The sequence below is a fragment of the Phaeocystidibacter marisrubri genome, from assembly GCF_008933165.1.
In the GTDB taxonomy this organism is placed as follows: domain Bacteria; phylum Bacteroidota; class Bacteroidia; order Flavobacteriales; family Schleiferiaceae; genus Phaeocystidibacter; species Phaeocystidibacter marisrubri.
In genome coordinates this window covers 57,672-115,342 of the sequence record NZ_WBVQ01000003.1, presented here as the reverse complement: position 1 = coordinate 115,342, position 57,671 = coordinate 57,672, and the positions used below count along the sequence as shown (strand labels likewise).

46 protein-coding genes (1 of these 46 only partly in view) are annotated in these 57,671 nt (G+C 45.4%); 25 read left to right on the top strand and 21 right to left on the bottom strand.

Features of this window, described 5'->3' with window-relative positions; translation table 11 throughout:
* Positions 1–133: 133 nt before the first annotated feature.
* Entirely contained in the window at positions 134–745 is a 612-nt protein-coding gene (locus F8C82_RS13645; protein WP_151694177.1) for a TetR/AcrR family transcriptional regulator, read from the bottom strand.
* 54 nt (positions 746–799) lie between these two features.
* On the opposite strand from F8C82_RS13645, the gene F8C82_RS13640 reads away from it, so the two are divergent.
* Entirely contained in the window at positions 800–1,924 is a 1,125-nt protein-coding gene (locus tag F8C82_RS13640) for an FAD-dependent monooxygenase (RefSeq protein ID WP_151694176.1), read from the top strand.
* 518 nt (positions 1,925–2,442) lie between these two features.
* On the opposite strand, the gene F8C82_RS13635 is transcribed toward F8C82_RS13640, so the two are convergent.
* From F8C82_RS13635 to F8C82_RS13625, 3 genes are read right to left on the bottom strand one after another with little or no spacing between them, the layout of a single operon-like run.
* Positions 2,443–2,760 (bottom strand): hypothetical protein, encoded by a 318-nt coding sequence (locus F8C82_RS13635; RefSeq protein ID WP_151694175.1) that lies wholly within the window; start codon positions 2,758–2,760, stop codon positions 2,443–2,445.
* Positions 2,757–3,143 (bottom strand): hypothetical protein, encoded by a 387-nt coding sequence (locus tag F8C82_RS13630; RefSeq protein WP_151694174.1) that lies wholly within the window; start codon positions 3,141–3,143, stop codon positions 2,757–2,759. The genes F8C82_RS13635 and F8C82_RS13630 overlap by 4 nt, the downstream gene beginning before the upstream one ends.
* Entirely contained in the window at positions 3,140–4,171 is a 1,032-nt protein-coding gene (locus F8C82_RS13625) for an amidohydrolase family protein (protein WP_188477403.1), read from the bottom strand. The genes F8C82_RS13630 and F8C82_RS13625 overlap by 4 nt, the downstream gene beginning before the upstream one ends.
* A 123-nt stretch (positions 4,172–4,294) precedes the next feature.
* On the opposite strand from F8C82_RS13625, the gene F8C82_RS13620 reads away from it, so the two are divergent.
* From F8C82_RS13620 to F8C82_RS13595, 6 genes are all read left to right on the top strand, one after another.
* A complete protein-coding gene (locus tag F8C82_RS13620) occupies positions 4,295–4,813 on the top strand; it encodes a hypothetical protein (protein ID WP_151694173.1) in 519 nt (172 codons plus the stop codon).
* Between the two features lie 101 nt (positions 4,814–4,914).
* Positions 4,915–5,523 (top strand): hypothetical protein, encoded by a 609-nt coding sequence (locus F8C82_RS13615; RefSeq protein WP_223279600.1) that lies wholly within the window; start codon positions 4,915–4,917, stop codon positions 5,521–5,523.
* A 73-nt stretch (positions 5,524–5,596) separates the two neighbouring features.
* Complete coding sequence (locus tag F8C82_RS13610; protein ID WP_223279598.1) at positions 5,597–5,854, top strand: zinc ribbon domain-containing protein; 258 nt, start codon at positions 5,597–5,599, stop codon at positions 5,852–5,854.
* 73 nt (positions 5,855–5,927) lie between these two features.
* Positions 5,928–7,049 carry a S26 family signal peptidase gene (locus tag F8C82_RS13605; protein WP_151694172.1) on the top strand — a complete coding sequence of 374 codons (1,122 nt, stop codon included), beginning with the start codon at positions 5,928–5,930 and terminating at the stop codon, positions 7,047–7,049.
* Between the two features lie 25 nt (positions 7,050–7,074).
* Positions 7,075–8,940, top strand: a complete 1,866-nt coding sequence (locus F8C82_RS13600) for a T9SS type A sorting domain-containing protein (protein WP_170266274.1) — start codon at positions 7,075–7,077, stop codon at positions 8,938–8,940.
* 1 nt (position 8,941) lies between these two features.
* Positions 8,942–9,403, top strand: coding sequence for a hypothetical protein (locus F8C82_RS13595; protein WP_151694170.1), 462 nt, complete (start codon positions 8,942–8,944; stop codon positions 9,401–9,403).
* Here F8C82_RS13595 and F8C82_RS13590 read toward each other — a convergent pair.
* The 3 genes from F8C82_RS13590 to F8C82_RS13580 all read right to left on the bottom strand — a co-directional run bounded on the left by F8C82_RS13590 (position 9,400) and on the right by F8C82_RS13580 (position 11,881).
* Positions 9,400–9,930: a 3-hydroxyanthranilate 3,4-dioxygenase gene (locus tag F8C82_RS13590; RefSeq protein ID WP_151694169.1), complete on the bottom strand. Its 531-nt coding sequence runs from the start codon at positions 9,928–9,930 to the stop codon at positions 9,400–9,402. The genes F8C82_RS13595 and F8C82_RS13590 overlap by 4 nt on opposite strands.
* A 75-nt stretch (positions 9,931–10,005) precedes the next feature.
* Positions 10,006–10,608: a peptide-methionine (S)-S-oxide reductase MsrA gene (gene msrA / locus F8C82_RS13585; protein WP_151694168.1), complete on the bottom strand. Its 603-nt coding sequence runs from the start codon at positions 10,606–10,608 to the stop codon at positions 10,006–10,008.
* Positions 10,609–10,894: 286 nt separating this feature from the next.
* Positions 10,895–11,881 carry an aspartate-semialdehyde dehydrogenase gene (locus tag F8C82_RS13580; RefSeq protein ID WP_151694167.1) on the bottom strand — a complete coding sequence of 329 codons (987 nt, stop codon included), beginning with the start codon at positions 11,879–11,881 and terminating at the stop codon, positions 10,895–10,897.
* A gap of 59 nt (positions 11,882–11,940) precedes the next feature.
* Here F8C82_RS13580 and F8C82_RS13575 point away from each other — a divergent pair, with 59 nt between their 5' ends.
* Positions 11,941–14,352: a hypothetical protein gene (locus tag F8C82_RS13575; RefSeq protein ID WP_151694166.1), complete on the top strand. Its 2,412-nt coding sequence runs from the start codon at positions 11,941–11,943 to the stop codon at positions 14,350–14,352.
* A gap of 49 nt (positions 14,353–14,401) precedes the next feature.
* A complete protein-coding gene (locus F8C82_RS13570) occupies positions 14,402–15,448 on the top strand; it encodes an agmatinase family protein (RefSeq protein ID WP_151694165.1) in 1,047 nt (348 codons plus the stop codon).
* 1 nt (position 15,449) lies between these two features.
* On the opposite strand, the gene F8C82_RS13565 is transcribed toward F8C82_RS13570, so the two are convergent.
* A complete protein-coding gene (locus F8C82_RS13565; protein WP_151694164.1) occupies positions 15,450–16,277 on the bottom strand; it encodes a hypothetical protein in 828 nt (275 codons plus the stop codon).
* 316 nt (positions 16,278–16,593) lie between these two features.
* On the opposite strand from F8C82_RS13565, the gene purQ reads away from it, so the two are divergent.
* Positions 16,594–17,286, top strand: a complete 693-nt coding sequence (purQ, locus tag F8C82_RS13560; protein WP_151694163.1) for a phosphoribosylformylglycinamidine synthase subunit PurQ — start codon at positions 16,594–16,596, stop codon at positions 17,284–17,286.
* Between the two features lie 120 nt (positions 17,287–17,406).
* Positions 17,407–18,198 (top strand): hypothetical protein, encoded by a 792-nt coding sequence (locus tag F8C82_RS13555; protein ID WP_151694162.1) that lies wholly within the window; start codon positions 17,407–17,409, stop codon positions 18,196–18,198.
* 60 nt (positions 18,199–18,258) lie between these two features.
* On the opposite strand, the gene F8C82_RS13550 is transcribed toward F8C82_RS13555, so the two are convergent.
* From F8C82_RS13550 to aspS, 3 genes are all read right to left on the bottom strand, one after another.
* Entirely contained in the window at positions 18,259–22,788 is a 4,530-nt protein-coding gene (locus F8C82_RS13550; protein WP_151694161.1) for a T9SS type A sorting domain-containing protein, read from the bottom strand.
* Between the two features lie 166 nt (positions 22,789–22,954).
* Positions 22,955–24,736 carry a chloride channel protein gene (locus F8C82_RS13545; protein ID WP_151694160.1) on the bottom strand — a complete coding sequence of 594 codons (1,782 nt, stop codon included), beginning with the start codon at positions 24,734–24,736 and terminating at the stop codon, positions 22,955–22,957.
* Between the two features lie 3 nt (positions 24,737–24,739).
* A complete protein-coding gene (aspS, locus tag F8C82_RS13540; protein ID WP_151694159.1) occupies positions 24,740–26,491 on the bottom strand; it encodes an aspartate--tRNA ligase in 1,752 nt (583 codons plus the stop codon).
* Positions 26,492–26,764: 273 nt separating this feature from the next.
* On the opposite strand from aspS, the gene F8C82_RS13535 reads away from it, so the two are divergent.
* Complete coding sequence (locus F8C82_RS13535) at positions 26,765–29,272, top strand: right-handed parallel beta-helix repeat-containing protein (RefSeq protein ID WP_170266273.1); 2,508 nt, start codon at positions 26,765–26,767, stop codon at positions 29,270–29,272.
* A 54-nt stretch (positions 29,273–29,326) separates the two neighbouring features.
* The gene (locus F8C82_RS13530; RefSeq protein ID WP_170266272.1) at positions 29,327–32,158 is read left to right on the top strand and encodes a right-handed parallel beta-helix repeat-containing protein; all 2,832 of its coding nucleotides are present in this window, start codon (positions 29,327–29,329) and stop codon (positions 32,156–32,158) included.
* Positions 32,159–32,196: 38 nt separating this feature from the next.
* Here F8C82_RS13530 and F8C82_RS13525 read toward each other — a convergent pair whose 3' ends face one another.
* Both F8C82_RS13525 and F8C82_RS13520 read right to left on the bottom strand, forming a co-directional pair.
* The gene (locus tag F8C82_RS13525; protein ID WP_151694340.1) at positions 32,197–32,640 is read right to left on the bottom strand and encodes a nucleoside deaminase; all 444 of its coding nucleotides are present in this window, start codon (positions 32,638–32,640) and stop codon (positions 32,197–32,199) included.
* Positions 32,641–32,721: 81 nt separating this feature from the next.
* The gene (locus tag F8C82_RS13520; protein ID WP_151694156.1) at positions 32,722–33,204 is read right to left on the bottom strand and encodes a hypothetical protein; all 483 of its coding nucleotides are present in this window, start codon (positions 33,202–33,204) and stop codon (positions 32,722–32,724) included.
* Positions 33,205–33,515: 311 nt separating this feature from the next.
* Between F8C82_RS13520 and rnr the strand changes: the two genes are divergently transcribed.
* Positions 33,516–35,693, top strand: a complete 2,178-nt coding sequence (gene rnr / locus F8C82_RS13515) for a ribonuclease R (RefSeq protein ID WP_151694155.1) — start codon at positions 33,516–33,518, stop codon at positions 35,691–35,693.
* 9 nt (positions 35,694–35,702) lie between these two features.
* Positions 35,703–36,374, top strand: a complete 672-nt coding sequence (locus F8C82_RS13510) for a LysE family translocator (RefSeq protein ID WP_151694154.1) — start codon at positions 35,703–35,705, stop codon at positions 36,372–36,374.
* On the opposite strand, the gene F8C82_RS13505 is transcribed toward F8C82_RS13510, so the two are convergent.
* Positions 36,371–38,227, bottom strand: coding sequence for a M1 family metallopeptidase (locus F8C82_RS13505; RefSeq protein ID WP_151694153.1), 1,857 nt, complete (start codon positions 38,225–38,227; stop codon positions 36,371–36,373). The genes F8C82_RS13510 and F8C82_RS13505 overlap by 4 nt on opposite strands.
* A gap of 21 nt (positions 38,228–38,248) precedes the next feature.
* Entirely contained in the window at positions 38,249–39,103 is an 855-nt protein-coding gene (locus tag F8C82_RS13500; protein ID WP_151694152.1) for an MBL fold metallo-hydrolase, read from the bottom strand.
* A 172-nt stretch (positions 39,104–39,275) separates the two neighbouring features.
* On the opposite strand from F8C82_RS13500, the gene F8C82_RS13495 reads away from it, so the two are divergent.
* The 3 genes from F8C82_RS13495 to F8C82_RS13485 are packed head-to-tail and all read left to right on the top strand — an operon-like array spanning position 39,276 to position 41,822.
* The gene (locus F8C82_RS13495) at positions 39,276–39,836 is read left to right on the top strand and encodes an RNA polymerase sigma factor (protein ID WP_151694151.1); all 561 of its coding nucleotides are present in this window, start codon (positions 39,276–39,278) and stop codon (positions 39,834–39,836) included.
* Complete coding sequence (locus F8C82_RS13490; RefSeq protein ID WP_151694150.1) at positions 39,833–40,630, top strand: hypothetical protein; 798 nt, start codon at positions 39,833–39,835, stop codon at positions 40,628–40,630. The genes F8C82_RS13495 and F8C82_RS13490 overlap by 4 nt, the downstream gene beginning before the upstream one ends.
* A 10-nt stretch (positions 40,631–40,640) precedes the next feature.
* Positions 40,641–41,822 (top strand): outer membrane beta-barrel protein, encoded by a 1,182-nt coding sequence (locus F8C82_RS13485; protein ID WP_151694149.1) that lies wholly within the window; start codon positions 40,641–40,643, stop codon positions 41,820–41,822.
* Between the two features lie 70 nt (positions 41,823–41,892).
* Here the strand turns inward: F8C82_RS13485 and F8C82_RS13480 are convergent, their stop codons facing one another.
* From F8C82_RS13480 to F8C82_RS13455, 6 genes are read right to left on the bottom strand one after another with little or no spacing between them, the layout of a single operon-like run.
* The gene (locus F8C82_RS13480; protein ID WP_151694148.1) at positions 41,893–43,266 is read right to left on the bottom strand and encodes a murein hydrolase activator EnvC family protein; all 1,374 of its coding nucleotides are present in this window, start codon (positions 43,264–43,266) and stop codon (positions 41,893–41,895) included.
* Entirely contained in the window at positions 43,250–44,041 is a 792-nt protein-coding gene (locus tag F8C82_RS13475; RefSeq protein ID WP_151694147.1) for a DUF4292 domain-containing protein, read from the bottom strand. The genes F8C82_RS13480 and F8C82_RS13475 overlap by 17 nt, the downstream gene beginning before the upstream one ends.
* Positions 44,034–45,755, bottom strand: a complete 1,722-nt coding sequence (locus F8C82_RS13470; protein ID WP_151694146.1) for a tetratricopeptide repeat protein — start codon at positions 45,753–45,755, stop codon at positions 44,034–44,036. The genes F8C82_RS13475 and F8C82_RS13470 overlap by 8 nt, the downstream gene beginning before the upstream one ends.
* Before the next feature lie 3 nt (positions 45,756–45,758).
* A complete protein-coding gene (locus tag F8C82_RS13465; RefSeq protein WP_151694145.1) occupies positions 45,759–46,766 on the bottom strand; it encodes a sugar phosphate nucleotidyltransferase in 1,008 nt (335 codons plus the stop codon).
* A gap of 31 nt (positions 46,767–46,797) precedes the next feature.
* On the bottom strand, positions 46,798–47,232 hold the full coding sequence (dut, locus tag F8C82_RS13460) for a dUTP diphosphatase (protein WP_151694144.1): 435 nt from the start codon (positions 47,230–47,232) through the stop codon (positions 46,798–46,800).
* Between the two features lie 2 nt (positions 47,233–47,234).
* On the bottom strand, positions 47,235–48,719 hold the full coding sequence (locus tag F8C82_RS13455; RefSeq protein WP_151694143.1) for an oligosaccharide flippase family protein: 1,485 nt from the start codon (positions 48,717–48,719) through the stop codon (positions 47,235–47,237).
* 195 nt (positions 48,720–48,914) lie between these two features.
* Here F8C82_RS13455 and F8C82_RS13450 point away from each other — a divergent pair, with 195 nt between their 5' ends.
* From F8C82_RS13450 to F8C82_RS13420, 7 genes are all read left to right on the top strand, one after another.
* The gene (locus F8C82_RS13450; RefSeq protein ID WP_170266271.1) at positions 48,915–49,337 is read left to right on the top strand and encodes a T9SS type A sorting domain-containing protein; all 423 of its coding nucleotides are present in this window, start codon (positions 48,915–48,917) and stop codon (positions 49,335–49,337) included.
* 301 nt (positions 49,338–49,638) lie between these two features.
* Positions 49,639–50,580, top strand: coding sequence for a pyridoxal-phosphate dependent enzyme (locus tag F8C82_RS13445; protein ID WP_151694141.1), 942 nt, complete (start codon positions 49,639–49,641; stop codon positions 50,578–50,580).
* 58 nt (positions 50,581–50,638) lie between these two features.
* Positions 50,639–51,217, top strand: coding sequence for a sigma-70 family RNA polymerase sigma factor (locus F8C82_RS13440; protein ID WP_151694140.1), 579 nt, complete (start codon positions 50,639–50,641; stop codon positions 51,215–51,217).
* Positions 51,218–53,530 carry a serine/threonine protein kinase gene (locus F8C82_RS13435; RefSeq protein WP_151694139.1) on the top strand — a complete coding sequence of 771 codons (2,313 nt, stop codon included), beginning with the start codon at positions 51,218–51,220 and terminating at the stop codon, positions 53,528–53,530. It abuts the gene before it with no gap.
* 37 nt (positions 53,531–53,567) lie between these two features.
* A complete protein-coding gene (locus F8C82_RS13430; RefSeq protein WP_151694138.1) occupies positions 53,568–54,326 on the top strand; it encodes a PP2C family protein-serine/threonine phosphatase in 759 nt (252 codons plus the stop codon).
* Between the two features lie 424 nt (positions 54,327–54,750).
* Entirely contained in the window at positions 54,751–56,556 is a 1,806-nt protein-coding gene (uvrC, locus tag F8C82_RS13425; RefSeq protein WP_151694137.1) for an excinuclease ABC subunit UvrC, read from the top strand.
* Positions 56,549–57,671 carry the 5' portion of a patatin-like phospholipase family protein gene (locus F8C82_RS13420; RefSeq protein WP_170266270.1) on the top strand. Its footprint extends 1,037 nt past the window's final position, so only the first 1,123 of its 2,160 coding nucleotides appear in the window; its start codon is at positions 56,549–56,551; its stop codon lies off the right edge, out of view. The genes uvrC and F8C82_RS13420 overlap by 8 nt, the downstream gene beginning before the upstream one ends.

Here is a 57,671-nt window from a genome sequence, read left to right as displayed (position 1 = left end):
AAACAAAATTGAATTTAAGAATAACAGATCTTGTAGCTATTCAGTTTTGAAAGCAAACCGAAAGAAGTAACTCCTACTGTTGTCACAGGGAAGTTGTGATTACCCTGTGACAACATTACCTAATGCATCCGAGCTATTTCAAAAGCTCCTGATATTGCCTTTTTCCAGAGGTAGTCAGGTATGGATATATCATTTCAAACAACACTCTGTGATAATGCGACACCTTGCCCCCCCTCTCTTTCAAGAAAAAATCAGCTGCATTAATCCAATTGTCACCAAGGATGTTCATGCGTTCATATAACCGGTCGTACTCACCGTCAAGCTCCTGCTTTCGCATCAAACCTTCTTTAGTGAGTTGTTCGAAAACGTATAAATACTGCTGTTTCCTAAGCAATTGCAACTGCAAATAATGAGCTTTCAACTCTGGATCTCCGCTCAAAACAAGGTATAAATCACGGGTGATGAACCTGTACTCAAAAAGGGTATTCATAGAGATCAGTGCACTTTCATAGAGGAAAGAAAGAATGGGCCTTTCACTACTCAGCTGATTCATTTCATGATCCATTGCACTTACTAGCTTGTAATACAACTCAGACACGATGTCCGATTTCGTTTTGAAATGATAGTTCAAGTTACCCTGACTCATCCCAAGTGAACTAGCTATCTGCCTCAAGGTGACCTCTTTCAGCCCTTCTTCATTGAACAGCTCCAACGACTTCAAAAGTATCTTCTCCTTCGTTTTCATAAAATTAGTACACTTGACCTATTTTAGTATATTTGACCTAATAATGCAACGATAATGAAAATATCAATCATAGGAGGTGGAATCACCGGCTTATCCACAGCACTTGCTTTACATAAAGTTGGAATTCAAGCAAAAGTGTACGAACGAGCTGAGACACTCAATGAGATTGGAGCTGGGATCTGGCTTCAACCGAACGCTGTTCAAATTCTACAGTGGTTGGGAATACTAGATGACATCATTCAGGAAGGCCATCAACTAAACAAAATGGAGATCACCAATCCAGACCTCACACCTATCAAAAAGATTGACGAAGTAGTTGTTTCGGACGTATACGGAAACCAGACTATTGCCATCCATCGCGGAAAGCTCCAACGGATTCTTTTTGAAAAATGTGCAGAACTGGAGCTCGTTGAATTGGGCATGCCTTATCAACACCACCAAAGTGCAGACGGAAAGACTACGGTTTACTTCAAAGATCACAGCATAGAAACCGATGTAGTTCTAGGCGCTGACGGTATCCATTCCCTCGTCAGAAAAGCGATGGGCCTACCGTCAGAATACCGAAAAACGGGACAAATCTGTTCAAGAGGAATTGCCAATGTAACTCTCCCCGATCACTTGAAATACGAGGGAAAAGAGATGTGGGGAAAGCAGCAACGGTTTGGGTTCTCTCAGATCGCTCCCGACCTAGTGTACTTCTTTACAGTCGTCAATGAAGAAAAGAGTCCAAGTACAGTCTCCAGAGAAACACTAACATCGCTCTTCGCTGATTTTGATGCTACGGTTACAGACTTATTAAATGCGTCAGATCAGATACACACCACTGAGCTCGCCGATCTAAAAAGGCTTGACACCTGGCACAATTCGAACACCTGTTTGATTGGCGATGCCGCCCACGCTACAACACCAAACATGGGTCAGGGTGCCTGTCAAGGTATTGAAGATGCCTACTATCTCAGTCGCTTTTTAAAGAGTAAAGGAACAGCCTTAGAAGCATTCATTGCCTTTGAAAAGCAACGACGAAAAAAGGTGGATTATGTAGTCAACAACTCCTGGAACTTTGGGAAACTGGTTCACAACCAAGCTGGACAACTCCTTCTGAGAGGAGTCATGAAAATAACTCCAGAGAAAGTCCTTCGAAAGCAAATGAAGTCACTTTATTCGGTAGAAGGGCTTTAACGACCATGAGCTAAATGAGAGGTTATTCCACATCCATCGTTACCATCCAAAACCATTTGCCCATCAAGAATGAGAAATTCAAATGTCGAAACTCGGCGATACAAATTAACCCCTACAACCTTCATTCAAGGTGGGTAGCAAACTTCAATAAGTCATGAAATAAAAGGTTGCAATCGTTTGTATCCGTTTATCCTACGACTATACCTTCAAAAATTCACGAACTTGAATCTGGGGTTAGCGGGAGCCTCCCCGGGGAGACAAGCCTTGACTTGTAACCAAACTTCATCTCATCCCACGCTTCAGCAACCCTGAGTTTCAATATCTCACTCTTCTATTTGCAATCGTTTGTATCCGTTTATCCTACGACTATACCTTCAAAATTCACGAACTTGAATCTGGGGTTAGCGGGAGCCACCCCGGGGTACAAAATGACGTAGAATGAGCTTCTGGCCGAAGACACCGGACCATCGAAGTGCAAGACCTCAACGACCCCAAAAAACTTCATCGACCTCATCACCTTACCTCACCAGCCATATCGCTGCCACGAACACGTACAAAGGCAAGATGACTTCTCCACTGAAGTACGGAAGAATCAAGGCGGCTAGTGTGAAAAGAATAATGAGCGGGTTGAAAAGTACTGGGGGGAGAATATTGGCCTTGTCAAATTCCGTTTGAGCTTCTCTCCATTTGTTCGAATTTCTGGTGAGGAAGCGAAGAATGAGCAAGGCGACAATTAATCCTCCAATGATGAACGTTGCTAGAGTTGGGTAACCAAATACGATCAGTTCAATTGTGAGGAGCGCCCAAACGATATAATTAACGCCCGCCAATTTCATGATGGTTTCGCATAGGCCTGTGCCATGGTAGAATAGGCACGAAGAATTAAGAGTCCCGGGATAAGCCAGCCCAGATAGAATAGATAATCTACATTCCCTTCCAACAGAGAAATCCAGAAGGGAACAGCTGAAATCAGCAGAACAAATAAGGCCACGATGAAAGTGGAGAGATTCGGACATAGATTTCGCCCACCCCAGAACCCCCATCCGGCATTCTTAATATTCGGATACGTGAAAACAGAAACCACCGAAATCCCTAAAGCCAATACCGCCTGGCCTCCATTTGTCGCGACATCGTACCAGAGGTATAAAACGAACAATGCCGCTTGCACAAAGACAAACCAAGAGGCATACTTCAACCAAGCAAAGGGAATGGGTCTCATCTAAAATCTGATTTGCTCATGTTCAACCATTCAAGAGCAGCTCCGCTTAAGAGCAACTCCTTTTTCGCATCATCCCAGTCCATACTGTGGATGAGTTTTCCCGGCTCCAACTCACCCAGTGGAAAAGGATAATCGGTTCCTAGGGCTACGCGATTGGGGCCGACTAAATCGGTAACATAATCCAACATTTTTGGATCGTGCACCAAGGAATCAATCCAAAACTTACCCATGTAGTCACGTGGTGCCACAGGGTTGTCTACAGCACATAAATCGGGACGAACATCGAACCCGTGTTGTATTCTACCCAGGGTTGCTGGGAAGCTACCACCTCCGTGGGCAATGGCAACTCTGAGCTTTGGAAGCTTCTCAAATGTTCCACTAAAGATGAGCGAACAAAGTGCGAGGGAACTCTCCGCCGGCATCCCCACCAACCATGGCAACCAATACTTTGGCATGTTCTCTTTTCCCATCATATCCCATGGGTGAACAAATACAGCCATGTCCAGATCCTGACAAGCTTCTAGTACCGCAAAAATCTCGGGAGCATCCAAGTTCCAATCGTTGACATGGGTACCGATTTCAATCCCTTTCAATCCAATCTCCTTGCAACGCTTCAATTCGCGAATGGCCAAGGCTGGATCTTGCATGGGCAGAGTCCCCAGACCTACAAAGCGATCGGGGTAGCGCTGACAAACATCTGCGATGTGATCATTGATAAACTGTGCAACTTCCAGGGCGTGCTCTGGCTTTGCCCAATACGAAAACATTACCGGAACAGTAGAAAGCACTTGCACATCCACCTGCTGATGATTGCACTCCTTCGCTCGAGTTCGCGGATCCCAACAATTGTCTTGAATCTCTCTGAAGAACACATCATCCTTCATCATTCGAGCACAACAAGGCTTGTGATGATCGAGGTTAATGAAGCCACCATATCCAAATCGCTCTCGGAAATTAGGAATGTTCTCCGGAAGGATATGCGTGTGAATGTCAATCGTAAAAATGTCTGGGAATTGAGTATCTGACACGGGTAAGCGGGGTTTGAAGCGAAAGTAGTGAAAAGAGAGGAGTTGAGTGGAAGGAGTTCGGTATTGGCTCGGAGGCGATATACTATGTTGAGCTGGAAGCCTGAAAAAATTATCTAATTTCACGTGGCAAATTCTCTCTTAAACATGATCATCACCACACCGAACGGAAAAACGTTCACCACGGGAATGCGAATCTTCGCTGGCCTAATCGCTTTTATACTTCTTCCCTTTATCCCGTTTAGTCTTCCTTTCATTCTCATTGGGATTCTGATGCTTTTCGCTAAGGACGTCTCAGAGGTAGATACAGAGGCTTTCACCTTTAGAACAGCGAATTCCATCATGGGGTTGAAGCTTGGAAAATGGGAACCTCTCGATGATTTCGGAGATATTACCATTATGAAAAGAAAGAAAGGCAAAGCCTCTGTATCCCACCAAACCATGCAATCCAACATCCTCGTTAACAACACTTATGAGGTAGTTTTACTCAATTCGAACCACAGAAAAAAGAAGGTAGTTTACAGTGGCCTTAATGAGGCATTTGCTATCGATTTAAGAAATAAAATTGCCGACGCACTTCACTTAAACAAGGTCACTTACAACCCGCAGCTTAGCTCCAAAACCTTGGCGAGGCGAAACCGATGACAAAGCGGGATGGCTCTGTGGCATTAGCACTATGCTCTAGTACTATGTTCAATCTGGAGTCTAAACCTTAACTTCCAATCCGAATTTTAATCTACTCTCTTATGGATAACCAAAAAGAAACCACCAACGAAGTGTCGGAAGCGACAGTAACAACCTCTGTAAACTCGGGACAAGAAGAGGTACTTGAAGCTACAATCGACACCTCAACAACCCCAAATCAACCTTCCCTCGACCCAGAAACCATAAGGGCGTATGAGGAGAAAATACGCGCTGAACAAAATCTTCCTATGGCCATTGTTGCTGGATTGGTTGCTGCACTTGTCAGTTCTGCAGTTTGGGCATTGGTAACAATTAAAGCGGAATCCCAAATTGGATGGATGGCCGTTGGTGTCGGTTTCCTAGTTGGATATGCCGTTCGCTATATGGGAAAGGGAATTGACAATACTTTCGGGGTAATCGGTGCAGTCTTCGCCCTACTCGGTTGTGTTCTCGGTAATATCTTCTCGGTTTATGGATTTGTCACCGTTGAATTCGATGTTACTTTTATGGAATCCCTTTCCGCTATACCTCTTGGTGAAGTCATCAATGTACTCATAGACGATTTGAGTCCGTACGACTTCCTATTTTATGGCATCGCCCTGTATGAAGGCTTCAAATTTTCATTCCGACAAATCACGCAAGAGGAAGTGATTCAAAATTCACAAGGTTGATTGGCCCCCTCTTATAGACTGTAATTACTAACGTGCAAGCACCTCGTACTTCGTACCTATAAAAACTATTCCCATGGCACACAAAAATTGTCAGAGTTGCAGCATGCCACTAAAGAAAGATCCAAATGGTGGCGGAACAAATGCAGATGGTTCAACCAGTGCCAAGTACTGCAGCATGTGCTATCAGAATGGCACGTTTACACAACCGGATATGACGGTGACCGAAATGCAAGTCTTGGTTACAAACCAGATGGCTAAAATGGGATTCCCGAAATTCTTGGCTCGATTCTTCACCAAAGGCATTCCTAAACTTGAACGTTGGAAGAGTTGAAAACAGTCATTGCTCAGAAATGAACCTCAGTACGTAGTGCCTTGAACCTAGTTCATCCAAACACACAAATTTCATGGACGTTCTCGATCAATTGGAATCAGATGAAGGATATAAAAAATCGAATGGCATTCTTGTCTTTCTATGCAACCTAGCCCTTCCTGGTTCAGTTCAGCTTTACTATCAGAAGTATTTGCAAGCAGCAGGATTTCTAGGAACATTCTTGGTCCTATCTCTAATTATAGTGTTCGTTGAACTAGGCCCCATTCTGCTGTACTCTTGCATAGGCATCATGTTATCTTTTTCCCTATTTGCAGCTATAGTGGCGGTGATCCAACGCACTAAAACTCCTATTGACGCCCCTAATTTGTTACTATGGACACTGGTAGCCATTTTACTTCGCATCGGCATTCCTTACCTAGCAAAAGGGTTTTTGATTTCTAAAACGGTTACAGCACCTACCGCTTCAATGGCTCCGACAATTCTTCCAGGTGAGTTAATTCGCATGGAAAACAAGGAGTTCAAGCGTGGCAGTGTTGTTATGTTTGAGAGAGCAGATTTAGGTACTGGGGATAGATACCTTTCAAGAGTAGTAGGTCTACCAGGTGAACATATTCGTTTTGACGATATTGACGAATTCATAGATGGAAAGCTCGCTGATCACTCGTACGAAGTGTTCCAAACGTATGTGATTGAATCTAGCCAACCTGACATCACTTTTAATAGTGTAAAACTACAGTACGAGGGTCAAATTTACTCAAGAGATGGGTATCAATATGTTAGTCAGATCTCGGACAGCACGGCCCAATACATCTCTACACAAGTGGGTTGCGACTCTATCTGGGAAAGGCCATTTGTAACGTACGAACTAGAAGAATCCATCTTGAATACTACCATCCCATACAAGGGAATGACGGTAGTTATCAATGATTCTACCGCTCACATTTACGCCAAACTTATTAGTTTAGAGCAAGGGTATTATACAGGATCAAGTAGAGATGACAAGTTGGAAACGACTGAACGATACAGTGCATACACCTTTCAAAAAGACTATGTATTTGTAACAAGTGACAATCGTGGAGTCGCTCAAGACTCTAGACATTACAACTGCATTCCTGTTGAGGACATTATAAGCGTAGCTACATACATTGTGGTCAGCGATACGAATGAACGTATCGGAAAATCCTTGGAAAATTAATACCTTCCCTGTTCGATCGCTCTGTATGATTACAAGACTACTACCACTTTTCCTCCTTTTACTCGGCCTCACTCCTACTGCACAAGCGCAGGATTGGACGCAAATTGGACAAGCTCTGATAGGCAAAGACGGGCAAGATGAACTCGGACACGCCATAGATCTTTCCAATGACGGACAGCGTTGCATTATTGGCGCTCATGCGGCAAACATCAACGGTTGGTACAATTCAGGTGAGGTTCGAATTCTAGAATGGAATCCAAATCGAAATAGATGGCAACCTCTACACACCAAGTACGAAGGATCGAGCCCAGGAGTAAGAGCGGGAACGTCCGTGGCCATCTCTGGTGATGGGAATGTCATCGCAATTGGTGAACCCGGTAACGACGATTTAGGTGTAGATAGAGGCATGGTGGTGATTTTTGCCTTTACAGGAATGGAATGGCAAAATATTGGCACGCTTTACGGCACCAACATGAACGACCAGTTTGGATGGAGAATTGACTTGAACCAAGACGGATCCGTGATTGTCATTTCTTCTGAGTACTCGCCGAATGGCAACACGCTCTATGCAGGAGATGTGAAGGTTTACGAGAACTTGGGAGCTGGATATGTTCAAAAAGGAAGTCCTATTCACGGAAATGCATCCAATGCCAAATTTGGCGAGTCGCTCAAGATCAGTGGCGATGGAACAGAATTCATCGTTACCACCCCTCTTTTAGAGGTAGGAGGATCTGTTGTTGGCGAAGTAGAAGTCTACGAATATGTGGCCGGCGCTTGGCAAACAAAAGGTGGGGCTTTTACAGGGCTTCAATTGCAAACATCTCTTGGCCATTCGGCAGACATAGACATAACAGGGGATAGAATATCATTTACATCTTTTGAACGATTAAACACCAGCGCCTCGGTTCAACGTCGGGTTAAAACCTATGACTGGAATGGTACTTCTTGGAGCCTCAACGGAACCCTCAACCCACCTACTGGATCGGTGGCCTTCGGCTCATACATCTCCCTTTCTCGCGATGGAAATCGTCTCGCATCTTCAGACGTTCACGCAACTTTCAACCAATCTTCACAAGGTGGCGTGTACATCTATGAAGAAGTGAGTAACGGAACATGGTCGCTCGTTCACACTCCTGTAAAAGGACATGATTTTCTCGATAAATTTGGACACCGATTGGCGCTCGATTCAACAGGACAGAGACTCTTTGCATCTTCTATCAACTCCAATCAAAATGGCCCTCAAACTGGAGAAGCGCGACTCTTTTGTGCTGATGGAAAAACGGGAAGAGACACCATGCAATCTTGTGGTCCACTTTGGTTGATGGGAACAAAATACACCACCACTTGTGACACCGCATCTTTCCTTTATCCCCTCGCTAACGGTTGCGACAGCGTAGTTTCAATTCGTGTTGAAATCACGGAAATCGACGAAACAATCGCCGTTTCTAATTCAACACTTACCAGCGGCGAAGCCAACGCCTCTTCCTATCAATGGATGAACTGCGTCAACAAAAACATCATTCCTGGGGCAATCAATAGAAACTTCACCCCCACTCAAGATGGAACCTACGCCGTGATTATCAACAAAGGAAATTGTTCCGATACCTCCGCGTGTATTGTACTCCAAGACGTTTCTTTGAGAGAACAGGGAATCGCGCAACTCAACGTATTCCCTAATCCAGGGAATGGTATATATTCTCTTACTTTCCCAAGGGAATACAATCAATTAGATTTCGAAATACACGCGGTGGATGGCCGACTTCTCTACAGAGCTTCGTACACCGACACAGACCGTGTAGAATTGAATTTAGACCTGCCAGCCGGTATGTATGTCTTCCGAGCCGTTGGCGACCGTCAAGATGTGTATAGTACAAGAGTAATTGAACAGTAAAATGAGCGAAACCAACGCAGTCTCTACCGTAGTCATTCGCAATACAGTTCGACTTTCTTCCCTACTCGTCTTTCCTCTAACGGTGGCTATTTTGGGAGCACTGACAAGCCTTACAAACCTCATTTGGAAAGATCAAGACATGTCTTGGGCAACCGTTTTGATATTCTCGATACTGGCCACCATCCAGCCACTTCAAAACGTTTTTGCCAAGTTCACTATTCGTCAGGACGAACTGTGCTTCAAGACCTTCTTAGAAAAAGAAATATGCATAGCTTCCAAAGAAGCTCGATGGTATACGATTGAGAACACGTCGAAGTGGTCTCAGCTCTTTTGGGGATCATATGTCCACAAGATCACAATTCGCCATGGCGCATACGACGATTTCACATTTACCACGGACAGGGAAGAAGTGCTCAATTGGCTAGCTCAAAATTCTGAATTGAAAGAAGACCATTGGGCCTAAACGAAGCGCGGATCGGTTTCCATGGTGTGACCACAGTTGTCACAAGTGCGCAACTCTTCTGAAGAATAGTACTCCTTAAATCGAGGTAAGAAGTCCGTTTCGATATCTACCAATGGGAAGTATGTTTCATGTAATTTGTGGTTACACTTATCACAGAACCAAAGCAATCCATCTTTGTAATCTGTTCCCTTTCTAACGCGCTCTACCACCAACCCAATACTACCTTCCTTTCGCATTGGGCTGTGCGGAATCCCGGCAGGACATAGGAACATGTCGCCCGGACCTAAATCGATATCACGAGCTTTTCCTTCCTCTTGAATGCGAACGGTGATCTCTCCTTCCAATTGGAAAAACCACTCCTCGGTTTCATTGTAGTGATAATCCTTACGGGCATTTGGCCCAGCCACCACCATAACAATGTAATCCTCCCCTTCTGGATATAAGTTCTTGTTGCCCACAGGTGGAACGAGCTTATCTCGGTTCTCCTCTAGCCACTTATTGAAATTGAAAGGTGCTCTGATTGCCATAATGGTATATTCTTAATGGAAGGGCAAGGTAAGAATTCGGGTACGAAGTTCCAGTACTTCGCACCTACCCTCCTTCTAAAACAACTTCCTATACGCGTGGCAATATGGAGTACCCCCCTTATTGTCGTAGTAGTCTTGGTGATACAATTCAGCGGGCCAGAATGTAACGGCATCTTTCACTTCCGTGGCAATGTCCATTCCCTTGGCTTCGAGAATGCCAATAAGGTCGTTGGCAATTCTCCGCTGATTATCATCGGCAACAAAGATGGCAGAGCGGTACTGAGGACCAATATCTGGTCCCTGACCATTCGCTTGAGTGGGGTCATGGGTTTCAAAGAACCACTTAGTCAGTTGTTCATAGCTCACAATAGATGGATCGAACTCTACCATCACCGCTTCGTAATGCCCAGTCTCCTTGGTACACACCTGTTTGTACGTAGGATTATCAACATGACCTCCGGTATAGCCTACGGTAGTTGAAATTACTCCTTCTTGTCTCTTTAAAAAATACTCCGTGCCCCAAAAACATCCAGAGGCAAAGATGGCGGTTTGTGTTTCCTGACTCATTTCAGTGTTCAATGTTGTTGCAACTGGTGTACCTGACGTGTGTGAACTAGAATTTCCACAGGCCATGGACAGCAGTGCGGTAAGTGAAAATACAACGGAATTCAATTTCATAGTCGTCTATTCTTAATCTATTAACGAGACGAACGGGAAAAAGGTTCCTTTCACGACGGGAAGAAGTTTGCGGCGGCGAGTGGCATGCACAACGTACTATGCACTAGATGGATAGTGCGGATGTCACTTTACAATTGCAGCATACGCCCGCCCTGCTTTACAACTTAATGATTCAAACATCGAACTGTTGGCTGCACGTAATGTTCAGTGCATGATGTCAGTCCTCCGAACGAACTTCGAATTCCCCCAGACACAGAACTATGAACCTACAACACTCACCCCCAAACTACCATCCCTGCGCCAAGATGTACTCTGCAATTTGAACCGCATTGGTAGCGGCCCCTTTTCGAAGGTTGTCAGCTACGATCCAGCAGTTCACCGCTCTTGGATTGGAATAATCCACACGAATCCTTCCAACAAAAGTATCGTCCTTGCCTTCTGCAAAACGAGGCATAGGATAAAGGTTGATATCCGGATTATCTTGTAGGGTTATGCCCGGAGTGGCATTTAATATAGTTCTGATTTCTGGGACGCTTGGCACCTCAGCGAACTCAATATTCACACTCTCGGAATGACCACCCTGAACGGGTACACGGACAGCGGTTGCAGACACCAATACAGAATCATCGTCAAGAATTTTCACGGTTTCACGGGTGAGTTTCATCTCTTCCTTAGTGTAACCATTGTCCGTAAAGACATCACATTGTGGCAAACAGTTTTTGTCAATGGGATAAGGGTAAGCCATTGGACCTGTCTTGCCCTCACGCTCATTTTGTAGTTGTTCTACAGCTTTCACACCTGTACCCGTAATACTTTGATACGTACTCACAATTACACGTGTGATTCCATAACGCTCATGGAGGGGGTTCAACACCATAACAAGCTGGATAGTCGAACAATTGGGATTGGCAATAATGCGATCATCCTCAGAAATAATAGAGCCATTGATTTCTGGAACAACCAGCGGAATGCCCTCGGTCATTCTCCACGCCGAGCTATTGTCAATGACACGCGTACCTACTTCAGCAAATTTAGGAGCCCAAGCAGTAGACACATCTCCACCGGCGGAAAACAGTGCGATATCAGGCTTGGCTGCGACGGCATCTGGAAGCGAAACCACGGAAACTTCTTTCCCTTTAAACATTACCTTTTTACCTACCGACCGAACACTGGCCGCAGGGATTAATTCAGTAACGGGAAAATTGCGCTCTTCGAGCACCTTCAACATAACCTCACCAACCATTCCGGTGGCTCCAACTACGGCTACTCGCATTGTTTTGTTTTTTTCTTAAATTTAGGCTGCAAATTTAAACAAACCAATTAATTTTTCACATGAAAGCATCAGTATATGTTGCTTGCATGGGAATGTCGTTTTGTACTTCTGCCCAAGGTACGTGGTTCGACTCATTTTCAGACCATTCCCTAGGCAGAAATCCCGCTTGGAGCGGTGACACAAGCAACTTTATTCAATCGTCAGACAAACAACTTCAACTCAATGATTCCAATGCTGGTGAAAGCTGGATCTACGCACCATCCACGGCAGAAAAGACTGGCATTTGGAGCGGCTACATCGCGATGGACTTTAACCCTTCCAGCGCCAACTTCGCCACATTAGTACTGTGTGATGACACCCTTGGAAACACTGTAGAATTACGAGTTGCTGGACAATCTGCTGATCGTGTGAAACTCGTCCGAAATACAGGTGCACAATCGCAAACACTTCTGCAATCTCCTGTTGACTATCTAGATCTCGCCTCAGTGACGCTATTCTGGGAAGTCCAGCGTTCTCCCAACCACTATTGGACACTCAATCTCAAACGTGATTCAACTTCATGGGAATACTCGGATTCTGCTTTCGATGACCAGCATTTCTCCTCTCAACGCTTCGGCATAGGAGCCAAATACACGAAGACGAGAGCCACAAAAGTCTTTTGGGATGACATTCATGTTAGCGGCATTCCTTATCGCGATACAATTCCCCCTAAAATTAGCGCAGTTGAATGGAAGAGTAGAACACGATTAGAAATTCAGTTCTCCAAAAGCATCCTACAATTTCCATCCACTGTAGTGGACAATCAAAGTATAATCTGGACGGTTTCCAGAAACTCAAACTCGGAATTCATCTTACAACGAAATTCAGGCGCATCTGATGGGACGTATCAAATCAGCTTAGAATCCTTTATAGACAATGCCGGACTGCCTGCAGACACGCTGCAAACAACACTAGTCCGTCCTATTTACCGATGGGTGCACTTCTCCGAAATTCACTACAATGCAAACACTGAAAGCCCATGGCCCCATGAGTATTTTGAACTTTACGCTCTTGCTTCAGACTCCGTTTCATTGAAAGACTGGACGGTTCGAATCAATGAAAAGAAATACCCATTGCCGGACACTGCATTTGTAGGTAAAATGGCCTTCGCAAATGGACCTCTTGAGCCCAACGTTTACGTAATGAACTTCTCCTCCTTGCCCAATTCAGGAGGCACCCTTGAACTTCTGGATGATTGGAACGAGGTAATAGATTATGTTGAATATAATCCATCATGGCACAGTTCATCGTGGAAAGATAAAAGTGGATGGTCCCTTGAAAGAAATGAAAGCAGGCCCAGTTGCGAAACCGAGAGCGCATGGTCCTCTGCAGGAACCGATGGTGGTTCTCCCGGGCTAGAGAATAAGCCAGAAACCAACCTGTACGCTCCTCTCAATGCTTTGGAGTACATCGCCGCAAACGATACGGGATTCACCCTTCAATTCGCCTTTCCTCTTTTACAATTGCTCGCGAATGGCCAACCTTCTATAGCTACAAATCTCACCCGAAGAAATTGGCATATATCTGACACAGGACAAGTTCAACTCCATGGAGATTTCTGCGGAGGTTTCGTTTTTGACACCACTGCAACTTATTTAGGGGCGCCTGAAATTGCCAATCATCTTCGCATCACTGAACTCTTAGTGGATCCCGTAAACGACATACCCGAATTCATTGAAATCGTCAATTTTGGAAATTTCACCATTGACCTGGAGCAGGTTTACATAGGGAGATGGTCGGTGGATAATGGTGCCGAAGACCTTGCACGCATAACGGACAATAGCACACTCCTCGGCCCTTGGGAAACAGCCGTAATCTGTGATCAACCACTGTCCCTATTCTCGCATTTCGCACATTCCAATCCACGAGCGCACGTCTACAAGGGAAACATGGTGAACCTACCATCAATTGGAGGATTATGCCTCGTCAATTCAGAGGGGACAATGCTCGATTCCACCCGTTGGTCACAGGACAGCTACCATCCACTAACCGATAAAAACACCAGTGTGAGTTTGCGCCGAATTCAATTCACCTCAAGCGAGACTGCATGGACGTCCACTTCTACAGGATCGGGAAACGCAACACCGGGTATCTATCGATTTCACCCCCCTCTTCAAGTGGATGAACCCTCCTTGGAACGCGCTCAATTTTCACCGAATAACGATGGCATCTATGATGAGCTCATCATTCATTTACCCGACTCATGGGAAGGAAAATCGTGTTCACTCAACATCATAACAGCGGATGGTCAGCCACTTGCCCATCCTCTCAAGGAGGTGCTCATCGCTAAAGGTGATGTACTTCGTTGGGATGGATTCGACGAAAATCGCAAAACTCTTGTTCCCGGACAGTATCTGATTGAAATTCAAACTTTATCTTCCGATGGCTCCACCGCGTACTGGTACCATGGTTGTCTTTTAACCTCGCAGTAACTTTGGTGTCGCAAAAAGTGTAAACTTTGTAGTATTCAACTGCACCTACATGACCAAGGAAGAAAAAATTGTTCAGTTTGATCCAAACGGACTTGCTACAGGAGATCGCATTTATGGTCTACCTTTCAATTCAAAAGATGCTGAAGTTGTCATCTTTCCAGTTCCATGGGAAGTCACCGTTAGTTATTCAGGAGGAACAGCCCTTGGTCCGGAGGCGGTTCTAGAAGCTTCTAAGCAAGTGGATTTATACGATCCCTACGTGCGCGATGCCTGGAAAATGGGATTGTACATGGCGAAGATTGACACCAAGTGGAAAGAGCGGAGCGACAAGTATCGAGAAAAAGCAGTTGCCTATTTAGGCGCCCTTGAAACTGGCCACGAAGACAATAAGACCGCCGAACTACTAGAGAAGATCAACCACGCCACTCACAAAATGGTAAAGTGGGTTCAGGAGAGCACGTCGGAGTACTTAGACAAAGATAAATTGGTCGTGCTTTTAGGGGGTGACCACAGCACTCCTTTGGGGTACCTCAAAGCGCTAGCAGAACGTCATCGCAGTTTTGGAATCCTACAAATTGATGCTCATGCGGATTTGAGAGATGCGTATGAAGGATTTGATTACTCGCATGCATCCATCATGACCAATGCGCTGAAAGAAGAACGGATTTCTAAGTTGGTTCAGGTGGGAATCCGCGATTATTGTGAAGAAGAAGTGGATGCTATCGCCGCTCAAAACGGTAGAGTGGTCACCTATTTTGATCGCGATTTGAAGCGAGCGAAGTTCGAAGGAAAAACGTGGAAAGAACAGGTAGAAGAGATCATTGAACACCTGCCTTCCAAAGTGTACATCAGCTTTGATATCGACGGACTAGACCCCAAGCTTTGCCCAAACACTGGCACTCCTGTGGCAGGCGGATTCGATGTAGAGGAAGTTCTCTATTTGTTTGAACGCCTTTCCGAATCAGGCAGAACCATTATCGGAATGGATTTGAACGAAGTTGCTCCAGGCCCGCACGACGATTGGGATGCAAACGTAGGTGCTCGCATTCTCTACCGCATGTGCAACCTCTTGGGTAAGAACAACGGAAGAATTTAATTTATAACTGGATGATGATGGAGCCGCCGCTGCCAGAAACAGTAGCTTCGTCGTCACAGTCACCATTCCCGAAATCCACTTCGTAAACTTTCGCATTCCCTACACTGATTTCGTATTTCCCCTCAACTAACCAAGGGCAACCGTACTTCCAAATCAGATCGTCTTTCACTGTGGCAATCCATTGTGGTTGACCGGTACGTTGACCACTCGCAGCTCCCGTTATGGCAAATCTGATAGAAGATGGATTAAAGGGATTAAAACCATCAATCCAAGTTCTCGTCCGAGTGCTTTCATAGAAAAGAGTATCACCAGGAGAAAAAGCTGCATAGCCGTCAATATCAACCGCCCACTCTGGTTGGCTAGATGAATTAAGCCCTGTAAAAACTTGATGATAAATACCGGCAACCTCAACTTGATTGAAGGTGTAATTGATAAATTCTAAGTCGGTTACTGCACCTCCCGCAATTCGTGGAACCGTGAAGGTCGCTTTAATCTGTCCCGTTCTCACATTGCCTGCAGCATCCGTACAACCTGTTCCAAAATCGATGATTACTCGGTGAAAAGCCGAAGTCAGTGTATCCACAGAGATGACAGCGCAAGAAAGGACATCATTGTTCTTGCCATTGTAATTGCCCTCATAAGCGAGATCTACAATTACGGAGGCATCGTCGTATGGAACTGAAGCAATGGTCGCATCTGTGGTAGCCTTCTCGTCGTATTCTACAGGTCCCGTATTCAATATGTTTTTTTCACACGCCACCACTAAGAATGAAGCGGTAGCGGCAATCCACGCTCCTTTCTTTAGCCAAGATGAATTCGTTGTAAGCATAGTAGTTGTTCTAGTAGATTGCCAATTTCCAGCGTTTTACGGAAAAATACTGCGCGGAAATTCTGTCAGCAGCGGATTACAAGGCCACGCCTGAAGCCCGAGCCCATGCTTTGAACTTCAGACTTCTAACCCAAGGCATCAAACACCCATCACCCGTCACCCGTCACCCGCCATCCGTCATCCAACCCCTAAAACACCTAAAACCTCTAAAACACCTAAAACCCTAAAACCCCAAAAACACCCCCCATTAAACCCTGCTCCCCAACCCATCCAATCTCTAACTTATTCTTTACCTTTGCGGCAAATTCTCAGCAACATGAAATTTGGCGTTGTAACCTTTCCAGGATCGAACTGTGATCAAGACATGATTTATGTACTCCGCAATGTGATGGGGTGCGAAACGGTTGAATTGTGGCACAAAGACACCGATTTACAAGGTGTTGACTTTGTGGTTCTTCCTGGTGGATTCTCGTACGGAGATTACCTTCGTTCAGGAGCCATTGCTCGTTTTTCTCCAATTATGGAGTCCATTATTGAGCACGCAAACAACGGCGGATACGTGTTAGGTGTTTGTAACGGGTTCCAAGTATTGACAGAGAGCCACCTACTTCCCGGCGCCTTGTTGCACAATGAGAGTCACAAATTCATTTGTAAGAATGTTTACCTCAAGCCACAAACAGGCGAGAGCTTGGTAACTCGTGGATTGGACATGGACAAAGCGTACCAAATTCCAATTGCACATGGCGAGGGTAATTACTTCGCGGATGAAGCTACCATCAAGAAGCTCAATGAGAATAACCAAATTCTCTTCCGTTACTGTGATGCAGATGGGAACATTACTCCAGAAGCAAATCCAAATGGTGCAGTTGAGAACATCGCAGGAATCACAAATGAGGGTCGCAATGTATTTGGAATGATGCCACATCCCGAAAGAGCAGCCGATGCAAACCTTGGCAACTTGGATGGAAAAGCAATGTTCGAAAGCATCTTGAACTTGGTGAACGGCTAATCAGGCCAAATTCCCATTTCCACATGCGCGTGGCGCAATATTCTTCTACATAGATGAGAACCATCGATGTGTTCTTTGTCGTTGCTATATTCGCAATCGACCCTGAACATCTCTACCTAAATGAAACGACGCGTCTCTCTCCGAAAAATCGTCAACTGGAAACACTTCCATTTGATTCTTTTGGCACAAGCGCTTCCTGCTTTAGTGTTCTTAGCTATCTGGATAGGTGGTTTTCTTTGGATGCTCTTTGAACTTGATCGTTATAAGCAATTTCAGAATTACGGCCCTTTGCCTTATGAATATGCAAGTCAAGCATTCCAAATATTCAGCGCCATCTTTCTACTTCATTTAATCTCCATCTATTTACTCGGCCTCATTGGCAAATGGCATGTCAGCATTTCAAATGAACTCTACCAAAGCTATCTGCCTGAACTCAAACCCAAATTTGAGCCGAACCGAATGCGGAGTAATAGGCGACGAAAGGAAACCTTCTGGTACATTCTTACCGCATCAATTAGCCTTTTCTTTCTGCTCTATCCTCTCTTTACAAACCGACTGCCGACCCGCAAACTCGACTTTACCCTCACTGCAGCAGGTGTTCCCTTGGCTTTTATCGCCCTGCGTCTCCTTGCAAGTACATTATTGGCCTATAAGTCGGCGGTTGTATTTACAGCATGTCTCAAAAAAACGGAACGAGACCTGCCTACATTTTGGATGGCACTTAAAGAAGACGAGCGCCGTATTGAATCTCATCATTCGGCTTTCCAAAAATGGTGGCTGAAATATCGGATGAAAATCACTTTTGTCCTTCTATACATCTTCCCTTTTATTGGAGTATGGGTACTTCAACCACTTTTCGACAAGATGACCAGACAAGAATCTGTGGATATACTCCAAGAGCTTACGGACTAAAAACTCATAAAAAAACCCCGACGAGTTCGTCGGGGTTCTCTCAATATACACTCGTGGTGTTTACTCTAAAACAATGCGCTTCGTAGTAGATGCTTCACCCACGGTTAGTTTAACCATATAAACGCCTGCAGCGTACTTGCGAAGTGAGAATGGAATCGCAACACTTCCCACTCGCGTTCCTTCGTTACGCACTTCGAGAATCTTTCCAGTAAGATCCATCAACTCAACTTTAACTTCAGCAGCTTCTTCTAAATTGAAGCTCAAAGTAGCTTGGTCAGCCGTTGGATTCGGGAACAATTTCAGATCGATCTGAGCCAACATTTGCTCTTCCACACTGATCTTCTCAATGAACACGTAATTGGATGTTTCTGAACACGTTGCTCCAGCACTCACACGTACAGCATAATTACCCGCCGCTTGCGGATAGAACACACGATTGGTCTCACCAGGAATTGCATTACCATTCGCATCCAACCATTGGTAGTTATACCCCACCAAGTTACACGTCAGACTTCCCCAGTCTACCGTAATACCAGGATTTGCTGGAGGAGCGGCAAACACCTCGATGGTATCTGCTTTAACCGTGGTACAATTACCATTGCTATAACTGTATTCAACGTAATACTTACCCGCACCTAAACTCGCTGGATCAATGACTGAAGAAACCACACCATCAATAGAATAGGTACCTCCAGTCGGGAATCCATAGCTCATGTTTTCTGCTGGATCACTCTCGCAGTAATCTTTCACAGTCATGAATACATTCGGACCATTTTGAACAGCAATAACCGTTGAAGCCGAATTGAAACATCCGTTGGCATCGGTGTATTCATAGGTGATGGTATGTGCACCTACACCGGCAGAAACCGGATCGAAAGTGGTTCCACTCACTCCTCTACCTGAATACGTACCTCCCGCAGGCGTTCCTGTAAGGGCAAAAGCAGCATCACCTGAACATATCGGACCATACGTACCTGCATCAACATTTGGTAATGCATTTACATTTAAGATGATATTATTCGAAGAGACAACCGAAGGAATGGCACATTGCTCTGTCGATTGAAGCTCTACTCGGATGGTGTCGTTATTTGACAATTGTTGAATGGTGATGGTATCGCCAGAATTTCCTCTAGCCAGACCGTTCACAAACCACTGATATTGTGGATTTGCTCCGCCATTGACGCTGGATGCATAGAAGGTTACTTCCTCTCCTGCACAAATGGTGGTTGCACTCGCCGTGAGGTTCACAGAAGGAACAGTAGCGGCAACAATATGAATGGAATTTGCGACATAGATAGAGTCCGAACCGAAGCTATTGGACACTACCAACGATGCTGAATACGTACCTGTGCCCGCATAAGTAACGGTTGGATTCGCCGCAGTAGAAGTTGACGGTGAACCTCCAGGGAATGTCCACTGATAACTCTGACCGTTTACACCACTCAAGTTGTAATACTGAACGGTAGATCCTTCACAAGCTGTGTCTGCCGCAAAGTAATCCGCAATAGGCGCAGCTCCAGCAGAGGCGGTAACGCTAATGTTATCTAAGTACAAGTTGTTTCCGTTTCCGTTCACGCCAACAAACTTGATGCGCACTTGCGACAAGTTATCATATGCACTCAAATCCAATGAATCGGTTCTCCAATCCGATGGAGCTTGAGGAGTGAATTCAGATGTTTGCATGGCACCGGTCACGAAGTTTCCACTTCCATCTTCTCCTCTAGCATGCTCCAAAGACCAAGTAGCTCCACAATCAGAACTCACATAAATCTTCAAACTATCCAAGGCCGATGACGAATACTGGCGATAGGCCATGTCATAAACCAATTTTGCGTTTGCCACCCCTGACAGATCAAATGGAGGAAGTACCAAATCGTCTTCAGCACCCACTATAGAATAATCGTAGAAATCCATATAAACACTACCATTTCCGGCAGGTGAAGCCGACCAAGTAATGTTGTTATCTGGATTGATAATCTCGTAATCTTCAGAAACTCCGTTGGCAAAATCTTCAGAATAAGGTACTGATAAACCGCCCACACCAATAGCTCCGATTTCAACCACTGTATCAGAACCAAATCGGTTAGACGCAATGAGTTGAACTGAATATTGACCTGTGGCAGAGACCACAATTTGCGGATCCTGAGATTGTGCATTGGTCCCGTTCACAAACTGATACGTAGATGGAACGATCGTCCAATCCCAAGCGGTTGGTGAATACGTGCTGATATCGGTTAGTGTGATGGTATCTCCAAGCACACATGATGCTTTTGGAGCGACTGTAAATGCTGCATTTGGCTTACCCAAGAATGTATTTGCCAAAGGGCTCTCCCACACACCTCTACCGTACGTTCCCGCACGAATGATGCCTGCACCGTAGTGGATTTCGAGGTCGTTAACGATGACATTCGGAAGACCTGACATAAATGGAACCCACGATGTTGAACCGTAATCGCGGTAATAAACACCAATATCAGTTCCCACATAAATAGCACCATTGGAGCCCTTTTGGTAGATAATGGCATTCACTGGTAAGTTCGGGAGTGATCCTGTGATATTCGACCAAGACAAACCGCCATTGATGGATTCATACACTTTGAAGTTTGCATCATAACCCGACTTACAAATCCAAATGTGATTTGGATCGGTATCGGAAATAGCGATGTCGGTAACCGAACGTGAATTTGAAATGTTGTTAGAGATCAATGCCCATGTAGCGCCGCCATCCATCGATTTATATACGTTTTGCTCAATGCTCACATAGATATAGTCTGGATTGCTCTCGGATACAGCAATGGCATCAATCCACTGTTGAGTACCTTGAATGGCACCACTGGTTGCGGAGAAAGACAAACCGGCATTGGTCGTTTTCCAAAGTTGATCATAGCCGATATACACAACATTATCATTGGTAGGATCAATAACAATTGGCGTAACCCATTGACCTGTTCCATTTGGAGGCAGGTTAAAGGTTGCGTTGAAACTCTGACCTCCATTGGTCGACTTTGAGAAGTTCCCGTACTGAGAAGCTGCATACATCACATTGGGATTATCCTCTGCGATGGCGTTGTCCATACCGTCTCCACCTTTCACTCGGTCCCAACCAAAGGTGTTGTTGAGATGCGTACCGTTGTCTTGAGCTCCACCAATAGTAAGGTTCTGCTCACCTTCTGAGATATCGATACAATAGTATTGGGTAATGTGCAGTCCGTTACAAAGTTCTACGTAATTGGTACCGTCGGCGGTCATATAAACTCCACCATCATTCCCCGCATAGAAATCGCTGGTGCCCGGCTTAAACATAAATGCATGCTGATCTGCGTGAGCAAAGTCAGCACCGCCACCACCGTACCAGTGTGCGCTGAGTGACCAGCTAGTTCCACCATTGGTAGACCTCCAAATGTTCACACCCCCCACATACACTTCATTCTTGTTGATTGGAGAAACAGCAATGGCCAAATCATACCATCCCTGTCCTCCGGCAGAACCCCCTGAATTCCCTCCTGGGTTTGTTCCCCAAGAAAGCAGGTTCTGAGTATTTCCGCTAAACACGAGCGTCCAGTTCGCACCGCGATCGGTAGAACGATAAACTCCGTCCAGACCGTTATTCGATGCTGTTACTAACGCATATACGTAGTTGTTATCGTCTGCTGTTGTGGCAATTTCCACGCGGGTTACACCACTGTTTGGGATACCATTTGTGGCTGTCGTCCAAGTCTGTCCCGCATCCGTGGAACGCATGATATTTCCTCCAGAGTTTGACCCTACAAAGAGGGTGTCTGAAGCACCTGGGATGAAGGTCAACATTTGCCAAGATCCGCCTTGAACGCTGCTAAAGTTCGCGCCTCCGTCAGTAGATCGGTGAATGCCATTTCGAGTGGCTACAACAATTTCTTGTGTGTTTTTTGGATTGATGTAAATCCCACCAATTCTGCGACTCATGATCACAGAATAGCTCATGCCAGTCGTATTCCAGGTCTGACCACCATCGGTCGATTTTAATAGACCAATACTGTAGGTATCTGCAGCATCGCGATCACCTGTAGCGATGTACATCGTATCTGGATGCAAAGGATCAATTGCAATATCAGAAACCCCAAGGTTCGGAAGCAAATCCGTGTTTGTACTCCATGAAGTACCCCCATCGGTTGATTTCCAAACCCCACCTGCAGGAGCACCCGCAAATATGATGTTGGAATTTTCTGGGTGGAATTCAATACAGTTCACACGCCCAACCCCCCCAAGGGCATTGCCGTTATACGGGCCAATGTGCGACCAGTTACCGAGGTTCACTTTATTGCTCCCCATCTTCATCCCTTCATTCCAAAGAATGGCAGGATCAGGCCTTTCCCCTGTTGGGAAAACGCGTGGTTCCATAAAGGCTTCCCAACGTTTAAACTGCTTCCAACCGTGACTTCTCTCTACTTCACGATCTTTCCAATACGCTTCAAAGCTCTCTTGTACTGTGTAAAAATTAACGGATGGGTCTGCCATCTGTTTAACATAGTCTGGGGTTCCATCTTGCGCAAATGCAGAGCCAACCATTAAACAGAATACGCCCAATAGGCATGTGCGTAATATCTTCATCATGTGCGAACATTAGGGTTTCTTACCTATACGAAGTTGAAACACATATAGTTGCAAAATGTTCAACTTTTTACAGGGGGAGCAATATAAGCAAAGTATAAACGACTGAGTTCCTATTCCTTACAGCAGGTAAAGAAATGTTCAATTGAAACGATTCGGGCTAATCCAGCTACCTATCGTCGCTTACCTCAATTAACTTACGGCGATACGCAGAGAATAGTTTCGACTTAGATATAAATCCAATGTACTTCCCTTGGCTATCAGTAACCGGAAGGTTCCATGCACCTGAGGTTTGAAATTTGTGCATCACCGCTTCCATGGTATCGGTTTTCTCCACAATTGCGGGAGCATTCACCATCAAATCTCGCACAAAAACCTTGTCGTATAAGGTCTTGTCGAAAAGCATTTGCTTGAAATCATCCAAAGTCAGAACCCCTACCAATCTACCCTCTTCCAAAACTGGGAAAAGATTTCGGCGTGACTTTGTAAATACCTGCACTAGATCGCGCAAGCTCATGCTTGGATGGGTATGGATGAAGTCGCGTTCAATCACTTGTTCGGTCTTCATCAGGGTAAGGATGGTCTGATCTTTATTGTGGGTAATAAGATCGCCCCTACGCGCCAACTGTTCGGTGTAAATGCTGTGTGGATCAATTCCCCTCGTTACGAGATAAGCCGTTGCTGAAGTAAGCATCAAAGGGAGGAACAGACTGTACCCTCCAGTTACCTCAGCAATGAGAAAGATGGCTGTTAGTGGAGCGTGAAGTACACCAGCCATTAGACCAGCCATGGCTACCAAGGTGAAGTTACTTTCTGGCAAGTTGGCCAGTCCGGTGCTATTGATAAACTTGGCATACATCAATCCTAATGCACTGCCCATAAATAGGGTAGGTGCAAAAATCCCCCCTACGCCTCCAGCATTCATAGTAAAAGAGGCCGCGAGTACTTTAAATAGAAAAAGTCCGGCTAACAAGAGCAAAATGGTAGGAAGTCCCGCGTCATCACTCCACAAGAAACTGCGGGATAGAACGCGTTCAACATCTCCATCTAGCAAGTGGTTAATGGTAGAGAAACCTTCCCCATACAACGGTGGAATCAAGAAGATAAGGAGTCCGAGAGCCGTACCCCCCACGAGCACTTTTACGTATTTATTCTCGAGCTTATCAAAAAGTCCTTCCGTCATAAAGAAGGCCTTTTTGAAGTAAATGGAAACCAGCGAGCAAAGGACACCTACTCCGATATAAGCCGGAACGTGACTCACTTCAAATTGTGCAGTGAGATTGGAACTGATGATCTGGCTATCTCCTTCTAAGAAAATACTGGTCACCGCCCCTGAAACAGAGGCCAAGAGCAACGGTAAAAGGGAGGCCATGGTCAGATCAAGACTAAAAATCTCGATAGTAAAAATGATGGCAGCAATAGGTGCATTAAAGATAGACGCGATAGCACCTGCTGTTGCACAACCAATGAGAAGAATACGCTGCTTGTAGGTAAGGTGAAGAATCCTCCCCACATTAGATCCAATAGCCGACCCCGTACTTACGGTAGGTCCCTCCAAACCAACGGATCCCCCCATGCCTACTGTAAAGGCAGAAGTAATCACCGAAGCGAACATCTTGAACGGCTTCAAAATGCCATTTCGACGGGAGATAGCATAGAGCGTACTGGGAATCCCCTCTCCCAATGGACCCGGCAACCATCGCTTGATGAGAACGGTAATCAGAATACCGATGATAGGAAAGAGGAAATAGTAAACTTGATGGTAATCACGAAGGCGCTCACTCGTCACCAACTCTTGGATGGCGTGAGTAGAGTTCTTTAGGATAACCGCAACAAATCCCGTAATAAGCCCCACCAAAATACTCAAGAGAATGATGAACTGCTTTTGAGGGATGTGTTTGATCCTCCAAACCAGAAATCTTCCTAAATAGTTGTCGGGGCGTGTGGTCATCGCTTAATCGAGCGGTTTAAGACCAAGATACAATTCATCGAGTTGTTCACCAGAAATGGCCGCTGGAGCATCGATCATCACGTCTCTACCAGCGTTGTTTTTCGGGAATGCGATGTAATCGCGAATCACCTCATCACCACCAATCAAGGCGCAGAGGCGGTCAAAACCAAAAGCGATACCTCCATGTGGCGGAGCGCCGTATTCAAAGGCATTCATCAAGAAACCGAATTGCTCCTGCGCTTCTTCGTCGCTAAAGCCAAGAAGCGTAAACATGCGCTTTTGAAGGTCGCGATCATGGATACGGATAGATCCACCACCAATTTCGTTACCATTCAACACCATATCGTAGGCATTGGCCCGAACCTCACCTGGAGCCGTGTCAATTTTATCCATATCCTCCGGCTTAGGTGAAGTAAATGGATGGTGCATTGCATAGTAACGCTCGGTATCTTCGTCCCACTCCAATAGCGGAAAGTCCGTCACCCAAAGCGGAGCAAACACATCTGGATTTCTCAATCCGAGTTCTTCTCCCATGTAAAGACGAAGTTCACTCATCGCCTTTCGGGTTTTCGTTTCGGCACCTGCCAAGATGAGCATCAAATCGCCTGGCTGAGCGCCAAAGGCTTCTGCCCATTCTGCTTGTGCTGCTTCGTCGAAGAATTTATTGACAGAAGAAGAGCGAGATCCGTCTTCTCCGTATTTCGCCCAAATAACGCCACCCATTCCAATTTGTGGACGTTGAACCCATTTGGTCAGTGCATCGAGTTGCTTTCTAGTCCAATCCGCAGCTCCATCCACTTTAATTCCAACCACCAATTCTGAGTCGTCGAAAACTTTGAAGCCTTTACCCTGAACTAAGTCGTTCATTTTGATAAGCTCCATTCCGAAGCGAATATCTGGCTTATCATTTCCATAGCGTTCCATGGCTTCATGCCAGCTCATGCGTGGAACCTCGTCAATTTCAACACCGCGAACTTCCTTCAATAAGCTTTTTATCAAGCCTTCAAACATAGAGATGATGTCTTCCTGTTCTACAAAGGCCATTTCGCAGTCAATTTGAGTAAACTCAGGCTGACGATCGGCACGAAGGTCCTCATCGCGGAAACAACGAACAATTTGGTAATAGCGATCCATGCCCGCTACCATCAAAAGTTGCTTGAACGTTTGAGGTGATTGTGGAAGAGCGTAAAACTCATTGGGATTCATACGGCTCGGCACCACGAAATCGCGAGCTCCTTCTGGTGTTGATTTGATGAGGTATGGAGTTTCCACATCGATGAAACCCGCATCAGAAAGGTACTTGCGAACGGCCATACTTACACGGTGGCGAAGCATTAGGTTGTCGCGAACGGGATTTCTTCGGATATCTAGATAGCGGTACTTCATGCGAAGTTCTTCACCGCCGTCCGTTTCATTTTCAATAGTGAATGGTGGTGTTTTAGCCGCATTCAAGACCTTCAAGTCTGTCACTACCACTTCCACATCACCAGTTGGATTCTGCTTGTTCACGCTCTCGCGGGCAATCACCTTACCTGTAGCTTGAATCACAAATTCGCGGTTCACTTTACGCGCCTTTTCCAAGAGAGTGGCATCCACTCCATCATTAAAGGCGAGTTGAGTAATTCCATAGCGATCTCGGAGGTCGATAAACGACATTCCACCTAGATCACGACGGCGTTGAACCCATCCTGAAAGCGTTACTTCCTTCCCTACATGTTCGGCGCGGAGTTCCCCGCAAGTATGCGTACGATACATATCCTAAAATTTGCGCTGCGAAGGTAGGGAATGGAACTGAGTTTATGAGTTTAACGGGGGTAGTGTTTGAGGAGATTATGTTCGCAGGAAGAGGGGTTACAATCGATAAAACACATCATACTATATCTATTTAAACACCCAACTTCAGCGATGAGCAAATCATCAATGAAGTCCAACCACGTCTAACAGACCCGTTCTTACAACAGCGTACAAAATGTCAGTTTGAAGTAGCTCACTTCTATGTTTCTTATTTTTGAAAAAATCAATCCACTCATGCGCACCCTCTTTATCGCTCTCTGGTGTTTATCATCTCTACTAACCCATGCACAATGGACGGTTGTCAATACCAATTCGTCGGGGCCTGGAAGCTTGCGTTACGCCCTAGACTCTTATAGCGCAGGAGACACCATCCAATTTGATAAAACAGTATTGACGAATGGAAATGCAAATTTCTTTAGTCCTGTAAATTACCTCATCACCAAACCGGTGCACATCATAGGGGTAGATTCGGCAGGGTTTAGAGTCATTTTCAATGGCATCAATCAGCATAGAGCTTTCCGATTGAATATCCCTGATACAGTTCCCAACCGAACCGTTAGTCTATCAAATCTCGTCTTCAAGGACATGAACTCCTCTACCTACAGCGATAAAGACGGGGGAGCCATCAATGTTCTTGGTTTAGACACGCTGATTGTTGATGGATGTGTTTTTCAAAACGTAGATTCTGATGGTTACGGCGCAGCCATTGGATCCCAAAACAACGGTCCCGGAACCGTTTTCACCCCCGATTTTGTGCGGATTACAAACTCACAATTTTCAGGAGGAACAGCGTATCTGGGCGGTGTCGTTTACTTTCACAAGTTCCAGAAAATAGAAGTTGAAAATTGTGAATTTTACAATAATGGCTCCGTCAATCTACAACTGGAACTTGGAGATGAAGTGTCTATTAAAGACTGTAACTTTCATGACAACCAAGTCTTTTTCTCGAGCCGGGGTGGAACAGACTCACCAAGTATGTATTTATCAACTTTAGATCGGGCTAAAGTTGATTCTTGCCAATTTTCAGACAATATCACCAGTCACGGTTGCGCACAATATCGTTCTATAGATTCTATTTTCTTCAACCACTGCACATTTGTGAGCAATACAGCCACAAGTGAAGCTCCTGGAATTACAGAAAGAGCGGGTTCAGCTCATTCATATATGAGAATATTACATTGCACCTTCAAGGACAATCAGGGCGTAATTTCTGGGGGAATCCAGGTAGCTAATGGACTCATTAAGAATAGCATTGTCAGAGGCAACTCTTCCAGTTACGGTGGTGCAATTCGAGCAAACAGCAAATCGGTAGGTGGAGATAACCTCGTTAGAATTGAGGACTGTGTCCTCGATTCAAATACAACTACAGGCAGAGGCGGCGCGATAACCATATATTCCGATGACTTCGTACTTCTGCGATCTACTATATCCCACAACACATCAAACGACATGGGAGGCGCGTTGTACTTTGGCTCTACTGGATTGACAAGACACATCGCTTCTAATACGATTGTTCACAACCAAGCTGATGAAGGAGGGGCTTTCTACTTTGACAGAGGTTCGGCTACACTTAGAAACAACACCATATACGGCAACTCCGCTACGAGTAACGGAAATGCCTTTTACATCAATAGGGGAAACTTCGACTTGAAAGGGAATATCATCTCATCAAATTCAGGCGGACAAGATGTATTGGCATATCCCCAAGCTCCAAGCAATTTTAAAATATCATCTCTTGGGTACAATATTACTCAACCTGGATTCCCGCTTGACCGTCAGTACACCGACCTGACTCGATTCCCTGATTCCGCAATTGGACTGGGTCCTCTTGCTCATAACGGAGGCTTTGGTCAAACCATGCTTCCACTTCAAGGTAGTCCTGCGGCTAACTCTGGAGACTCCACAGACCACTCGCTGCATCAAAATCTCGTTCCCATTTTCATGCAAAGAGATCGTGGTGCTGCAGAAGGAAGTGCCCAATCTCATTATTCATTTGAGGCCTATACTGGATGTGACTCAGCTCTTTTTTACAGCCAATGGTATCATTCCGACACCATTATTTCAGCCACTTTCAACAATCGACACAACAGCGACAGTACTCATGTAGTTACGTTGAGTATTCAACAGAGTTACCACGACAGTGCCGTTGTTCACATCGATACGTGTGGGCCTTTTAAATATGCCGATGGTAACACGTATTACCGCGACACCTCGTTTATTGCTACGCTTTCGAGCATTCACGGCTGCGATAGTGTTGTTGATGTGAGAATGACTATCACTCCCATCGATGATTCTGTATGGGTTCATTGGACAGACTTCATTGCAACCAATTCGAATGCAACCGTTGAATGGTACACTTGTGAAGACTCTACTTTAGTTTCCGTTTATCACGCTTACACTGCACCTGATACAGCTGGATATTTTGCTGCCATAAGTGAAGATGGATGTACGGCGTACACGAAATGCTACAGTTGGAGTATCGGGATAGAAGAAAACTCGAATTCTGCTGTTTATCTCCTTCCTAATCCTGCTCATTCATCATTCAGAATTGACTATCCTGCAGAATGGGGTTCTACTCATTTTGAAATAGCAGATATGACAGGTAGAGTGATGTTGAACGAGTTTAATTACTCATCCAACAAGACTGTCACTCATGACTTGGCTTCGGGCACATATGTCGTTCGATTATTCAATGATCATGGGAACCTCATCACCAAACGACTCTTCGTAAGAAGAGATTAATCAGTCATCCGATTAATGGGAGCATTCCCGCTTCCACTTTGCCAAAACACACCTATGCTGAAAACGTTCTTCACTATTACTTTAGCAGTTCTAGGACTCTCGATTTCTGCAAATACAATTGTGGTAACATCTACAAATCCCACCGGAACTGGGAGTTTAGATTCTGCCATTACTGCGGCAGCACCTTCAGACACTATAACATTTGACTCCTCCCTTTTGTCCGGAGGAAACGCGGTTATTTCTGGAATATTGAACTACAGTATCACCAAACCGCTTACCATTCTTGGAGTTGAATTGAACGGAAACCGCGTTGTCCTCGATGGGCAAAGTCTGCATCGTATTTTCGACGTCAACCTCGCAGGCATGGATTCTGCTCGCACTGTTCGCTTCCTAAATCTCGATTTTATCAATGGAAGCACACCGGACATCAACGATAAAAATGGAGGAGCCATTCAAATCATCAGCGCACATGAAGTCACTATAGAGAATTGTCGGTTCAGCAATTGTTACGGACACATGGGTGGGTCTGTGTTGTATTCTCGTATCGTCGCCCCGAGCACAAACACCTTGAACTACCTGAATATTACTCATTCAGAGTTTAGCAACAATACGGTAGGACAAAACACGCCAGGAAACGGTCTTATTAAAACCACAGGCACAGAGAATATTTCTATCCAAAATTGTCACTTTCACGACAATATCAATGTTTCGATTTCTATCAGCTACTCAGATTCTATCGCTATTCAGAATTCGCTTTTTGAAGATAATGGTGATTCTGCCGCCTTTGCTACTGGCCTTTGTGTAAACGTTATCAATTCTAATCATCTGTCAGTCGACTCTTCAGAGTTTCGGAACAATTTCTCTATTCAAGGAGGTACAGGCCTATCAGCTTACACGAATCAATCATTGAAATTGAGCAACAGCACATTCACTAGAAACACATCTTCTTTGGCCGGAGGAGGTGCCTTTGTACGCTGTGACGATCCCAACAAAGCACTCGTAGAAAACTGTCTGTTTTATAAGAACAAAGCGAATGACGGAGGTGGCTTGAATGCATTCAATGCCAGATTAATTGGCTGTACGATTCGATCGAATGTAGCTACGTTTCATGGAGGAGGGTTGGCTTGCCGAATTTATACAGAGCTTATCGACTGTCAATTGGATTCCAATCAGGCCGGAACCAACGCAGGCGGCATCCTCAGTTTCTCAGAAGAACTCTTGGTGAAGAGAAGCACTTTTGCCTACAACACTTCAAATGGAACTGGAGGTGCAATACAGAGTTCTGGATCACCTAGTTACTCTCCTGTTGTTCAGATTCAGGAAAGCACCTTTGCTTACAACCAAGGTAATGAAGGAGGATTTATCTACTCGTCTGACGATGGATATATTCAAATAGAAAACAGCACTTTGATAGGCAACACAGCCACTACCGATGGAAGCCTGCTTTATTACCACGAAATAGATTCGATTTCATTCAAAAGCACGATTGTACTGAATCACGGCACGGCCTCTCAAGCTGTAAAGAGAAACCGTTTTGCTTCCGGGCCTGTACATTTCAAAAGCGGAGGCTTTAATCTCTTAGGCCCCGAACTTGGGCTAAATTTCCAGTATACAGATATCACTAACGCAACTGCGACTGATGCCAACTTAGGCACTCTTTCAAACAATGGGAACACCGTCCTTACTATGCTGCCCCAAACGGGTTCAAAAGCGATTAACTCAGGTAGCCCTGGCAACTTTACAATCGCTCAAAACGATTCCATCAGAGCGGGTAGACGTGATCGCGGAGCAGCAGAAAGCACGTTGTTTCCCAATTACGAAATAGAAGAAAATACGGTCTGTGATTCCCTGTATATTAACAACCAATGGGTAGATTCTAGCGGTACTTATACATCGACGTATACAAATGTTGCAGGAGCAGACAGTACGTTTGTGAACATCCTCACTATTATTCCTTCATTTCATCAAATCGATAGCGTTCAATCTTGTCAGCCTTTCACTTGGCGAGACGGGAACATCTATCAAACGGATACCACTGCCGCTTGGGAGTTTGTCAAAACAGGAGGATGTGATAGTACGTATACCCTGCACTTTTCCCGATTGAATAAAACAGACAGTATTACCGTATATGTCTCCTCTTGCGATTCCACTTCTTGGATAGACGGACAGTGGTACAAATCGGACACCATTACACCATGGATCAACCTAACCTCCATGTACCAATGCGATAGTTTAGTGCGACTGGATTTTGAAAAACTAGAACCCACCGACACAGGATTTATGTTCGTAAATACCTGTTATCAATACACATGGATTGATGGAAAGCCCTATGCCACCGATACAACGGCACACTACACATTAACGGGTTCTAATGGCTGCGACAGCGTTGTTGAATTACAATTGGATTACGAAGCAATGTATCCCTTTGCCTTTGAAACTCAGGGTACGCTTCGAGTCTTACCACAACCTTCCGTTGTTCAATGGGTAGATTGTGCTACTTGGCTACCTATCTCAGGAATTGGAGACACCACTCATTTCACCCCCACCTCCAACGGATCCTACGCTGCCATCCTAATCAATGCCTTTTGCACGGATACAACCAATTGTATTACGGTTACTGGAATCAATCTTGCTGAAGAAGAGTCTAACCACATCTACATCTACCCCAACCCCACTGCGTCATCCTTTAGCGTGATCTATCCAGAAGGATGGGGTTACACAAATCTTGTGATTATGGATGTAACAGGAAGATCCGTCTTCGAAAAACTCAATTACCGCACGGGTGAAGAAGTAGTCCCTCAACTCCCTCCTGGAAATTATATCGTCCGGTTAAGAAGCGCTAATGGAAATGTGATTGAGAAGCGACTGGTGATGTATAACGAGTAAGGGGGCTTCAGACGTGAGCTAAAACCAACAGCCAACCCCTACCTCTTCTTCCTGAAAAACTCCACCAACAGGTCAGAGCATGCTTCCGCTTCTATTCCAGAAACCACTTCTGTTCTTGGGTGCAGTTTTCCAGCTTGAGAAATATAGCCTCGTTTAGGATCGGAGGCACCGTAAACCACTTTGCCTACCTGCGACCAAAACAGGGCACCCGCACACATCGAACAGGGCTCTAGAGTGACGTATAGCGTGCAATCTGTGAGGTATTTTGCCCCGATGTGATTGGCAGCTGCCGTGATGGCCTGCATTTCAGCGTGAGCTGTAACGTCTTGGAGTCGTTCGGTTAAGTTGTGCGCTCTTGCAATGATTCTGTTTTGACTCACTACGATGGCACCGACCGGAACTTCATCCATATCCCATGCCTTAACGGCTTCTTTCAATGCCTCGCGCATAAAGCGCTCATCTGAATACAGGTCCAATTCCATCTCGCGAAGATAGGCTACAAACAAAAAAGCCGATTAGATTTTTACATCTAACCGGCTTTCATCTACCTTGAACTGTATCTATTAGATAAACAAGTGAACATTGGATTTGTCTTCCTGCTTGTCTTTCATCATCTCTTGAAGGTGGTGACGAAGTCTCTCGCGTTTCCCTGTGGAAAGGAAGCTAATTACAAAGCGGCGTTGTCTAACACCATCCTGCTGAAGGATACTCAAAATGAGGTAACTTCTGAAGTTTCGCTTCTCAATCGTGAACGTCATCAAATTGCCTCTATTCACCAAAATGCGCTTCTCAAACCACTTTCCTAAAGCAAGTCCGTTGCGAATTTCAAGTACATCACCCTTTTCGTTAAAACGGAAAATAGGTCGACCAAAAAGTGTGTAAACCAGTGCGATCAGAGCAATGTTAATGGCGAAGACGTATCCCCAGAACCACTCACTCCAAGCACCACTCATTCGAGCAAGGATGAAATCCATCAAAGAGATCAAAAGAAGAGCTCCTAAGACGATCCAAAAATGTACTCGAATATTGCTGTTTGAAATTTTCATCTACTGATTTGGTGTTTAAACTGTTACAAGGTACGTGACACTATTTCGAAAAAGGCCATCGGAATATTGCCAATCTGTTAATAATGTAACGAATAAAAGCGAGAAAAGGTTTGCTGAATGATTGATCGATTTCAATGATTTTGCAAACGCTCTATCTTATGTCTACAACACTCCCTCGAAATTGTTTAAACGATTTCAAAACTATTCCATAAATGGCTACCTTTTCATTGACTATCCATTCACGGGAAGCGCCGAACGGCTTTACATGCTAATAACCTACAAGCTCCACACCATTCACTACCTTTGCCCACATGAGTAAAAAGAAAAAGAATAGACGGGCATCGGGCTCGTCTGGTCGGACGGCCGACCTGAGCGATATTCGCCAAAAAACACTGACCTTATTTGAGCGCAATGCCAATAAGAGTTTTAACTACAAACAAGTTGCCTCTCGCTTGGGCCTCATCCCATCTGAAGTGCGTCAGAATCTGGAAACTCTTCTGAAACAACTCACAGAAAAAGGTGACCTTATAGAAGTAGATCGAGGCAAGTACAAACTGAAGTTTAGAGCCAATCATGTGGAAGGTGTTGTTGATATGACAACATCCGGAAACGCCTATATTGTGAACGACAAAACGGAAGCCGATGTCCTCGTAAAAGCGGGCAACTTGAAGCACGCATTGCACGGCGACCGAGTTAAAATCCTCTTGTATGCACGTTCTAGAAATAAGCGCTTAGAAGGTGAAGTGGTTGAAATTCTGGAGCGCAAGAGAACGGAATTTGTCGGAACGGTTGAAATGGGCAAGTCCTACGCCTTTGTGGTCCCTGACAGCACTAAGATGCAAGTGGACCTCTACATTCCTCAAGAGAAACTCAACGGTGCTAATCACGGTGAAAAGGTGATTGCGCGTTTGGCCGATTGGCCTGAACGTGCGAGCTCTCCCTTTGGTGAAATCATCAAAGTGTTGGGAGTTCCTGGGGATCACAACGTAGAGATTCATTCAATTTTGGCCGAATATGGATTGCCCTATGAATTCCCTCCAGAGGTAGAAGCGGTAGCGGAAAAAATTCCAATGGAGATTCCAGAGGATGAAATCGCAAAACGACGCGATATGAGGGGCGTGACCACATTTACCATCGACCCTGCTGACGCCAAAGACTTTGACGACGCTCTGTCACTAGAGAAACTGGACAATGGTCAATGGAGAGTGGGTATTCACATTGCCGATGTCTCTCACTTTGTAACACCAGGCTCCCTTCTAGACGAAGAAGCCGTGGAACGCGCAACCAGTGTTTATCTGGTAGATCGAGTGGTTCCTATGTTGCCGGAAAAACTCTCCAACGGGGTATGTAGCCTTCGCCCCAATGAAGATAAACTAACCTTCTCTGCCATCTTTGATATGGATGAAGATGGAACGGTACGCCAAAAGTGGTTCGGCCGTACCGCGATTCACTCCGACCACCGCTTTGCATACGAAGACGCACAAGCCATTATTGAAGGTGGAGATGGTCCATTAAAAGCTGAAATACTCACCCTTGATGGTATCGCCAAAAAACTGCGCAAAGACAGGATGAAGAATGGCGCCATTAGCTTCGACAAGCGCGAAGTAAAATTCCACTTGAACGAAAACAACGAACCAACAGGTGTGTACTTCAAGGAGTCTAAAGATGCGAACCATCTCATTGAAGAGTTCATGCTTTTGGCTAACCGAGAAGTTGCAGCTTTTGTAGGTAGAGCCAAGGACGGCGAGCCGAGCGGCAGAACCATGGTTTACCGTATTCACGACAATCCAGATCCTACCAAATTGATCGATCTTTCCAACTTTGTGAAGCAATTTGGATATAGCATTTCTACCCGAGGAAGGAAGGCGATTTCTGCCTCATTGAATAAAATGCTCAAGGATGTAAAAGGTTCAGGTGAGGCTAACATGATTGAAACGCTAACCGTTCGCTCTATGGCAAAAGCAGTCTATAGCACGGCCAACATTGGCCACTACGGACTAGCTTTCGATTATTACACACACTTTACCTCACCTATTCGTCGATATCCAGACGTGCTGGTTCACCGACTTCTTCAAGACTATCTCGACAAAAAACCAGCAGCACCTGCGGATCCGATTGAAGAACTCTGCGAGCATTCATCCGACCGAGAGAAGATGGCAGCCATGGCAGAAAGAGAGTCCATTAAGTACATGCAAGCCAAGTACCTCGAGCAATTTGTGGGCGAGGAGTTCTCTGGTGTTATTACTGGTGTAACTGACTGGGGCGTGTTTGTTGAGCTGAACGATAACTACTGTGAAGGCATGATTCGCATTCGTGATTTTAAGGATGATTACTACATCTTTGACGAGAAGAATCATCAAATCATTGGCGAATCATCGGGTCGTATTTATCAACTTGGTGATGCTATGCGCATTCGAGTGAAAAACGTCGATTTGGAGAAAAAACAAATCGACTTTACCCCAATACGCTCCGGACACGGACGCGATTAGATTGAATAGATGTTTGAAGTAATTCTTGCGGCAATTATCCTGGGCGTCACCCTTTCTTTTATGGTGGGGCCCGTATTTCTCCTCCTTCTTGAAATTGCCATGAACAAAGGCGCTAAAAAAGCGCTGGCCTTTGATGCGGGTGTCATTGCCGCAGATGTACTTTTCATCATCGCCATCCTCTACAGCAGTTCGTTTCTGCAGAACATCACCAACCTAGCATGGGTGTATGGGATTGGGGGACTTGTCATCATTGCATTTGGACTTTACAACGTGAAGAATGCCGCCAAGAAGAAGCATCACTTGGAAGAAAAAGACAAGCTGCCAGAAAACAAAAACACCCCCGTGGGAGTGTACGTTGTGAAAGGGTTCTTCATGAATTTTCTAAACGTTGGCGTACTTGCCTATTGGCTAGCAACCGTAGTAGTGATGCGTGCTTCAGTAGATAACGATGAAAATCTGATGAAGCTTTACTTCCTCATTACTGTAGCTACCTACGCACTGGTGGATGTCGCTAAAATATTCTCTGCTAGAAAACTCAAAGCCTATTTAACCGATGCCGTTCTGGTCAAAATTGAACGCGTTGTCGGTTTTGTATTGGTGGGCTTTGGGGTGATAATGATAGCCCGAGGCGTTTTGCAACACCTCGGGTATTCTCTTGAAAGTTTATTGGGAATCGCCTAGCGTCCGCCTTTGAGACTATTTCCGTTACCTTCTGGGCTTGAAGACTCCGGACCTGGCCACATATCGTTAGACGCGTCGATGTCTGCGATGCGCGCATCTGGATTCAAGCGAATGCTTTTGATTTCATCCATTGGAAAATCCACTTGTAACGTATACGTAGGATGTGTCCATGGCCAAGGCATCGCTGGAAGCCCTTCTGGCTTCACCCCCTGCATCATTACCAATGGAATGGTGTAGCGCACCTTTCTTCCATTCTTGAATTCAACCATAACATCTACCGGCATTGGCATTTGACCCATTCGCTCAAGATTCACCGCACATGCACCTCTTCCCATTGGCTCAACACTAGTGATGGCATAATCAATAGGTTTGGTCTGATTCACCCAGTAATTCAAGTACCAGTCGAGAATCATCCCAGATTCACGCTCCATCACACGGATGAAATCTTCAGGGTGTGGATGCTTAAAATGCCACTGATCAAAGTAGGTATGCATCCCTCTCCAAAACGCCTCTTCTCCTACTACACCTCTCAACTGATTCAAGAAAATGGAACCGAGGTAGTACGATGAAATGGCATAGGCTCGGTTGGTGTTAAAGTGATCGCCAGGTGTGCTCATCGGCTCACGAAGAGAGGACGACTGATATTGTCCATATACCGCATAAACGCGTGTGTGAGGATTGCCCGTTTCCTCCATCAAGGAGTGAATACACTCGTATTCCGCAAAGGTGGTAAAGCCCTCATCCATCCAAGGGTAGTTCGCCTCGTTGGTACCAATCTGACCGTAGTACCAGTTGTGGGTTGCTTCGTGAACAAACACTCCCAGCAAGCCCTCAAACTCTTCTCCTCCACCTAAAATGAAAGTACACATTGGGTATTCCATTCCTCCATCTCCTCCTTGAATAACGGAGAACTGTGGATATTGGTAAACCCCAAAATGCTCGCCCATGTAGCTGAAATAAGCAGGGGCCATTTCCTCCAACTTCTCCCAATTGGCTACGTTAGCCGTCTCTGGATTGTAGAAGAAATGGATAGGTCGACCATCCTCCATGTGCATAATGGTGTGACGGAAATCTTTATCCGCTGCCCACGCAAAATCGTGAACGTTGTCCGCCACAAACTTGTAGGTAATCTTATTATTTCTGCGTGCTACTTCACCTTCAATGTAGCCGTGTCCCACTTCTTCTGGGTTGGTCAATTCACCTGTTCCGCCAATGACGTAGTCTTTATCAATGGTGATGTTCACCACAAATCGGCCGAACTCACCATAGAATTCACGTCCAACATAAGGATCGGCATGCCATCCATCTCTGTCATACATCGCCATTTTAGGGTACCACTGACTCATTGAAAACTGGATATCTTCACTGTTGTCTCTACCCGTTCTTCTGATCTGTATTGGAACTTGAGATTCAAAAGTCATGTGGAAGACCGATGCATCACCCGGCACAATTGGACGCTGGAGTTTCACCTTCATGATGGTCTGTTGAATGTCGTATTCAACCAAAGCTCCATCTTGTTCTAAGGTTCCAATTCTGTGGTAGCCAATCTCATCATCATCCAGCTTAGAAATGCGATCGCGAACTCTTCCATCTGGATCTGCAATATTTCTAGAGCGCGTATCCATCATGCTTTCGGGCTGGAAAGCATTGTAATAAAGGTGATAGAAAACCTCTGTAATTGTGTCTGGGCTGTTGTTCGTGAAAGTCAGCCACTGCTCTCCTTCAAATTGATTATCGTCTACATCCATATCAATGTCCATTCGATAATCAACGTGATTCTGCCAATATCCTCCTTGAGAAAAAGCTAGGAATGGCAAAGCCGCCGCAACGGCGACGAGGATTCTTTTGTGCATATCTTTGATTTTAATCTTTGATCAGAACATTTCGTTAAAGGCAAACGTCTGATCCAAACGTACACCTTTTTCGGTCATTTTAACGGTACAGCACTCGTTCACAGAATCGTGTTCGAGGAACAAGACGTACTCTTCTTCAGCAGCCTGTTTCAAGAACCGAGCCTTTTCATCCATGGTGAGAAGCGGACGCGTATCGTATCCCATCACATAGGGAAGTGGAATGTGTCCTGCACTTGGTAGAAGATCGGCCGTAAACACCAGTTTTTTCCCTTTATAATTGATGATAGGAATCATCTGCGCATCGGTGTGTCCATTCACTACAAAGGTGTCGAAGCCCAATTCCGTAGTGGCTAAAAAATCATTGCCAACGTTTACGTGCTTTAACTGTCCACTTTCCTGAATCGGAATAATGTTCTCCTTTATAAAAGAAGCCTTTTCGCGTGGATTCGGTTCTGTAGCCCACTTCCAGTGATTCTCATTCGACCAATAGTGGGCATTGGGAAACGCGGGAATAAAACCAGTTCTATCTTTATTCCACTCAATTGCTCCGCCCACGTGATCAAAGTGCAGGTGCGTTAGAAATACATCCGTGATATCATTCCTGTGAAAGCCCAACTTCGCCAAGTTTCCATCTATACTATCGTCTCCGTGTAAATAGTAATGACTAAAGAACTTGTCATCTTGCTTATCGCCAATACCCGTATCAATTAGAATAAGGCGATTGCCATCTTCAATAAGCATACTGCGCATCGCCCACGTACACATATTATTCGCGTCTGCCGGGTTGGTTCGCTGCCAAAGAGCTTTTGGAACAACACCAAACATGGCGCCACCATCTAACTTGAAATAGCCAGTATTGAGGGGATATATCTTCATAAAAATGTGCTTTCTGCGAAGATAGTCAATGGTGACTGAAAGAAAGAGCAGTAATTTACCAACTCTCAAACCGCTGTTTATCAGATGTTTTACAAAAGATTTCAAAATAATTCAAAAGCTCGTGCAACGTTTCTGCAAATTGCAGTGTCTATCTAAATGAAGACCTAACAAAGTGAAACTCTTCCGACTCAACTCAACTACAACCGAAGACCTGCTAGCGCGTTGTCGTGAACACGACAAAAAAGCGCAGCATGAGCTCTATAACCGCTTTGCGGCAAAGATGCTCGGTGTTTGCATTCGGTACGTGAAGCGGAAGGACGAAGCAGAAGAAGTCTTGATGAACGGTTTTATGAAAGTGTTCAACAAGATAGAGGACTTCAACGAAGAGGGTTCTTTTGAAGGATGGATTCGAAAAATCATGGTAAATGAGAGTTTGAATCACCTTCGCTACAAGAAGAATCTATTTGTAGAAAATGAAGAGGAGGATTGGGTAGAACCACAACATGCTCCCGTTGAATCGAAAGAAACAACACACGCCCTCCTTCAACTAATAGAAGAACTTCCCTTGGGCTACCGAACGGTTTTTAACCTTCATGCCATAGAGGGATACGGTCACAGAGAGATTGCGGAAATGCTCAACATTGATGAGAATACGAGTCGATCGCAACTGAGCCGAGCGAGAAAACAATTACAAGAGCGAGTAACAGAATCACAATACCTGTACAAGCCATGAGTGCTAAAAATCCAATCGACGAACACTTCAAAGAGCATCTACACGACGTAGAGGTTCAGCCTAGTGCCGACTTGTGGTCGAAGATGGAACCGCGCTTAAACGAACGCCCATCCAACCGCGGATGGCTAATCGGAATAGCGGCCTCTCTTACACTAGCAATTGCCGTGAGCAGTTACTTGTACGACACTTATCAGCCCATGTCTACTGGCAATGGCGGCATCACCATTGAACCGAAAGATATTGAACCTATCGAGACACCTGTTCTTCAACCCGTAGAAGAGAAAGAAGTTGCTCCAGAGGAAATACATAATAACACAACCGAAGTCGTTCCCGTACAGGAAATAGCCACGGAATCGCCAAAGAGGAGAACGCCTTCTTCACTCAACATCATGCCAAGCGTTGTAGGCCAAGATGCCGGTGAGTCTGCCTTACGTGAAACCGCATTAAACACAGAAGCCAAGTCCACGGGGAGCGAAACACGAACCATGGCAGACGCTTCAAACGAGTTGGGAAATCGCGTTCGATTCGACCCGAACAAGTACTTGATGAAATCGAATCCGAGAGATTCAGAACAACCTCAAACTCGCACGGAATCGTCGGATGCCACTCAAGCTCCGAACAAGGTTGATCTCGCAGAATACGCCGAAGAACAAATCGACAATATCCTGAGTTTGAAGCCGGTTGAAACACCTCGTAAAGATCAAATTAGATGGCCTGAAGTGAGTATCAACCTCAGCCCTATCATTCAGAAGTTTGCACCTGACCAAGAAGACAAAACATCTACACAACCTTAAATCAACAATCATGAAGAAGCTAATCCCCTTCCTATCCGTAGCCTTAGGCTTACTGAGTGCATCAGCCTCAGCACAGGATACGTTGAGCATTAAATCAAATAACTCAACCATCACCATCATTACGGAGAACCTAACCGAGTTGGACGATATGGACATCAACGGCGCCCTTTCAGAATTCTCGAGAGGTATGTCGGAAGCCGCTGCAGATTACAGCGCTAAAGTGGCTGACATCAACGCTCGACTTGAAGCGGGTGAAATTACCGAAGACGAAGCGGAAGAAGAGATGGATGCCGCTGAAGATCAATTCGAAGAAAAAGCAGAACTTCTCGCTGAAAAAATAGAAGATTGGAGCGAAGAATTTGAAACCAGCATCGATACTTCTGAAAGTGGTTGGGAAGCCTACAGCAAGCAATGGGAAGAGGATGCAGCCGAAATGGAAGCGGAAGACCTACCACATTCTAGAAAAGGCCAAGTAATTCGCATTGGTGAAAATGGCATCGTCATCGAAGACCGAATCGAAGAAGAGGACATCATCATTAAGGATGAACACCAAGGATATGATCAAGACATGGGGCTGATTGGATTCCACTTTGGATGGAACACCTTGTACAATGACAACAATGAATTGGCAAGTGGAAATGCAGAGGTAGACTTCTTCAATGCTTGGGCTTACGACCTTGAGTTTGGACACCGTGTACGTCTGGGAGAGACCAGTCCGTTCATCTTCCAGTACGGTTTGAACTTTAGCTGGCACAATATCCAAAGCAAGTACCCTATCACAAAGTTCCAAGGATCCAATGGTGAGGTTGCGGTGGACTTCCTACCAGATCCAAACAGAAACATCATTGAGACAGAGTTTGATATCGTTTACATGGACATTCCATTGCTTTTCGGAATTGACTTGAGCGGAAAAGACCTGAACGAAAATGTGTCTCTTCTAGTAGGTGGATACGGTGGTGTTCGCTTGAGCTCTGAAAGAGAAACAACCTTCACGGACTTCAATGAAGACGAAGTTGAAGAAACCTTGGAAGACAAATTCTTGTCAAACCAATTCAGATACGGACTTATGGGTCAGATTGGATGGGGCGCATTCAAGGTAACAGCACGTTACGATATGAATCAGCTGTTCCAAGACCGTTACGAAACGCCAAACTATCACTTGGCATCACTAACCCTGGGATTTGTTTTCTAAGCAAACCCGGCGTTGAGTTGAGGAGTAGGCCGATCATCCAGAAGGGTGGTCGGCCTTTTTTATCAGGAATCTACCGAGCCAACCAAGGCGCCGGATCCATCAAATCTGTATTCTTCCAAATACCGAATTGAAGGACAGTCTGGTTTTCACTCGGATCCGTGAACACTTTGCCAATGGCCTGCTTGGCCGTTACGGCATCACCGCGCTTCACGAAAGATTCACCCAAGTTTCCGTAGTGTGTGTAATAGTTGCCGTGTTGCACAATTACTGTAATAGGTGCACCTGGAATTCGGACAACATCTAAAACGGTTCCATCAAAAGCGGCACGTGCCTCTGCTCCTGCTGAAGTACCAATTTCAATATGCGGGTTATTGATGGTGATACCAGCCACCACAGGGTGAGGTTGCGTACCGAATCGACCCACGATGATTCCGCGCTCTACTGGCCAAGGGAGTTTGCCTTTGTTCGCTTCAAAGTTTCTAGCGAGTCGGGCAGCCTCTGGCGTGAGGGCATAACTCGTACTTGCAACAGGTTCCGGCTCTGAAGTAGGCGTATTGCTGGCTGCTCTGCGAGCATTGGCCTGCGTAATCAATTCGGTAAGACGGGCGTTTGGCGTACGGGTATTGAAGTCTTGTCCTTTTACCAGCCCTGCTGCCAAGGCTCGTTCTTCCAATGCGTTTCGCTCGGCGCGGGCACGCTCTTTACGTATTTCTTCTGCAATAATGCGTTGAATCTCCGACTCCAGACGATTCGCCTCATTTTGCTTACTCTGAATTTGAGCTTGCAATGTGCCCTCTTGAGCTTGAAGCGAAGCAATGGTTTCGCGCTGTTCCGATTTCTCGTTCTCCAACTCCTCGAGTTCCGAAGCGCGTTGGGTTCGGAGTTCTTCCTTCTCTTCTTTTTGGCGATTGAGCATGTCAATTTGATGCTCCAACTCTGCCTGTCTCTCTTCAATTCGAGTCACCTGCTGTCTGCGGAACTCTCCGTACTGCCGCAGGTATTGAATTCTGCGCATAGCTTGATTGAAATCAGTACTGGAGAAAACAAACATCAATCGGGAGGTCTTCGACTTGTTCTTGTAAGCCAAGCGAATCATCTCCGCATACTTTTGTTTCAATGTATCAATCTCAGCCTTAAGCGTTTCAATCTCGGCCTCTTGCAGCGCAATTTCTTCGTCAATCAATGCAATTTCTCGATTGATGGTGCGCAAGAGATCTTGACGAATTCGAACCTTTTGATTGAGCGTTTGGAGGGTGGTGATACTGGATTGGCGAGTCTCCCTTGCTTCCTCTAAAATCTTATTGGCTATTTGGATCTCATCTTGGAGATGAGCCTTACGGACACGCAACTCCTCCTTTCGGTCTTGGGCGTATAGACCAAAAGAGACCGTGAATGCACATAGTAAAAGTGCAACTCGTATAAAGGTCTTACTGAATCCGTTCATAACCACTTGGAATGCTAAAAGGTATGTGCAAATCTACGTCGCGTAGTACTTGATTGTGCGTCAATTTTAAAGATACTTCTGACTCCCATTTGAGCTCCAATGTAGTCTTGTAGGGTATGCCTCTATCTTCGTCTTGGTAGGCATAGTCTACTTCCAACACTCTAGGCCCATCTGGAAGTTGTTGGTGTAGAAGAGGCAGTTGGGACACATAACCATAGGTGTATACGTACATGGCAGTATCAAAAGCGAACAATGGATCGTTTTCCATACCCATTACGGTTGCCGTAATTCTGCCCTCTCCCCGATGCAAAGTGACATCCTTATTGGTCTTTGGTAAATACAAAGGCTCGCCCAAAAGCACTGATTGAAGGTGGTGAAATTCCAAGCCCAATTGCAATTTCTCACGGACCAACTCTATTCCTCCAGCCATCCAAGTCGATTCCAATCGGTTATAGAAAGCCGCACTATCTGGATAGATAATCGCTCTCGCCACCTTCAACCCAACAAATGGATCTTTGATGTCCACCCAAATAACACTGTCTTTTTTCAGTCGGATGCTGTACGCAAAATTCACGTCGCTCGTACCCGATATATAATTGGCTCTTCCGTTGAACTCAAAAGTCTCTGCGGTTTCAAGCGTATTTGACATTGCGGCGGTCAGATCAGCGACACTCACCTCTTCTGTAGAGCCGTCATACGTCAGTTCTTTCGGACCACACGAAACGATGGCCAGCGTAAACACACTCATCAATACTAATGCTTGTAACCTATTCATTCAAAACAATCTTTTGCCTCAGTCGCTCTTCATTCCCACCCTTCTCCAATGCCATATTCCATTGATGAATGGCCTCTTCTCTCCTGCCCAATGCAGAGAGTATGTCTCCTTTGTGCTCTAGTATCTCTGAATCACGAGCTCCTCCTATGCGAATGGCTCGGTCAATTTTATCTAACGCTTCGGAATAGCGATCCATTTTATAGAGCACCCATGCATAGGTGTCCCAAAAGGTAGATTGATCTGGCGCAAGGCTTGTTGCTCGGCTTGCCATACTCAAAGCGTTCGGCAAGTCCACTCCTCGTTCTGCCAAATGATAGGCGTAATTGTTTAGCGCAAGGACATTGTCCGGTGATTTCAAAAGCACCTTCTCAAAGTACGCAATGGCCATTTCTGAATCGCCAGTTTTCTCATAGGCACTAGCCAATTGCAAACTAAACTGGCTTTCCAATTCTGGATTTCCTAGGGCATACAGTTCACCCTCTTCCAAAATCAATATAGCATCCTCGTATTCTTCAAGTTGAACAAGAGCCAGACCGTCGTAGAGGTAGCTTAGTGGTTGATTGGGGTAGCGCTCAAGGACCAACTGTGCATCCACGTGAAGTGAATCCCACATCTGGAGTTGAACATCCGTTTGAAGAATCTGCTGCCAAAGCATCAATTTATCTCCATCTGGAAGCATTACTGCTTTCTTCCAGAGGTTTCTACTTCTTTCCACCTGATTGGCACGTATGGCAAAATCTGCCAGCATAGCGTATGCCTTGGGATCAGAAGGGTGAACCGAAACGAGCGTATCACCGAGCTCCAGCGCCAACTTCATTACCGCCGGATCTTTCTCGGCAGGTGCAAGCAAGTTCACCAGTACGCCCATCTTCGCATCAATGGGCAACTCAGTACTCGAAAGGGCAATTCTCAAGTGATGCGCTGCACTGTCCAATCGACCTCTTTCACTCAATAAACTGGCAATATGCAGATGCGCTCTGGGCTCATTGGAGTCCAGTCTGATGATCTCTTCATAAACACCAATAGACTTTAGACGCTGACCTGTATTCTCATAGAACTCGGCCAGTCTCCCGCGCAAATCCATTCGATTGGGAGAAGTTGCAATGGCATCCACGAGCACCTTTTCGGCACCCTCAAGATTCCCAAGCTCCAAATAGATGCGAACCTTCTGGTCCATCACCATATCACTTGGTCCTAGCAATTGATCCAGCTTATCCAAGTCGGCAATAGCACTATCGGGCAAGTTCATTCGCAACTTGGCCATGGCGAGTTCCCAAATAAACTCTGGGTTGTCCGGCTCTAAGTGGTGCAACTTTTCGAGGGCATTTCGCTCCTCAACCAAATTCATCTTGAGTTTAGCCGCTTCCCACTCTGCTCGTACAATCCAAGGGTTTCCCGGATCATTTTCATCGGCCAGCTTTAAATACGTAGCCGCTTGATGAGCCATTTTCCGCTTCAGATAGTACTGTGCAATCTCAAAATTCACAGTAGCGTGATTCGGCTGAAGCTCTAGACACGCCTCCAATTCAGCGAGCATTTTAGCATCATCTCCCACTGCCTTGAAGCGTTGAGCTTCAAAAAAGTGTTTATCAAATTCGTGGGATTCACGCGCGGTTAACCCATCTTCTGAAATCTGAACCTCCTCGACTTCCTCCTGTGCATAAACAGGCAGTCCTAAAAGCGAGCTGATTAGAATGAGGGCTGATATTCTCAAGTATTATCCTTCTAAACGGCAGTAATCGCCAAGTGAAATTGATTTGAACTTACCATTCAACACGGCTTTATTGCCAATCATTGAATTCTCTAAGTTCATATTTGAAATTACGCTATCCTCTTGAATGATCGTGGTCTGGATGGTTGAATCTTCGATGACGGTTCCACGACCAACGCTGACGTTCGGACCAACCGTAGAGTTGCGCAGTGTAACCCCAGGGCCGATGTAACACGGTTCAACGATTTTGCTATTCTCCAGAACGACATCATCACTGATCAACGCCTCTTCATTTTGGAGGAAACCAAGCATACGGCTATTCGTATCTACCGTCACATCTTTGTTGCCACAGTCCATCCATTCATTCACGGTTCCTGGAACGAACTTCAAGCCTTTCGCCTTCATGTTCTCTAGCGCATCCGTCAATTGGTACTCGCCTTTATCCGTAATATCGTTATCGATCAAATACTGAAGCTCATCGCGGAGCAACTCGCCATCTCTAAAGAAGTAGATCCCGATAATCGCCAAGTCAGAAACAAACTCTTTGGGTTTCTCTACGAAATCCGTAATCACACCCTCGTCATCCATTTTGATGACACCAAAAGCACTCGGATCGGCTACTTGCTTTACCCAAATCACACCTTCTGCCTCGGCATCAAGTGTAAAATCCGCACGGAAAAGGGTATCGGCAAATGCAACCACACATGGACCATTCATGGAGCGCTTTGCGCAGAGAATGGCATGTGCTGTTCCGAGGGGTTCATCTTGATAATAGATCGTTCCCTTGGCTCCTAATTTTTCAGCTACGTCAATGAGGTGACGTTCTGTCTCTTCTCCAAAATCACCAATTATGAAAGCGATCTCGTCTACTTTTTGTCCGCAAACGCGAACGATATCTTCTACCAATCGCTGAACGATAGGCTTCCCAGCGATGGGAATAAGTGGTTTAGGTACAGTAAGCGTATGTGGTCTAAGGCGGCTACCTCTACCCGCCATCGGTACAATAATCTTCATGGGTGTGAATTATTCAGTTTGGTTTGGCTCTTTATTTCTTTCCGGTAGATCCAAAGCCTCCCTCTCCACGATCACTCGCATCGAGTTCGTCTACTTCATTCCACTGGATACTTTCATACTTGGCAATTACCATTTGTGCTACCCGTTCTCCATCCGTAATTTCAAAGGGCTCGACTCCGTGATTGATGAGGATAACGCCAATCTCTCCGCGATAGTCTGCATCGATTGTACCGGGACTATTTAAAACGGTAACACCATGTTTATAAGCCAGTCCAGACCGAGGTCGAACTTGCGCCTCAAAGCCTTCTGGTAATTGCATAAAAAGGCCAGTCTTTACGAGCATGCGATCTCCTGGATTCAACAAAATAGGGGATTCGATATTAGCTCTCAAATCCATCCCCGCTGATTGCGACGTGGCATAATGAGGCGTGGCATGCCTGGACCGATTTACGATCTTAACTTTCATTCTTATCCTTTCAATCGATGGACGATTTTCATAATCATTTCCCTTTCTACTACAGCAACTACGGCAATGTAACCGAGTACACAAAGGAGAGAAATGAGAATATGAACGCCGCTATAAACGAAGGCAAGATAGCCCAATACGGAGGAAATTAAAAGGTAGAAGAGGATTGTCTTAACGTCATACGGGATAGGGTAATGAATCTGTCCGAAGGCGTACGATGAAATAGCCATTGCCGCATAACTCGCCAGCGTAGCATAAGCCGCTCCCATAATGCCCAAAGGTGGGATCAACAACAGGTTCATCACCACGGTAAACACCAATCCAATCCCTGTGATGTACATTCCATATCGAGTTTGGTCTGAGAGCTTGTACCAAATAGACATATTGGTGTGTATGCCCAGAAAAACATTCGCGATGAGAAGGACTGGAAGAATTTCCATCCCCGCCCAGAGGTCTTCATTCTTCAAGAAGAGTTCCTTTAACAAATCTGAAAAGGCCAAAACAGAGACCAATCCTAGACACATCACAACCGTAAAGGCACGAAGAATTTGGGCAAAGATGGTTCGATCCCTTCCCTTTTCACCTTCCTCAAAAAAGAGTGGCTCTGCTGCGTATCGAAAGGCTTGATTGAAAAGGACCAGTGCGATGGAAAGTTTGTAAACTCCAGAATAAATGCCCAGTTGTTCCAATGACTCCGACTCAGGGAGCAGGTACTTGATGAATTGACGATCTATCATCTCGTTTGCCACACCTGCTAATCCAGCCAACATCAATGGAAAGGAAAAAAAGAGCATTTCTCTCCAAATAGCCTTGTCGAACCCTATTCGAATTTTCCAAAACTCAGGAATCAAATCCAACAGCATAAAGGCATTGGCAATCAAGTTGGCGAGTAGAACGTAGCCTACTTTAACCTCTGGATCATACATCCATCTGCCGAAGTCACCCAACATTCCATCCCAAGTACTCATCTCAGGCAAAGCCATGAAAAAGAAGACATTCAGTAGAACATTCACCACAATTACCACCATCCGATTCCTCACAAATCGCTTGGCTCGCCGTTCGCTGCGGAGCTTGGCCATAGGAACCGCCGCCATTACATCCGCAGAAATAATAAACAGCAACATCCACAGGTATTCTGGATGATCCTGATAGCGCAGTGCATCGAGAATAGGAACCTGAAGTAGGTAAATTATACCGAGAAAAATAAGCGTCGTGGTGATGATGCTTCGAGTTGCCGTGGCATAAACGAGCATCTTTCTATCCTTGTACTTCTCTGAAAACCGAAAAAAGCCCGTTTCAAAACCATAGGTCAACAAGACCATCAGAAAAGCGAGGATGGAGTACAAATCGGAATTCACCCCATACTCCGACTCTGTCATATACTTCGTATGGATGGGCACGAGTACAAAATTCAGCACCCTTCCCAGAATGGAACTCAGTCCATAAAGAGCAGTATCTCCAGTAAGTCTTTTTAGCGTACTCGCCACGAATGAGGTTTTTGTGCACCAAATGTAATGTAAATGTGCGCTCTACACCTGTCCGACTTCGAACGAACAACTGTTCGCTATCGGACACTTTTTGTTAATAAAGGGCCAAAAAAGGCCATTATTTCGATTGGCACGTGCTTTTCAATAGTTCTGGCACAACAAAACACTGAAACACATTACCTAAAACACAAAACCATGAAAACGCTAAAAGCACTCCTCGTATTCGGAATGGCCACCTTCATGTATCAACCTACCGTTCAAGCTCAAGAAGCTCGCCCCATTGGTGTAGCTGAACAGAGAAGCGAACCCGATGATCCGAACAACAACGACCCCGATCGCCAGAAGCCTGTAGGCATTACAGAGAATTCTGTTCAAGACTTGATGATCTACCCAAATCCAAGTATTGGAAGCAATTTCACAATCGATGTTCCATTGGCGGACGACGAAAACATCGCACTCTTTATCTACGACATGAACGGAAGAGTGGTGGAACGCAAAAGCGGAACATACGCAGAACTTCGTCACTTCCGCATGCGCAACCTCGACGAAGCCACTTATATCATCAAAGTGTTCTCTAAGAACGCCTTGTTCCAAAGTCGAGTTATGGTGGTCCACTAACCTGTACCTGAGTTCAAGTCCGTTTCGTGGTTGCGATTCTGAGAAAATTCAACCGTGCTAACCTAGAGAACTCAAATCAAAGAGCCCTGGATTGCGTGCACTTTCTCAGGGCTCTTACCACCTTAACAGAATTTTATCGCCCGAGATGTACTAACCCGTGCGGATTAACTACCCTCCTATCGCTTAAGTAGGTGAGGGTAGTTTTTCATAGGTTAGGTTTTTGGTTGGTAGAGTCTTTATTGACTCTTCTTTTCGACCCTCAATAGCCCCCGTTCTCATTGCGGGGGCTATTTTTGTTTTCATGCATCCCGATTTAAACTACCACCGTTCTGTGTTGGAGAAGATTTCTCCACACATTCACCGCACACCGGTACTGACTTCCAGCACGCTCAATGCTGAATTCAACGCTGAGTTCTTCTTTAAAGCTGAACATCTTCAGCGTATGGGAGCATTCAAGATGCGCGGCGCAACGCACGCCATTCTTCAACTTCCAGCAGATGCCGTGGAGAAAGGGGTTTGCACCCACAGCTCGGGAAATCATGGTCAAGCGGTTGCTTTAGCAGCACGAACACTAGGTATTCCGTGCTCTGTCATTGTGCCAAAGAACGCTCCCAAATCAAAAGTTGAAGCGATGGAAGGATATGGCGCTAAGCTCATTTACTGCGAAGCGACACAGGCCGACCGAGAAGCGACTGCCGCCGACTTTCAAGACAGAACAGGGGCCTATTTTATCCATCCCAGCAACGATGAAGATGTAATTTGGGGTCAAGGTACCGCCGCTTTAGAGCTGATGGAAGATGTGCACGATCTGGATATTCTCCTCGTTGCCGTTGGTGGAGGCGGACTTCTTGCGGGCACTTGTCTTGCAGCCGTGGCCATGAACCCCTCGATAGATATTTATGCCGGAGAGCCGGAGTTGGCAGACGACGCCAAACGGAGCCTACAAGCAGGGGAAATCATTCCTGCTCGCGCTTCTACTACAGTGGCCGATGGACTTCGAACAGGCCTAGGCTCCGTCAATTTCCCGGTGATTAAAAAACATGTGCGCGACATCTTAACCGTAAGTGATCCTCAAATTATTGAAGCCACGCGCTGGACATGGGAGCGCATGAAGCAAGTAATTGAACCTTCTGCAGGCGTTCCACTTGCAGTGGTCAGAGCCTATCCAGAGCTCTTTCAGCATAAGCGCGTTGGAATAATCCTATGTGGCGGGAATACGGATTTGAGCCATCTTCCGTTTTGAGCACAAAGCAATTTGTATCTTTCGGAGAACCTATTCCCTTCGAAGAACCACCTACTCTATGAAGTCATTTAGAAGCGATATTACACAAGCCTTGCATCAACTGAAAAATGGAGATGACAAAGCGGCCGACCTACTCTTCCCGCTTTTGTATGAAGAATTGCGAGGAATGGCGGGCAATTACATGCGTTATGAAAACAGAGGCCATACACTACAACCCACCAGTTTAGTGCATGAAGCTTACGTGAAATTGATAGGTCAGGATGATGTAGATTGGCAAGGAAGAACCCACTTTTTAGCGGTGAGCGCCCAAGCGATGCGCCGTATTTTGGTAGACCATGCCCGAACCAAGAAGCGAAAGAAACGAGGTGGTGATGTTCACAAAGTGAATGTAGATGACGTCGATTACAAACTTCTAGATCCAGAAGTTGATGAACATGTATTGGCCATTGACGAAGCACTTACCCTCTTAGAAGCCAGAGATCCCTTTCAAGCTAAAATTGTGGAAATGCGGTTCTTTACCGGCATGACCGTTCAAGAAGTGGCCGATGCCATGGGCGTGTCAAAACGGAAAATCGAGGCGGAATGGACCATGATTAAAGCTTGGCTGCGTTCCAATATACATTTGGAGGGAAAATAAATGGACGCTGAAAAGCATCAGAAAGTAAAGGCCATATTCATTGAGGCCATCGATCTAAAACCTCGGGAACGAGAAGCCTACATTCGTCAGGCTTCCAAAGGTGACACCGAGATTCTAGAAGAGTTGCGTACGCTCTTAGCCAACCATAGTGAAGAGACCATTATGGTCGAGAATTCGGGAAATGCAACGGACACTGCATCGCGAAAAAAACCTCGACAACATCTCTCACCGAAGTTGAGCGACACCACATTCACCAAGCGTTCGGTGATTTGGATGGAGCGTCTTTTTGGTACTCGCCAACGTTTTGGCATTACCCTCATCGTCACTTTCGTGCTTCTCATTGTATTGGGATACTGGTCTCACCGACAGGTTAAAAACAGTCTAGAGGAAATCCGTCGCGAACAACTTCAAGCCGTCTTGGATGCCGATGTGGTGGCCATGCAATACTGGATCCGAGATTTTCGCAATTCTGTTCGATTTTGGTGCAACACACCTGAAGTTTCTGATGAAATCCACTACATCCTTCGCTATAGAAATAGCCCTGAAGAAATAGAGCGGCTTCAATTCTCGCCATGGCAAGATACGCTAACGGGTATTCTTCGTCCTTATTTAAAGAACACCAACAGCGCCGGTTACAATCTCTTTGACGAAGCCGGATATGAATTCGCTGCGTCCGATCGCAGTGTGATTGGCAATCGCCTCAATCCCGCAGGCTTCCGACAACTTTTTGAAGCGAACGCTAGAGAAGGCACATTTAAAGCCCCATTTGATCCCAATAAATTGGTTTACGACGACTATGATGTTCGTTCCATCTATTCCAAACCCATCGTTTGGGCGGGCAATCCCATTTACAATAAAATCGGAGAGCTCATTGGCTACTTCGGTGTGGGTAGATATGCCGACGAAGGTTTTAGCGAAATTGTGAATGTGGCCCGAATGGGAAAAACAGGTGAGACTTATGCCTTCAATGCGGAGGGAATGATGCTCACCGAAAGCCGATTTGTAGATCAACTCAAATCGATTGGTTTAGTTCCGAACAAAGAAGAAGCCGGCAGTTCATTGGTGGTTTCTCTTCGCGATCCAGGAGGTGACCTCACCGAAGGCTACAAGCCTACACAGCCTTTGATTTCACGTAATTTCACGGAACCTGTTGCCCTTTCTATTGCATCCAAAAGTGATTCTTCCATTGCGATTACAGACGTTTTAATCGACCCGTATCGCGACTATCGAGGAGTGAAAGTCATTGGTGCCTATCATTGGTTTCCTGAATTTGGTTTTGGACTGGTAACCGAAGTAGATTACGAAGAGGCATTTGAACCACTCATTTACCTCGACGCGACTTTCGGAATATTGATTTTAATTCTTGCGGTTGTACTCACCTACAGCTTGTACTCATCCTTACGCTACGTTCGCTTGAACAGAAAAGTAGGCGAAGCTGCCCAATTGGGTCAATACACAATGGTGCGGAAGATTGGCGAAGGGGGAATTGGCGAAGTATACCTCGCCCATCACGCCATGCTCAAACGACCGACCGCCATTAAGATCCTGAAGCCAAATATCATATCAGCCGAAGTGGTAGAGCGATTTGAGCGAGAAGTTCAATTGGCTTCGCGTCTCACCCATCCGAATACTATCGAGATTTATGATTTTGGTAGAACTCCAGACGGAATCTTCTACTATGCCATGGAGCTATTAAATGGTTTCACCTTGGCTCAAATCGTTCAGATGCAAGGCGAGTTGCCATTTGAGCGTGCGCTTCACATTCTTCGCCAAGCATCCGCTTCCATTCGTGAAGCTCATAGCATTGGTTTGATACACCGTGACATCAAACCACAAAACATCATGTTGGTGCAACGGGGAGGAGAAGATGATGTCGTGAAAGTGCTCGACTTCGGTTTGGTAAAGGACCTTTCTGACGAAGAAGCTGCTCAAACACGCACCACTCAAGTGACGGGCACCCCGCTATATATGGCGCCTGAACGAATAAAAACACCAAAGAACTCCGACCTCCGAAGTGACATTTACGCCTTAGGAGCGGTAGCCTATTATATGCTAGCAGGCCAGTCCCTCTTCCGTTTCTCCACTGAGATTGACATCATGTTCCAAGTGATTAACACGGAACCCGATCCGTTGCATGAAATCAATACTCAAGTGCCGCAAGAGGTCAGTGATTTGATTCATCGATGTTTGGAAAAAGACCCTGAAAAGAGACCGCAAACCGCCAGAGAATTGCATGCTTCACTCAAAGAACTATCGGGTAAATACCCATGGGACTCGGAAAAAGCGCGCAAATGGTGGTCGAGATTTGAATAATGTGCGGACTTAAGGAAGCAACCGCGCGTGTAATAATGTGAGAGCGAATCTTCAATTGAACGATAATAGTCTAAACACTCGTCATTACATCCTGAGTCACCCTGGCAAAAGGAAATTGAACGAAGACAACGTTTATCCGCAGCATGTAGATGCGGAGGGCGCTCGCACATTCTTGGTTTGTGATGGTGTTGGCGGGAGCAATCGCGGTGAAGTCGCTTCGGATATCGTTTCTCGTTCCATAGGAACGCATCTCTCCTACGCCAGTGAAGTTAATCCTCAAACCATTTGCGATGCGATTCGTTCGGCCGAACAGAGTTTAAATGCTCACTCGGAGCTTTATCCCGAATGCAAGGGAATGGCCTCTACAGTCGTTGGGTTCCATCCAAATTCAGAGAGCAGCGCCTTTGTGTACTGGGTAGGCGACAGTCGACTTTACCACATTCGAAAAGGTGAAGTCCTCTACAGAACCAGAGACCACAGTTTAGTTCAATTAATGGTGGATCAGGGTCACCTCACCGAGGAAGAAGCTCGAAAGAGCAATAGAAAAAACATAATTCTTCAAGCCATCAGCGATGGCAACCGCTTTGCCACACCGGACATCACCGAACTAACGGAAATTGAATCTGGCGACATTTTACTACTCCTTTCTGATGGAATATTGGAAGGCTGTCCTGAATCTGAACTCATCGAACAGCTTTCGAAATGCGAACTCAAGAGTGCTTTTAAAGAAATACGCGTCAAATGCGAAGAGAAGAGTCGAGACAACTTTTCCTTGATCGCGTTGGAGGTTGAGTAATCAATAGTACGGGTTCTGGGCACAAAAAAAGGAGCCTCTACATACAGGTTGCGGTGAAGAAAGGCTCAGTCTTGAAAAGGCTCAGAAAATCAAGGACAGAATTCAACTCGCTCTGTTAGTGTCAGCTCCCTATATCGCTTGCACAGGAACGCGCGCTTGACCGCTTGAATGGTCGCGCCAGACAAACGTATCAAAAAAATAGTTAGTGTACTATATACACTAATAACTTTTTTACTTAACTTGCAGACGGTTAAGCAACGAATTCGCACGGATTCGACTCATGGGTTAGAGAAGGCTATTTAGATAGCTTTCTCTTTTTTTTTGCTTGAAACGGGGATTTGCCAAGGGTAGTATCAAACAAAATTCGGGTGCAAAGCGTTCCTCACGATGCACTGAACTTCTGGTTCATTTGTACCTTTATCCCATGGCCGCTGAATCTGAACACCTCCAAAATCTTTTAAAAACACTTCCAGAAAAACCTGGTGTGTACCAACATTTAGACAAGGATGGAAAGATCCTGTATATCGGCAAGGCCAAGAATCTGAAGAAAAGAGTTAGTAGTTATTTCACCAAACAGCACGACAATGCGCGAACCTACTTACTCGTCAAAAAGGTTCGCGACATCCGAACCATCATTACTGATTCAGAATTTGATGCGCTCTTATTAGAGAACAACCTCATAAAGGAACACCAACCGAAATACAATGTGAATTTAAAGGACGACAAAACGTACCCTTGGATTTGCATTAAGAAGGAGCGATTCCCACGCATTTTCTCTACACGCAACCCCGTTAAAGACGGGAGTGAATACTTTGGACCGTATGCCAGTGTTCGCGTCATGCGCACGGTACTAGATCTGATTCGACAACTCTATCACCTTCGCACCTGTAATCTCAACTTGAGTGAAGAGAACATCGACAATGGGAAATACAAAGTCTGCTTAGAATATCACATCAAGAATTGCCTTGGCCCTTGTGAAGATCTTCAAAGCGAAGAAGACTACATGAACGATGTAGAATCGGCGAGGGAGATCATTCGAGGAAACATTTCTGCCGTGCTCAAACTGCTCAAAACGCAGATGCAGACCCATGCAGAACACATGGAATTTGAAAGTGCTCAAGCGGTTAAGGAAAAAATCGACCTCCTCCAAAAATACCAAGCTAAGAGCATGGTGGTCACTCCTTCCATCACTAACGTAGATGTATTTTCCATCATTTCCGACGCCGAATACGGCTATGTGAACTATTTGAAAATCATTGAAGGAGCCATTGTACAGGCCCACACGGTAGAGTTGAAAAAGAAACTCGACGAATCAGACGAAGAATTATTGGCATTGAGTATCCCAGAAATGCGGAACCTCTTCAATAGTCAGAGTAGAACGCTATACCTCTCTCACGAAGTAGAAATAGATATCCCCAATGTAAAAATCACCGTTCCACAGCGCGGAGATAAAAAACAGCTGGTGGACATGAGTCAACGGAATGCCCGTTACCATCGATCTGAGCGAATGAAAAACATTCAGATTGTAGACCCCGATCGTCACACCAATCGAATCATGCAGCAAATGAAAACAGATTTGCGCATGAATGTGGAACCTCGGCATTTGGAGTGTTTTGACAACTCAAATATCCAAGGCACACACCCTGTTGCAGCTTGTGTGGTTTTTAAAGATGGAAAACCATCCAAAAACGACTATAGAAAGTTCAACATTAAAACGGTAGAAGGTCCGGATGATTTCGCCTCCATGGAAGAAGTCATTTACCGTCGTTATAGTCGGATTCAACAAGAAGGTGGAGACCTACCTCAACTCATCGTGATTGATGGAGGCAAAGGGCAATTGGGCGCTGCATTAAAAAGTCTTGAATTACTCGGATTGCGTGGAAAGATTGCCATTATTGGCATCGCCAAGCGCTTGGAAGAGATTTACTTCCCGGGCGATCCTGTTCCCATGTACCTTGACAAGCGTTCAGAAACACTGAAAATTATTCAACAGGCGAGAAATGAAGCACACCGTTTTGGCATCACTTTCCACCGACAAAAAAGGAGCAAGTCTGCCGTTAAAAGCAAACTAGAAGAAATACCAGGCATAGGCCCCTCTACGGTAAAAATCCTATTGAAAAAATACAAGAGCGCAACGGGCGTTAGCAAAGCAGCCAAAGGTGAGCTAGAAAACCTCGTTGGAAGTAGCAAGGCTCAAAAGATTTGGTCGTATTTTCATGCAGATGAATAAAGCCAAACTACTCTTATTCACATTACTTTTCAGCACGCTTTCCCATGCGCAAGAGCGTCCAAAAGTCGGACTCGCCTTGAGCGGTGGAGGAGCCAAGTCCATGATGCACATCGGCGTAATTCGGGAATTGGAAAACCAAAACATTCGTCCGGATTATGTGACTGGAACCTCCATGGGCGCCATTATTGGAGCCATGTACTGCATGGGGTTTTCTGCAGACGACATCGAAGGTCTACTGAACGAGGTAGATTGGGATGCCCTCCTCAACAACAACATTCCTCGTTACCGATTGTCTTACTTAGACAGAAGCTCTGACGATCGATATACGCTAACCCTGGCGATCGATTCCTCGGGAATTAAAATTCCAGACGCTGTAAACTCTGGGCAATACGTACTTACCACCCTGTCATATTTGCTTCAAGAAGTACACGACAGCACCAACTTTGCCAAATTCAATATCCCTTTCAGCTGCATCACCACCAATCTAGAAACAGGTGAAGAAGTGGTGTTTGATTCGGGCGATCTAGCCCATGTACTTCGAGCTAGCTCCGCATTTCCTTCCATCTTTTCTCCTTTTGAATTAGAAGGCGAATTACACGTAGACGGCGGTATCAAAAACAATCTTCCCATCAGTTTACTTCGCGAAAAGGGAATGGATATAATCATTGCATCTGATGCGCAATCTGGATTGTACACTCGCGACCAACTCACGAATATGGTGAGCATTTTGGAACAGGTGGGCAGTTATCCCAATATGGAGAACTACCGCGAGCAACTGAAGGACGCAACGGTGGTCATCCATCCCGAATTGGATGAGTTTAGCATTGTGAGCTACGAGTTTCGCGATGAAATCATTCGCAGAGGGGCCGAGGCCACCTTAGAGCACAGCGAAGAGCTCTCGCAGTGGGCCGCCTCTGAACCCCTTCCTGAAAGAACAGCTCCCTATCCCTCTCGACAATTATACGTCGATACGATTATCGTTCACGGAGCCACGCTCACTTCTGATCGTTTTGTGCGTTCTACCTTAGGAATAGCCCCAAAAGACACCACTGATTCTGAGGATATCATTGCCGGAATCGAGCGCTTATATGGCAGTCGGTTTTATAAGCAAGTAG

Bases quoted from the DNA above. Each gene is read 5' to 3' on its own strand.
- F8C82_RS13565 (WP_151694164.1), bottom strand. From the start codon at position 16,277: ATGCTTACAACGAATTCATCTTGGCTAAAGAAAGGAGCGTGGATTGCC.
- F8C82_RS13485 (WP_151694149.1), top strand. From the start codon at position 40,641: ATGAAGAAGCTAATCCCCTTCCTATCCGTAGCCTTAGGCTTACTGAGT.
- F8C82_RS13595 (WP_151694170.1), top strand. From the start codon at position 8,942: ATGAGCGAAACCAACGCAGTCTCTACCGTAGTCATTCGCAATACAGTT.
- F8C82_RS13545 (WP_151694160.1), bottom strand. From the start codon at position 24,736: ATGACCACACGCCCCGACAACTATTTAGGAAGATTTCTGGTTTGGAGG.
- F8C82_RS13450 (WP_170266271.1), top strand. From the start codon at position 48,915: ATGAAAACGCTAAAAGCACTCCTCGTATTCGGAATGGCCACCTTCATG.
- F8C82_RS13475 (WP_151694147.1), bottom strand. From the start codon at position 44,041: ATGAATAGGTTACAAGCATTAGTATTGATGAGTGTGTTTACGCTGGCC.
- F8C82_RS13590 (WP_151694169.1), bottom strand. From the start codon at position 9,930: ATGGCAATCAGAGCACCTTTCAATTTCAATAAGTGGCTAGAGGAGAAC.
- F8C82_RS13645 (WP_151694177.1), bottom strand. From the start codon at position 745: ATGAAAACGAAGGAGAAGATACTTTTGAAGTCGTTGGAGCTGTTCAAT.
- purQ (WP_151694163.1), top strand. From the start codon at position 16,594: ATGAAATTTGGCGTTGTAACCTTTCCAGGATCGAACTGTGATCAAGAC.
- F8C82_RS13610 (WP_223279598.1), top strand. From the start codon at position 5,597: ATGGCACACAAAAATTGTCAGAGTTGCAGCATGCCACTAAAGAAAGAT.
- F8C82_RS13490 (WP_151694150.1), top strand. From the start codon at position 39,833: ATGAGTGCTAAAAATCCAATCGACGAACACTTCAAAGAGCATCTACAC.
- F8C82_RS13555 (WP_151694162.1), top strand. From the start codon at position 17,407: ATGAAACGACGCGTCTCTCTCCGAAAAATCGTCAACTGGAAACACTTC.
- F8C82_RS13640 (WP_151694176.1), top strand. From the start codon at position 800: ATGAAAATATCAATCATAGGAGGTGGAATCACCGGCTTATCCACAGCA.
- F8C82_RS13575 (WP_151694166.1), top strand. From the start codon at position 11,941: ATGAAAGCATCAGTATATGTTGCTTGCATGGGAATGTCGTTTTGTACT.
- rnr (WP_151694155.1), top strand. From the start codon at position 33,516: ATGAGTAAAAAGAAAAAGAATAGACGGGCATCGGGCTCGTCTGGTCGG.
- aspS (WP_151694159.1), bottom strand. From the start codon at position 26,491: ATGTATCGTACGCATACTTGCGGGGAACTCCGCGCCGAACATGTAGGG.
- F8C82_RS13600 (WP_170266274.1), top strand. From the start codon at position 7,075: ATGATTACAAGACTACTACCACTTTTCCTCCTTTTACTCGGCCTCACT.
- F8C82_RS13615 (WP_223279600.1), top strand. From the start codon at position 4,915: ATGGATAACCAAAAAGAAACCACCAACGAAGTGTCGGAAGCGACAGTA.
- uvrC (WP_151694137.1), top strand. From the start codon at position 54,751: ATGGCCGCTGAATCTGAACACCTCCAAAATCTTTTAAAAACACTTCCA.
- msrA (WP_151694168.1), bottom strand. From the start codon at position 10,608: ATGAAATTGAATTCCGTTGTATTTTCACTTACCGCACTGCTGTCCATG.
- F8C82_RS13630 (WP_151694174.1), bottom strand. From the start codon at position 3,143: ATGAGACCCATTCCCTTTGCTTGGTTGAAGTATGCCTCTTGGTTTGTC.
- F8C82_RS13435 (WP_151694139.1), top strand. From the start codon at position 51,218: ATGGACGCTGAAAAGCATCAGAAAGTAAAGGCCATATTCATTGAGGCC.
- F8C82_RS13580 (WP_151694167.1), bottom strand. From the start codon at position 11,881: ATGCGAGTAGCCGTAGTTGGAGCCACCGGAATGGTTGGTGAGGTTATG.
- F8C82_RS13535 (WP_170266273.1), top strand. From the start codon at position 26,765: ATGCGCACCCTCTTTATCGCTCTCTGGTGTTTATCATCTCTACTAACC.
- F8C82_RS13520 (WP_151694156.1), bottom strand. From the start codon at position 33,204: ATGAAAATTTCAAACAGCAATATTCGAGTACATTTTTGGATCGTCTTA.
- F8C82_RS13505 (WP_151694153.1), bottom strand. From the start codon at position 38,227: ATGCACAAAAGAATCCTCGTCGCCGTTGCGGCGGCTTTGCCATTCCTA.
- dut (WP_151694144.1), bottom strand. From the start codon at position 47,232: ATGAAAGTTAAGATCGTAAATCGGTCCAGGCATGCCACGCCTCATTAT.
- F8C82_RS13440 (WP_151694140.1), top strand. From the start codon at position 50,639: ATGAAGTCATTTAGAAGCGATATTACACAAGCCTTGCATCAACTGAAA.
- F8C82_RS13445 (WP_151694141.1), top strand. From the start codon at position 49,639: ATGCATCCCGATTTAAACTACCACCGTTCTGTGTTGGAGAAGATTTCT.
- F8C82_RS13465 (WP_151694145.1), bottom strand. From the start codon at position 46,766: ATGAAGATTATTGTACCGATGGCGGGTAGAGGTAGCCGCCTTAGACCA.
- F8C82_RS13480 (WP_151694148.1), bottom strand. From the start codon at position 43,266: ATGAACGGATTCAGTAAGACCTTTATACGAGTTGCACTTTTACTATGT.
- F8C82_RS13605 (WP_151694172.1), top strand. From the start codon at position 5,928: ATGGACGTTCTCGATCAATTGGAATCAGATGAAGGATATAAAAAATCG.
- F8C82_RS13635 (WP_151694175.1), bottom strand. From the start codon at position 2,760: ATGAAATTGGCGGGCGTTAATTATATCGTTTGGGCGCTCCTCACAATT.
- F8C82_RS13510 (WP_151694154.1), top strand. From the start codon at position 35,703: ATGTTTGAAGTAATTCTTGCGGCAATTATCCTGGGCGTCACCCTTTCT.
- F8C82_RS13570 (WP_151694165.1), top strand. From the start codon at position 14,402: ATGACCAAGGAAGAAAAAATTGTTCAGTTTGATCCAAACGGACTTGCT.
- F8C82_RS13530 (WP_170266272.1), top strand. From the start codon at position 29,327: ATGCTGAAAACGTTCTTCACTATTACTTTAGCAGTTCTAGGACTCTCG.
- F8C82_RS13525 (WP_151694340.1), bottom strand. From the start codon at position 32,640: ATGGAATTGGACCTGTATTCAGATGAGCGCTTTATGCGCGAGGCATTG.
- F8C82_RS13500 (WP_151694152.1), bottom strand. From the start codon at position 39,103: ATGAAGATATATCCCCTCAATACTGGCTATTTCAAGTTAGATGGTGGC.
- F8C82_RS13550 (WP_151694161.1), bottom strand. From the start codon at position 22,788: ATGATGAAGATATTACGCACATGCCTATTGGGCGTATTCTGTTTAATG.